This window comes from Pseudomonas sp. PDM25 (assembly GCF_019219045.1).
Taxonomy (GTDB): Bacteria; Pseudomonadota; Gammaproteobacteria; order Pseudomonadales; family Pseudomonadaceae; genus Aquipseudomonas.
The window spans coordinates 288,357-344,603 of record NZ_JAHUWL010000007.1 but is presented as its reverse complement, the minus strand read 5'-3'; the positions used below and the strand labels follow the sequence as shown (position 1 = coordinate 344,603).

Sequence of the window (56,247 nt, the reverse complement as noted above, 5' to 3'; positions counted from 1 at the left end):
GTATTTGCACAGCCCGCCGCTGCCGGCGGAGGACTTCCAGAAACTGCTCAAATGACGCGGACCTCGTAGCAGCTGCGTAGTGGCGAGGGGATTTATCCCCGTTCGGCTGCGCAGCAGTCGTAAAACTTATGCACTCGGTGTTACTGACACACTGCATCACCTGATTTCACGACTGCTTCGCAGCCGAACGCAGCCTCGCGCGGCTCGACAGCTGCTACACAGTGGCGTTGACCCGGGCAATTGCCAGTTTTTCGTTCAACCTGTAGGGTCGCGATTTTTTACACCGCCTCAAAGAGATCAATCATGCAGGATGCAACCCTCCCCCGCCCGGCTTTGCTGGGTATCGATCTTGGGACCACCAATAGCCTGATCGCCGTTTGGCAGGAAGGTCGGGCACAGTTGATTCCCAACGCCCTCGGCGAATTTCTCACCCCTTCCGTCGTCAGCCTCGATGAGGACGACAGCATTTTGGTTGGCAACGCGGCACGCGCCCGCCTGACGACCCATCCAGAACGCACGGTGGCGGCGTTCAAGCGTTTCATGGGCAGTGACAAGCAGTTCGAATTGGGCGGTCGGCAATTCAGCCCGGAAGAACTGTCGGCGCTGGTGATCGGTTCACTCAAGCAGGATGCCGAAGCCTGGCTGGGCCACCCGGTGCACGAGGCGGTGATCTCGGTGCCGGCCTACTTCAGTGACGAGCAACGCAAGCGCACGCTGTTTGCCGCCGAACTGGCCGGCCTGGTGGTGTCGCGCTTGATCAATGAACCTACCGCCGCCGCCATGGCTTATGGGCTGCACGAGCAAAAATTCGAGCGCACGCTGATTTTCGATCTGGGCGGCGGCACCTTTGATGTCACGGTACTGGAATACGCATTGCCACTGATCGAGGTCCATGCCTCCACCGGCGACAACTTCCTCGGAGGCGAAGACTTTACCGCGGCGTTGATCCAGGCCTGCCTGAAAGACTGGCAACTCACTGCACAGATGATTGATGCCCAGGGCCTGGCCAGCCTCGGCGACGCCCTTGAGCAACTCAAATGCAAGCTCCCAGAAGGCGCGCAGCAACTGATCTGGAACGGTGCCGGCGAGTTGCGCGAATGGTCACTGGATGAAGCGGCGGCGCTGAATATCTGGGAGCCGCTGTTGGCCCGCTTGCGCGCCCCCATCGAACAAGCCCTGCGCGATGCCCGACTGAAGCCCAAGGACCTCGACAGCCTGGTGCTGGTCGGCGGCGCCACGCGGATGCCCGCGGTGCAGCAAATGGTTGCCACACTCTTCGGGCGTCTGCCTTATCGCCACCTCGACCCGGACACGATTGTCGCGCTGGGGGCGGCCACCCAAGCCGCGTGCAAGGCCCGCGATGGTGCCATCGAGGAACTGATCCTGACCGACGTCTGCCCCTACACGCTGGGCATCTCGACGAGTCGCGGTGAAGACGTCAGCGGCGCCTTCTCTCCCATCATCGAGCGCAACACCGTCATCCCGACCTCCCGGGTGCAACGCTTTTACACGACGCATCCACAGCAGGCGTTTATCCGCATTGCGGTCTATCAGGGTGAGCGGCCGTGGGTACGCGACAATATTTTCATCGATACCTTCGACGTACCCGTGACACCCGGCGACCAGACACAAGCCCTGGATGTACGCTTCAGTTACGACATCAATGGCTTGCTCGAAGTCGATGTGACCTTGCTGGCCAGCGGTGAACGCCACAGCCACAGCATCGACCGCAGTCCCACCGGGCTTGATCAGCAATCACGGCAAAACAGCCATGAACGTCTCACCGCCCTGAAAATTCACCCGCGCGATGCGCTGCCCAATCGCACCCTGCTGGCGCGACTGGAGCGTGCCTGGATGCAAAGCCTGGGCGATGAGCGTGAACAAATTGCCGGTTGGCTGGATGCGTTTACCGCCGTGCTCGGTGGCCAGCAATCCGTGGAGATTGCCAGCCATCGGTCACAACTCAATAAGGCGCTGGACCAACTCCGCCTTTAACCATTGAGCCGCCGCAGGGTGGCCTGCAAACCACCGGGCAGTGCGTCTTCACCCGCGCTATCCAGTGGCACGCCATAGCGGTTGGGCAGTTTGTCACCGGGAAACGCGAACAACACCAGCGGCAGAAACGGCAACACCGGTGCCAGGCAGCAGCAAATCAGCAACGTGGGAATTCCGCGACCGAGGTCATGCAGGCGCCTTAATACAGCACTGAGTAGAAACGCGACGCCCAGCAACAGCACAGCGGGGGTGCCGCTGAATATCATCACGACAAGGGTGATCAGCATGCATCCCAGCACCTGTCCGATAAATGCGCTGCGCCCCAGCCGCGAACCCAGGCGCCAAAAAGCAGCGGATGGCGTTGGGCGGCTGTCGCTTTTGGCCAGCAGCAGGCGTTCGCTCCAGGACAGCAATGCACTCAATGCCAGACGCAGGCCCACGCTGTTCGCAACATCATCCTTGCCACGCTGCAACTGCCGTAGCACCTTGGTTCTCGGCACACCCGCCGCACCATAACGAACCAGGCCTCTCAGCATATCGAGGACTTCGTAGACCAGCAGCTTGTCGACGCCGAAATCCGTCAACACTTTGCGAGGCGGCCACACAGGGTCCCCTTTGATCAAACCGTCACGAAACGCTTCGAACCAATCATCTTCACAACTGATGGCGGCGATGGATTGCAGCAGTGCGCGATGTTGCTCGGCATCCAGGCCCGGATCGTGATACAGCACCCCCCAAAGCAGCATCAGCCCCAGCAAATCCTCGCCGCACGCCTCAGGATCACTTTCAATGCAGGTATAGAGTTGTACATTGCCAGGCAGCGCTGCACTGTCGAGCGCCTGTTGAACATTGAACAATTTCTGCACGAGCAAACCATGAACCGGATCGGTACCTTGCAGCCACCCCAGTAAACCGGCGCAGTTACCTTGTTCACGTTGCAAACGCCGCAGTAACGGTTGCAGGCGACTCAGGGGATGAGCCGAATTGACCTCCAGCCGCTCCAGACAGTGCGAATCGATCAACGTTAGCCAACGTTCTGGCTGGTCGAGCAACGCCAGCAGGAACATCGTTTGAGCGTGCCATTGCCACTGCGCCTCACCTTGCGTAATGACCGGCAGAACCGCGCCCCGCTGCCCCAACTGGACCAGCAGGCTCAAATCCCGCAAGTTTACGTCCGCCTCTGCGTCATGCAGATCAAATGCCTGATCGGTCCGCTCCAGCGCAGACTGATCGTAAACCCGCAGCCTGCGCAGCCACAGGCGGCAAATCTTGTGCGGCTCGCCCTTCGTCAGTTCCTCGGCCAATTGCGGTTGAACTGAACGACTGTTGAGAAAGGCCTTCATCGCCAACGGGATTGGTGCCTGATTCAACCAGCAAAGTTGCTGCTCTGCCTGATACTTGAACCCGCTCAGCACCAGGCCTTCAAGGGCATCGACCGGGTGCGGTTCATCCAGTATGTGTTGCAACAAGCCCGCATCCCCACGATGCAAGGCCCACGCATACCAATACAGGCGTTGTAAGCGAGAATCAGCATGCTCCCCTAGAAGCAATGCCAACAGAGGCAGCTCATCCCCCGTCATCCGCCAGTCGACAAATGCGGCCGTCAAACCTTGCAAGTTGAGTTGCCCAGCCCCAAGCCAGCGGGCCAGTGTTTCGGGACGCTGTGAAGGGCTGCCATATTCTTGAGTGACATCGTCGAGGTCACAGGACCAATCGCGGAAGTTTTCCAGACGATCAAACGCCTGAATCAACAGCGCGAGAAAGCCCGGTTGACGCTTGGCGCAAAGCTCCAGCAAGCGGCATTCGGCCTTCGGGTGACGATGTTCCTGCCAGAGCCGGATCCAGCAAGGCAGCGCTTGATCCTCCAGCCCCAGCAAACTGGTTTGGCACGCCAACAAATAAAGCCAGTCGACATCGTCTGGCGCTTGCGCATGTTGTTCGACACACAGCTGTTGCAGACCTGTACCACCGATACCCGCCTGAGTGAACCGCACCAGCAACCGCTTGATAAATGCTTCGTCCGCCGGCAACGGCAAACATGTGTGATGGCTGGCGAAGTCTTCGAATTCATGAAGCGGACGATGATCGAAGATGTAGTCGAGGCTGCGGGCATACCAGAGGGTTTCCGTCTGTGCAGGCTCAGACCAGCCACTCATCAGTGTGGTGTCGAACGGGTCCGGCAACCTGATGCGCTGCAGAAACGCTTCGACTTCTTTCGCCTGGTCGAACTCCAGATCCAGCAACTGGTGTTCCCAGGCCATCCGTTGCGCCAACAGGTTTGCACAACGATAAGACAGTGGCCCGGCGTTGGCCAACGGATGGAATAGCCCCCAACTAAGGTCATCAAGCGCGTCCAGCGGCAACTGATCCAACGCTTTAACAAACGCTTGCCAGGCTTGCAGATTGAAGCGACGCGCCGGATCTTCGAGCAACGCGTAAAAATCCACTACGGTCTGCGGGATTTCGGGCGCGCCAGCGCCCTCATCTTCGATTTCGGGCTCCTCGAACCGGGCGAAGCGGGTAGCGCTTTCATAAGCTTCACGCAGTGCCTGAAAGCCCTGCGGATCACTCTCCGGATGATGCTCCGGCAGACGCGCGCGGTAAGCATCTCTAATCAGCGTTTGGTCTTTGGTGGGCTCTATGCCCAAACGTATCCAGCAACTCATGACCAGTCGAACTCCCCTAGGGACGCCGGGCGTGGCGGCGGATTGAGGTCCAGATGCCAGGGCAAATCGGCCAGAAAAGCAGGCATGTTCTGGTTCAGGCCGTGAGCGATGCGCAGACTGCTCGAAAACTCCCCTTGTCGATCCAGTTCGTAAGCGAGCGTAGGGTCACTGCTGTTCAGGCAGCCCCAGAATGAGCGGCCGGTCAGAAATCCATTGAAATAAGAAAACCAGCTGCCGTAGTGGTATTGCGCCCTGACTGCCAGTCGACAATGCAGCCAGAGGCTCTCGGAGAGATCGATCCACTCGTTGCGCACTCCGCAACGCAGGAGAAACCCCATACGCCCCAAATCCCACGCCTGAATACCACCCGCCCCGCAGCCGTCATAGGTACGACTGGCAAACTCATGCAAGACGCGCTCACGCGGCTCTAGTGTCTCGAGCAAAGCCTGCCACTCACTGGGCAAACAGCGCTGCCAGGAGCGATACGCCCCTTCGAGATGTGTGGCGTGACCGTTATCGGTCATTCTTTCGAGCATGCCCAACAACTGCGACCGGTCATTGATGCCCCAGCTGCATTGCAGGTCGATAAATTGCGGATCGGAGTAGAAAGCAGGCTCGTCGTAATTCGCGCGAGGATTAAGGGCTACCATTGGCGCAGAAAGACCGCACAGCCAACGCTGTTGTATCTCGTCCATGAAAAAAAGCTCCGGGCCGACCAGGCAGGATGGGGATCGGCAAACTGGCGTGGATTGTAGAGAAACCGTCGCAAGGCGGCAAAGTACGCATGACCGTTTTTTCGCACAAACAAAAAGGCCCCGACAAGTCGGGGCCTTCATTCAGCGGATTACAGCCTGCTCAGACGAATGTGTGTCTTCGAATGACTCAGTGCTGCAGCGCTGGCTTTTGCGTCCCGTTGATCGGGATGCGTTTGGCTTTCGCCTCTTCCGGAATTACCCGCAACAGGTCGATGCTCAACAAACCGTTGCTCAGACCGGCGGCCTTGATTTCGATATGGTCCGCCAGACGGAAGGACAGTTTGAAGGCACGCTGTGCGATGCCTTGGTACAGATAGGTGACGTCTTCGGTCGCGTCACGCTTGCCGCCACTGATGGTCAGCACACCTTTTTCCACTTGCAGCTCCAGGTCTTCTTCCTGGAAGCCGGCGGCCGCTACGACGATACGGTATTGGTCGTCGCCGTGTTTTTCCACGTTGTAAGGTGGGTAGGTGCTGCCTGGCTCGTTGCGCAGGGCGGTTTCGAACAGGTCATTGAAACGGTCGAAACCTACCGAGGAGCGGAACAGTGGTGCCATGGAAAATGCAGTACTCATGATTCAAATCTCCTGAAACATATCAGCAAGTTTTTTTGTCTCCGCGACCCGAATTCGGCATCGCGTAATCCTTAGATAAGGACCGCTGATTGCTTTTCAAGAGATTATCTACAGATTTTTTTAGGCGGCTTCGGACACCTGAAGACCCAGTAAACGCGAGACATGATCCAGTTCGGTCTCACGGCGCAGCACGTTGAACAGCTCGACCGCTTCGGGATAATTGCGGGTCAGCATCGCCAGCCACTGCTTCAAGCGACCCGGCGATTGGCGTGCCGTCATCTGCGCCTTGGCTTGCAACCAAAAGTCCTGAATCAATGGCAGCAACTCGGCCCAGGTCATCTCGACGACGTCCTCACCCGCCCGCGCCATTGCGATTTGCCGTGCCAGGTCCGGACGCGAAACCAGGCCGCGACCGAGCATGATGTCCTCGACGCCGCTGATTTCACGGCAACGACGCCAGTCTTCGACGCTCCAGATGTCGCCATTGGCGAATACCGGAACCTTGACCACATCCTGCACTCGGGGGATCCATTCCCAATGGGCCGGCGGCTTGTAGCCGTCAGTTTTGGTCCGCGCGTGAACCACGATGTGCGCAGCGCCACCTTCGGCCAGAGCCGTGGCGCACACCAGCGCACCGTCCGGGCTGTCGAAACCGAGGCGCATCTTGGCAGTCACCGGAATGTGCGCCGGAACGGCACGACGCACGTGTTCGACAATCTGGTTCAGCAGCTCAGGCTCTTTGAGCAGCACCGCGCCGCCACGGGACTTGTTCACGGTCTTGGCCGGGCAGCCGAAGTTCAGGTCGATGACCTCGGATCCCAGTTCGCACGCCAGCGCGGCGTTTTCCGCCAGGCAAACCGGATCGGAACCGAGCAGCTGCACCCGCAGCGGCACGCCGGATGCGGTGCGGGCACCGGTCAGCAGTTCCGGGCCGAATTTGTGGTAATAGGCAGGCGTGAGCAGTTGATCGTTGATCCGAATGAACTCGGTCACGCACCAATCGATACCGCCCACACGGGTCAGCACGTCCCGCAGGATGTTGTCGACCAACCCCTCCATGGGCGCCAAAGCAATTTGCATGAAAAACACACTCAACGAAAAACGTGCGGCAGTTTACTGGATTGCGCGGAAAATCTGCAGAACATCGCAGATTCCCCTGTGGGAGTGAGCCTGCTCGCGATAGCGTTGTGTCAGCCAACAGTGATGCTGCCGATGCGCCGCCTTCGCGAGCAAGCCCGCTCCCACATTAGATTGTGGTTGTATCCAAGACTTGCAACGCGGGGCCGTAGCCCTCGATGAACTCCGCCGGCATGCGCCTGGGCTTGCCGGTCGACAGTTCGATGCAGACGAAGGTGGTCTGCGCCCGCAGCAACGTGGTGTTGTCACTGGGGCGCTTCAACTGAAAGTGCCGGGTCATTTTCAGGCGCTGGTCCCAATCGACGATCCAGGTCGCCAATTGCAACTCATCGCCTTCATAGGCGGCCGCCAGGTAATCGATCTCGTGCCGCACCACCGCCATTGCCCGATCCAGCCGACGATACTCGACCAGGTCCAGGCCAAGCCGCTGGGAATGGCGCCAGGCACAGCGTTCGAGCCAGGTCACGTACACCGCGTTATTCGCGTGCCCCAACCCATCGATGTCCTCTGCGCCGACTTCCAGATCAATGATAAATGGCGTTGCCCGATCCCAGCCCATGCCCCACTCCCGGTCAGAAAATTTTCACCGGGGCAGTGTAACGGATGCTCAGGCCGATTGGCGCGATTGCAGACTGCGACCGGCGAGCAACGAGAGAACGCCTTCGATCACCCGAGGGTCAGCCAGCACCCGTTGATGACCACCCTCCTCCAGGCGCAACAGACGGCTATCAAACCAGGCCTCGTTGATCAGCTGCGATTCCTTGACCGGAACGTAGCAGTCGTCTTCGGCGTGAACGATCAGGCCGGGCATATCGAGCTGATAGTGCGCGACATCCAGTGCCGCAGCGCGCATGCCGACGTCTCTTTCGACCTGACGTATGAACGCCGAGCGGGCTTTCGGCGGCAGCCGTACATAGCGGGCGAAACCGCGCAATACGCCGAGAATCCGCGCAGGGGCTGCGATAGTGACCAGGGTTTCGGTACGCAGGCCCAATTGAACGGCGAGCATGGCACTGGCGCCGCCCATCGAGTGGCCGATGACGGCTTGCAGCGGTGGCAACTCGGCAGCAGCCTCAAGCATGGCCCGGGCGAACAGCACCACATTGGCCTCGCGACCCGGCGAGCGACCGTGGGCCGGACCGTCCAGCGCAACCACGGTGTAACCGGCGTCGACCAGCGCGGTGATCAGGCTGGCAAACTGCGTCGGCCGGCCTTCCCAACCGTGCATCAGCAACACGGCAGGGCCTTGCCCCCAACGCAGCGCCGAGAGACCGAAGCGCAAGGTGATTCGCTCGGACTTCGCCAGCAGCGGCAATTCCCAATCACGCGGCGGCAGTTCTCGCGGTGTCATGAATGCCAATCGCATTTTGCTCGCGACCAGTTTCGGTGCGAACCAGCCCAAGGTGCCATTAACGCCACGAACCCACTTCAACGTGCTCATCGCTCTCACTCCTCAGGCCAATGCCTTTAGGTCACAGCACCGCAGACTTCGCGGCGCGCAGCAATCGATCGGACAATTCTCCTGGCCCCAACGCGCGAGCCAAAGCCAAACCACCGACCATCAAGGCCATGTCGGCCAAGGCTTTGTCGGTGTCTTCCGGGCTGGCCGCCAACTGCGCGACCATCATTTCCACATGCTCATTCAACGCCACGCGAAACGCGTCCGGCAGACGCCCCAACTCGCCGACAGAAGCCGGAATCGGGCAGGCTGACTCAGAGGAATCACGGTGTTTGCGCGACAGATAAAACGCAGCAACCAACGCGCGACGTTCTTCGCCGGTCAATTCGGCGTCCATATCGGCGATCAAGCCACGGCGATGACCGAGCAGTTGCTTGAACGCTTCCAGCATCATCGCGTCCTTGCTTTCGAAGTGCGCGTAGAAACCGCCGACGGTCAGGCCGGCCGCGCCCATCACTTCGCCCACGCTCGGTTCGGCCGGGCCGCGCTGAATCAGCGCTGCGCTGGCAGCCTTGAGGATGCGTTCGCGGGTTTGAGCTTTTTTATCGTTCATCGTTGCCTCCGAATATTACGACTAGAATATTATTCTCATAATAATTTTACGCAAGTCGTGGATGTGACCGCTGGTCTGAAGAACAGTTTGAAAGAAATAGGGGATTTGGCCAAACGCCAGACAAACAAAAGGGCCATTCAATAATTGAATGACCCTTATAAAATCCCGCAGAGCGGGTAATCGTGGCGTCCCCTAGGGGACTCGAACCCCTGTTACCGCCGTGAAAGGGCGGTGTCCTAGGCCACTAGACGAAGGGGACGCAAAACCTTCTATACAACTGATCAGTGCTGAGAGCTGATCGATTCAAGGCCGGTGTGGCCAGACCTTGAACTGTAAAATTGGTGGAGCTAAGCGGGATCGAACCGCTGACCTCCTGCATGCCATGCAGGCGCTCTCCCAGCTGAGCTATAGCCCCGGATTTTTCGCCTCGCGGCGGAGCGACATCTTGCAACATCGCTTCTGTAAAACTGGCGTCCCCTAGGGGACTCGAACCCCTGTTACCGCCGTGAAAGGGCGGTGTCCTAGGCCACTAGACGAAGGGGACGCAAACCCTTCTATACAACAGATCACCGCTGAGTGGTGATCGCTTCAAGGCCGGTGTGGCCAGACCTTGAAGTGTAAATTGGTGGAGCTAGACGGGATCGAACCGTCGACCTCTTGCATGCCATGCAAGCGCTCTCCCAGCTGAGCTATAGCCCCTCATCGCTGAGGACGGGGCGAATCTTAATGGCGCATCGGAAAGCTGTCAAACTTATTTTTAAAATATTTCAAAGTTTTTTGCCGACATAACAATCACTTACCGCCCTCCCCCTGCAAAACCGGGGTAGCGCCGAAGAGCCGGATCAAAAGATCGTCCGAACGCGGCTCGAACCTTCGGCAGCTCCTACGCAGGATCAAACAATTTTAGGCGATGCTGCCCAAGAGTTTTTCCCACTCCTTGTTTTCCTTCTTCGACACGCCGCCCAGCAAGTCGATCGCCTGGCGCAGACGGAAACGGGTCAGGTCCGGACCCAGGATTTCCATCGCATCGAGCACCGACACCGAACTGGCCTGGCCAGTGATCGAGGCGAACATCAGTGGCATGGCGTCACGCAGCTTCAGCTCCAGGGATTCGACCACCGCCTGAATCGTTGCGGTGATGCTGTCCTTCTCCCACTGACGCAGGCTTTCCAGCTTCCACAAGATCAACTGCATCAATTGACGCACCTGATCGCCCGACAGTTTTTTGGATTCAAACAGCTTGACGTCCGGGTTCACACCACCGGCGAAGAAGAAACCGGCCAGCGGTGCAACCTGGCTGAAGGTTTCAACCCGACCCTGCACGTGCGGCGCGATCTTCATCATGTATTCCGGGTTCAACGCCCATTTTTGCAGGCGCGAAGCGAACTCTTCCACCGGCAGATCACGCAGCCACTGGCCGTTGAGCCACGACAGTTTCTCGATGTCGAAAATCGGCCCGCCGAGGGAGACGCGGCTCAGGTCGAAGTTGTCGACCATTTCCTGCAGCGAGAACTTCTCGCGCTCGTCCGGCATCGACCAGCCCATGCGACCGAGGTAGTTGAGCATCGCTTCCGGCATGAAACCCATGCGCTCGTAGAACGTCACCGAGGTCGGGTTCTTGCGTTTGGACAGCTTGCTCTTGTCCGGGTTACGCAGCAGTGGCATGTAGCACAGCTCGGGTTGTTCCCAGCCGAAGTACTCATAAAGCAGGATCAGTTTCGGCGCCGAGGGCAGCCACTCTTCGCCACGCAGGACGTGGGTGATGCCCATCAGGTGGTCGTCGACCACGTTGGCCAGGAAGTACGTCGGCAGGCCGTCGGTCTTCATCAGCACTTGCATGTCCATACGATCCCACGGGATCTCGACGTCGCCACGCAGCATGTCCGGCACCACGCAAACGCCTTCGCTCGGCACTTTCATGCGGATCACATGCGGCTCGCCAGCGGCCAGGCGACGCGCGACTTCTTCCTTGGACAGCAACAGCGCACGGCCGTCGTAACGTGGGGTTTCGCCGCGGGCCATTTGCTCGGCGCGCATCTGGTCCAGCTCTTCGGCGGTGCAGAAACACGGGAAGGCGTGACCCATTTCGACCAGCTGCTGGCAGTACTTCTGATAGATATCGCCACGCTCGCTCTGACGGTAAGGACCGTGCGGGCCGCCAACATCCGGGCCTTCGCTCCAGTCGATACCCAACCAGCGCAGGGCGTCGAAAATCTGTTGTTCGGACTCGCGGGTCGAACGCAATTGGTCGGTGTCTTCGATCCGCAGGATGAACTCACCGCCGTGCTGCTTGGCAAAGCAGTAGTTGAACAAAGCGATGTAAGCGGTACCTACGTGGGGATCCCCGGTAGGCGATGGCGCGATGCGAGTGCGGACGGTGGTCATGGCAAGTCTCGAAATGAAGATAAAACAAAGGGCGAATGGTAACAGGCGTTGGCCGCCTGGCTCCAGTGAGCAGGGCATTTAAGCCAAGGTTGCGTCTACAACGCGCTCCAGCCTTGGTGAATGGCCGATTATCGGCCGATGGCATTTACCCATCATTCGCTGTATGCCAGATTTGACCACTGATAACTTTCCTTACAAATTCTCGACTACAGTCTGCCCATGCCTGCCCAACTCAAGCGTCGCCTGTTTATTTTTCTGTTGATCGTCCTGCTGGTTGCCGGGGGCTTTTTTGCCCAGTGGTTCTTCAAGGGGCGATTCTATGAAAGCACCGACAACGCTTATGTCCAGGGCGAGATCACCCGTGTGTCGAGTCAATTGGGCGCGCGCATCGATCAGGTGCTGGTGCAGGACAACCAGCACGTCGAGAAAGGTCAATTACTGATCAAGCTCGAAGGCGATGATTTCCACCTCGCCGTCGACCGCGCCAACGCCACCCTCGCCACCCGTGAAGCCGAACGCCTGCAAGCCCGAAGCAAGCTGACTCAGCAAGCCAGTCTGATCGCCGCCAGCGAGGCGCAAGTCGCGTCCAGCCAGGCCAGCCTCGGTCGTTCGCAGATCGATTTGTCTCGCGCGCAAACGCTGCGCAAACCCGGCTATGTCTCGGAAGAACGGGTGACCACCCTCTCCGCCGACAACCACATCGCCCGCTCGCAAGTGACCAAGGCTCAAGCGGACGCACAAAGTCAGCGCCAACAAATCAACTCACTGAGCGCCGAGATCAAACGACTCGACGCCATGATCGCCAACGCCAAAACCGATCTGGCCCAGGCCGAACTGAACCTGACCCGCAGCGAAATCCATGCACCCATCAGCGGCCTGATCGGCCAGCGCGCCGCCCGCGAAGGCCAGTATGTGCAGGCGGGTGCTTACTTGATGTCGATCGTGCCGGATCAGGACATCTGGATTCAGGCCAACTTCAAGGAAACCCAAATCGGCCACATGCAGCCTGGCCAAAAAGCCGAACTGACGTTCGATGCCTACAGCGACACGCCCATCGAAGCACGAGTCGATAGCCTGTTCGCCGCTTCGGGCGCGCAGTTCAGCCTGTTGCCGCCGGACAATGCCACCGGCAACTTCACCAAAGTCGTACAACGGATTCCGGTAAAACTGACCTTCGCCGCGAACAATCCGCTGCAAGGCAAGATTCGTCCGGGCATGTCGGTCACCGCCAAAGTGAACATCAAAGACGCCCCTGACGATGGCCGGTGATCAACTGATCCGCCCGGTCGGCGAACCGACCCGGCGGGACTGGATCGCGGTCATGAGCGTGATGCTCGGTGCATTCATGGCAGTGCTCGACATCCAGATCACCAACTCGTCGCTCAAGGATATTCAGGGCGCGCTGTCGGCGACTCTGGAAGAAGGCTCGTGGATTTCCACCTCGTACCTGGTGGCGGAAATCATCATGATCCCGCTGACGGCGTGGCTGGTGCAGTTGCTCTCGGCGCGGCGACTGGCGGTGTGGGTGTCCCTCGGATTTCTCGCTGCTTCCCTGCTCTGCTCCATGGCCTGGAGCCTGGAAAGCATGATCGTCTTCCGCGCCTTGCAGGGTTTCACCGGCGGTGCGCTGATCCCGCTGGCGTTCACCCTCACGCTGATCAAACTCCCCGAACACCACCGAGCCAAAGGCATGGCGATGTTTGCCATGACCGCAACGTTCGCGCCCTCTATCGGCCCGACCCTCGGTGGTTGGTTGACCGAGAATTGGGGCTGGGAATACATCTTCTACATCAACATTCCGCCGGGCCTGATCATGATCGCCGGTCTGATGTACGGCCTGGAGAAGAAAGAAGCCCACTGGGAACTGCTGAAAAGCACCGACTACCTGGGCATTCTCACGCTGGGCGTCGGCCTCGGTTGTTTGCAGGTGTTTCTAGAGGAAGGCCATCGCAAGGACTGGCTGGAGTCGAGCCTGATCGTGACCCTGGGCAGCATCGCGCTGGTCAGCCTGATCACCTTTGTGATCGTGCAGACGTCCAAGCCCAACCCGCTGATCAACCTCGGCATCCTGCGCAATCGCAACTTTGGTTTATCGAGTATTTCCAGTGTCGGGATGGGTGTCGGATTGTACGGCTCGATCTACCTGTTGCCGCTGTACCTGGCGCAGGTCCAGAACTACAACGCCCTGCAGATCGGCGAAGTGATCATGTGGATGGGCGTGCCGCAGCTGTTTTTGATACCGCTGGTGCCGAAGCTGATGAAGTACGTCTCGCCGAAATGGCTTTGCACGCTGGGTTTCGGGCTATTTGGCTTGGCGAGTTTTTCATCGGGGGTGTTGAACCCGGACTTCGCCGGGCCGCAGTTCAATCAAATCCAGATCATCCGCGCGCTGGGCCAGCCGCTGATCATGGTGACCATCTCGTTGATCGCCACGGCGTACATCCTGCCGCAGGACGCGGGTTCGGCGTCGAGCCTATTCAACATCCTGCGCAACCTCGGCGGCGCGATTGGCATCGCCCTCCTCGCCACGTTGCTGGATGCGCGAACCAAGACTTACTTTGATTATTTACGTGAAGCGCTTGTGCCGACCAACCCGCAGGTGGCCGAGCGCATGGCGTCGCTGACGGATCGGTTTGGCAGTGAGACGGCCGCGCTGGGCAAGCTCAGCGAAATTGCGCATCAGCAGGCGTCGATCATGGCTTACAACGATGCGTTTCACTTTGTCGGGATCGCGCTGGGGATCAGCATGCTGGCGGTGTTGCTGACCAAGGCGTTGCCGGCGGGACTCAAGGCTGGCGAAGCACACTAATTGATATTTGTAGCGCCCGTACTGGCCTCTTCGCGGGCAAGCCCGCTCCCACAGGGTCTGTGGGTGGACACAAATTGTGTGACCACCCTCATCATTGTGGGAGCGGGCTTGCTCGCGAAGAGGCCGGTTCAGGCGCAGCAAATCAAACAGTGATCAACCGATCCCGCAACTTGCCAATCTCGTCGCGCATCTGCGCCGCTGCTTCGAACTCCAGGTCGCGGGCGAGCTGGTACATTTTCTCTTCCAGCGCCTTGATACGCTTGGCGATCTCGCCCGGCGAACGCAATTCTGCTTCGTACTTGGCGCTTTCCTCGGCGGCCTTGGCCATGCCTTTGCGCTTCTTGCTACGCGAACCCGGCACGGTGGCGCCTTCCATGATGTCGGCAACGTCCTTGAACACGCCCTTGGGCGTGATGCCATTGGCCAGGTTGAAGGCAATCTGCTTGTCGCGACGACGCTCGGTTTCGCCGATCGCCCGCTCCATGGAACCGGTGATGCGATCGGCATAGAGAATCGCCCGACCATTGAGGTTGCGCGCCGCCCGGCCGATGGTCTGGATCAGCGAGCGCTCGGAACGCAGGAAGCCTTCCTTGTCCGCATCGAGGATCGCCACCAGCGAGACTTCCGGCATGTCCAGGCCTTCACGCAGCAGGTTGATCCCCACCAACACATCGAAAGTGCCCAGACGCAGATCGCGGATGATTTCTACCCGCTCCACGGTGTCGATGTCCGAGTGCAGGTAACGCACCCGCACGCCGTGGTCGGCCAGGTAATCGGTCAAGTCTTCAGACATGCGTTTGGTCAGGGTGGTGACCAGCACCCGCTCTTCCAGCGCCACGCGCTTGCCGATCTCCGAGAGCAGATCGTCGACCTGGGTCAACGCCGGACGGATTTCGATTTGCGGGTCCACCAGACCAGTTGGACGCACCAGCTGCTCGACCACACGACCGGCATGCTCTGCTTCGTAATTGCCCGGGGTTGCCGAGACAAAGATCGTCTGCGGGCTGATGTTTTCGAATTCGTCGAAACGCATCGGTCGGTTATCCAACGCGGACGGCAGACGGAAACCGTATTCCACCAGCGTCTCTTTACGCGAACGGTCGCCCTTATACATGGCGCCGACCTGCGGCACGCTGACATGGGATTCGTCGATCACCAGCAAGGCGTCGGCCGGCAGGTAGTCAAACAGAGTCGGTGGCGCCTGCCCGGATTCGCGACCGGACAAGTAGCGCGAGTAGTTTTCGATACCGTTGCAATAACCCAGCTCAAGGATCATCTCCAGGTCGAAACGGGTGCGTTGCTCCAGGCGCTGGGCTTCCACCAGTTTATTGTTGGAGCGCAAGTATTCCAGGCGTTCCTGCAACTCGACCTTGATCCCTTCAACGGCATCCAGCAGGGTTTCTCTCGGGGTGACATAGTGGCTTTTCGGATAGAACGTGAAACGCGGCAGCTTACGAATCACTTCGCCAGTCAGCGGATCGAAGGCCGACAGGCTCTCCACTTCGTCATCGAACAGCTCGATGCGGATCGCTTCGAAATCGGATTCCGCCGGATGGATATCGATCACGTCGCCACGCACCCGGAAGGTCGCACGGGCAAACTCCATGTCGTTGCGCGTGTACTGCAAGTCTGCCAGGCGACGCAGCAACGCACGCTGATCGAGCTTGTCGCCGCGATCCACGTGAAGAACCATCTTCAAATAAGTTTCCGGACTGCCCAGACCGTAGATGCACGACACCGTGGTGACGATGATCGCGTCTTTGCGCTCCAGCAGCGCCTTGGTCGCAGACAATCGCATCTGCTCGATGTGATCGTTGATCGAGGCGTCTTTCTCGATGAACGTATCCGATGACGGCACGTAGGCTTCGGGCTGGTAGTAGTCGTAGTACGAAACGAAGTATTCGACGGCGTTGTTCGGGAAGAACGCCTTGAACTCACCGTACAACTGCGCGGCCAAGGTTTTGTTCGGCGCCAGCACCAGGGTCGGACGCTGAATCTGGGCGATCACATTGGCGATGCTGAAAGTCTTGCCCGAGCCGGTCACACCGAGCAACGTCTGGTGCGCCAGCCCGGCTTCGATGCCCTCGACCATCAGGCGGATGGCTTCCGGCTGATCGCCGGCGGGCTCGAAGCGGGTGACTAGCTGGAATTCAGACATGAAATACCTCTCGGTTTTCGAAGCAGGAGTCGCGCCTGTCCGGGTGAACCGGGCAGCAACGGGAAAGACCGCAAACGACCGATGTCGCCCGAGGAAAAAACTGGATTGTGCTCAATGTGGAGCCGATTGCCATCGCTTTCAAGGCAAACGTCCTACATCGGGTAAAACCTCTGACGATGCCAATCGACTAACGGTCGAGAAATAATCGGAAAAACTTACCGCAAAAGCCGAATCGTCTGTCGCCATCAATCGCAGATGGCCTCTATACTAGCTCCCCGTTTGTGCACCGCTCTAGTGCATTCGGCTGGAGCGCGACACGTCCCTCCACTTTCCATTCAGAGCCGCCGCAAAATGAGCCTGTTCTCCGCTGTCGAAATGGCACCACGCGATCCAATCCTGGGCCTCAACGAAGCATTCAACGCCGATACCCGTACCAACAAGGTCAACCTGGGGGTCGGTGTTTACTGCAACGAGGAGGGGCGAATTCCACTCCTGCGCGCCGTTGTCGAAGCCGAGACGATTCGCGTCGCTCAACACGCTTCCCGTGGCTACTTGCCAATCGACGGTATTGCCGCCTACGACCAGGCCGTGCAAAAACTGCTGTTTGGCAATGACTCGCCACTGATCGCCGCTGGCCGCGTCATCACCACCCAGGCCGTTGGCGGTACTGGGGCGCTGAAAATCGGTGCCGACTTCCTCAAGCAACTGCTGCCGAATGCCGTGGTGGCGATCAGCGACCCGAGCTGGGAAAACCACCGCGCGCTGTTCGAAACGGCCGGTTTCCCGGTGCAGAACTATCGCTATTACGACGCCGCCACCCACGACGTGAACCGTGCTGGCTTGCTGGAAGACTTGAACGCCCTGCCGTCCGGCTCCATCGTTGTCCTGCACGCGTGCTGCCATAACCCGACCGGTGTGGACCTGAGCCCGGCGGACTGGAACAACGTGCTGGAAGTCGTGAAAGCCAAAGGTCACGTACCGTTCCTCGACATGGCCTACCAGGGCTTTGGCGATGGCATCGATGAAGACGCCGCTGCCGTGCGTCTGTTCGCTGAATCGGGCCTGACCTTCTTCGTCTCCAGCTCGTTCTCCAAATCGTTCTCGCTGTACGGCGAGCGCGTGGGCGCCCTGTCGATCGTCAGCGAATCGAAAGAAGAAAGCGCGCGCGTGCTGTCGCAAGTCAAGCGCGTGATCCGCACCAACTACTCCAACCCGCCGACCCACGGTGCAAGCATCGTCGCCGCTGTACTGAACAGCCCGGAACTGCGTGCCCAGTGGGAAGAAGAACTGGCTGAAATGCGTCTGCGGATTCGCGGCATGCGCATTCAGATGGTCGACATGCTGGCGAAAAATGCTCCGCAGCGCGACTTCAGCTTCGTCGGTCGTCAGCGTGGCATGTTCTCTTACTCCGGCCTGACGGTTGAGCAAGTGACGCGCCTGCGCAGCGAGTTCGGCATCTACGCTTTGGACACCGGTCGTATCTGCGTGGCCGCGTTGAACCAGAGCAACATCGACGTCGTGACCAAGGCCATCGTTGCGGTGATCTGAATCGTCGAGTGGTAAAAAACGGGAAGCCCTTGGGCTTCCCGTTTTATTTGCCTCAGATAATTCCCAGCGCAGCGAACGACCGCTCTAGACTGCACACATATTAAATGTGGGAGCTGGCTTGCCTGCGATAGCGGCCAGCCAGCCAACATCAATGCTGAATGTGATGGCCTCATCGCGGGCAAGCCCGCTCCCACAGGTTTTATGTACATCCGAATTCTTACGAGAACCCACATGAAAAACGATGACCTACGCGCCGACCGCGATGAGCTGGACCACTTCGTGCCTCGTACCCCGGCCAAACGCAGTAACAATCTGGTGATGCAAGTCGCTGCCGGCGTGTTTCTCGGCGGCCTGGCCTTGTGGCTGGTGCAACTGGCCGCAACCATGCTGTACGCCAAACTGGCGCTCGCTACAGTGACCTTCGGCGGTTAAGCCAATTCGGTCGCGCGCTGGCTGGCAGCGTCGTCATAGGCGACGTAGAGCGATTCGGCGACCTGGCTTTTGATGGCCTTGGTGCTTTCCAGGCCCAGGACAAACCCTTCGGCCTTGCCACCAGCACGGTTCAATTCATCAGCGGTACTGGCCTGAGTGATTGCGTCGAACAGTTTTTCGGCGTGAGGGCCGACGCCTTTGGGCAGGCTGATTTGAGCGATGCTCATGCGAACACCCCGTTGTGGCGAGGTGTGGTGATTGGGTGATTCATGGCGCGTACCTTTTCGGCGAATGGCCGGCAGCGCGTGTAACCACTTCCGGGCGGCCATGGTAGACCTCTGAGGCGATTCTGGTAACCGCCCACGGTCGATAAACCACCACCCGTCCCCATGAACCCGTCAAATTACTAACAGGTGCTTGACTTCTCTTTTTGAATCAGTAACATACACGCCATTCCGCGATAGCTCAGTTGGTAGAGCAAGTGACTGTTAATCACTGGGTCCCTGGTTCGAGTCCAGGTCGTGGAGCCAGACAAGCAATATCGAAAAGCCCCTGAATCGAAAGGTTCAGGGGCTTTTTTGTGGCTGACGGAAAAACAAAAAAAACCGATCTGTCTCTTCAACAGATCGGCCTTTTTCAGCGAGTGTCGGCGTCAGACATGCTCACTACTTTTCGCATGCACCGTCCGCGGCTCTGCGTGCTCATGGTCCGCCTCCACCACCGGAATCTCATTCCCGTCACAGTCACGCAGCTTGCCTTCGCTGAAATAATCCCCTTCGCGCAGCGCCGCCAGATCCTGATAACGCAGCACCCGCTCAGTACCGGCCGCGAACACCGACTGCTGATCGGAGTTACCGGCAGTGAGGTGGTTGAAGGTCAGGTTAAGCACGATGGCCATGATCGCCGACGAGCTGATGCCCGAGTGGAAGATCGTGGCGAACCAGCTTGGGAAGTGGTCATAGAAGTTCGGCGCAGCGATGGGGATCATGCCGAAGCCGATGGAGGTAGCGACGATGATCAGGTTGACGTTGTTGCGGTAGTCGACCTTGGACAGCGTACGAATACCGCTGGCGGCCACGGTGCCGAACAGCACGATACCGGCGCCACCGAGGACTGAAGTCGGTACAGCGGCGATGACCCGGCCCATAAACGGCAGCAAACCGAGGATCACCAGGAACAAACCGCCGGTAGCTACTACGAATCGACTCTTGATCCCGGTCACCGCCACCAGCCCGACGTTCTGGGCGAACGCGCTTTGGGTGAAGGAACCGAAGATCGGCGCGATCATGCTCGACAGCATGTCGGCGCGCAGGCCGTTGCCCAGGCGTTTGGAGTCGACCTTGGTGCCGATGATTTCACCCACCGCCAGAATGTCAGCCGAGGTTTCCACCAGGGTCACCATGACCACAATGCACATCGACAGGATCGCGGCGAAGTGGAAGGTCGGCATGCCGAAGTGGAACGGCGTCGGGAAGCCAAACATCGGACCTTGAGTGACGGACGAGAAGTCCGCCATGCCAAGGAACACCGCGATCACCGTGCCGATAACCATCGCCAGCAGGATCGACAAGCGCGAGATGGTCGCGCTGCCGATCTTGCTCAACAGCAGCACCAGCACCAGCGTCACCGCCGCCAGACCGATGTTCGCCATGCTGCCGAAGTCCGGGGCATGGCTGTTGCCGCCCATGGCCCAGCGTGCAGCGACTGGCATCAGCGTCAGGCCGATGGTGGTGATCACAATGCCCGTGACCAGCGGCGGGAAAAACCTGGTGATTCGCGAGAACACCGGCGTGATCAGCAGGCCGATCAACGACGCGGCAATCACCGCCCCGAGAATCGATTGAAACCCGCCCTCCCCGCCACTGCTGACAATCGCCACCATTGTCGCGACGCCAGAGAACGACACGCCCTGTACCAGCGGCAATTGGCAGCCGAAAAACGGTAAGCCCAGGGTTTGCAGCAATGTCGCCAGCCCCCCTGCAAACAATGAAGCAGCAATCAACAAACCGATGTCCGCTGGCGAGAGCCCGGCCGCCTGGCCGATGATCAAAGGCACCGCGACGATGCCGCCGTACATGGTCAGAACGTGTTGCAGGCCGTAAGCCATATTCGCGCCGATCCCGAGATTCTCGTCCTCAGGCCGTTGGTGTGAAACATGGGGCGTTTTCATGGTTGGGGGGTTCCCTGGTTTTTGTTATGCGCACACTGTATGCAAGACTCAGGACAAATGTCTATAGAGTTGTATACAACTAACCAGTCAGATTATGGACACATGGCCATTCCAAGCCCGCGAGACTCATCGTCGGCAAGCCCCTTGAAACCAAAACCTCCCGGCAACATGACGCAAGGCAAGACGTGCACTACCTTGATAGAGGTACGCTCTCACTGAGACCACGATAGGAAATCGACATGAGCAAGGCTGACCAACTCGTCGCGAAACTGAAGCAAACCCAGCAGTCCAGTGCCGACACGACACACTGTGCCGATCAGCAGATCGACAGCTGGCCTGCACAGGTTTACGACCTGTACCACCTCATCGAAGCCTGGCTGGCGCCGCTCAGCGAAGCCGGGCTGAACATTCGGCGAGTGCCGACGCACGTCTTCGAGCGTCATCCTGACGGGGCGACCTACGACTACGCCATCGATCAGTTACTGATTGAAGGCAACCACCACAGCATCACCTTCGACCCCGTCGCTCGTTTCACCGAGGATGGTGCCGGGCGGGTCGAGATCCGCACCCAAGGAAAGGCACTCTCGATGCTGCGAACCGTGAGCGAACACGGCGAGACACAGTGGTGGCTGCAGGCGATCGATCAATCCGGGCAACAACCGGATGCGATCGCCATGACCGAAGACACCCTGCTTTCGGTGGTGCAGGAGGGGCTGGAGCTGTGAGGTTCAGGGCTGTTGAATCAGCCCTTCGATAACTCGGCGCAACGCCGCCTCCCGCGGCACCCGAATGTCGAATTCGCTGCGCAACAAACCCATCAATTCATCCACATCCGCCACCTGCCGCCGTTCAGTCTCACGACCGATCCGATGAATCGCAAAACTGCCGTTGTTCAGCGTGCGGCGCCACCCTTCCCCGGTGCGCGCCACCATTAACTGTCTGGCGAACGACGATTCGGGGTGAGTCGAGACGTACCAGTTGCCAACGGCGTAATCGATGTCTTCCTGGCGCTGCAAATCGAAAATGTACATCGCCCGCCATTCGCCGCCGACGTTGGCGCGCAGGGTGTAGCCATCCTCGTGCTGCTCGATGCGATAGGGTTCGTGGGGCGTGAGCTGTTCAGCCGGGGTATCGAGCATCAGCGGTGCGGTGGGCACCATGCCGCCGAAGCCGACGTCGGTGATGTAGCGCACGCCGTCCAGGGTCACCAGGCTCAAGCGGTGCGTACGGGCGGTCCACGCGCCTTCGGGCTGGCCCATGACCACTCGGCCGGAGATGCCGCGAGCGTCGAAGCCCAGCGCCTGGAGCAAGGCCAGGAACAGGTTGTTGAGTTCGTAGCAGTAACCGCCGCGACCGTCGTGCAGGACCTTTTGCTCGATGGACGGCAAGTCGATGAGCACCGGTTGCCCCGACAACGTGCTGAGGTTTTCGAACGGGAAGGCGCCGGTGTGGCGCAGTTGAAGTTGGCGCAGGGTGTCCAGGGTCGGCGCCGGAGGCGCATCGAAGCCCAGGCGCTGCAGATACAACGCAAGATTGCTCAGCTGTGGCTCGCTCATTGCTCAGTCCTTATGCAGGGGCCGGATTTCTCCGCCGATGGGCGCCATGTATAAGGGAAAAAGCGGGTCGACCGACAATTGATTTAGCCAATCGCCACCCACTTCAATCTCAACGCCGCTTGCGCGAACTCAATCGAATCCATGCCGGCGCATGATCACTCGCGTGGGGCTCGTTGCGAACCCAGGCATCGACACCGGCCTCCTGCAGATAAGGACTCAGTGCCGGGTTAAGCAAAAGATGATCGATGCGCAACCCGGAGTTTTTTTGCCAGTGCTGGCGAAAATAATCCCAGAAGGTATAGAGCCGATCCTCTGGATACAGATGGCGCAAGGAGTCGGTCCAGCCCTGGGCCAGCAGGCGCTGATAACACTCGCGGCTTTCAGGTTGCAGCAACGCATCCTTCAGCCAGGATCGCGGGTTGTAGATGTCGAGATCGGTGGGCACCACGTTGTAGTCACCGGCCAGCACCACGGGATGTTCACTGGCCTGAAGCGTCTGCGCGTAGTGGATCAGTCGTTCGAACCACGCCAGCTTGTAATCGAACTTCGGCCCCGGCTGCGGGTTGCCGTTGGGCAGGTACAGGCAGCCCACCAGAATCCCGTGCACGGCAGCCTCCAGATACCGGCTATGGGTGTCGCTGTCATCGCCCGGCAGACCTCGACGACTCTCCAGCGGCTGCGCATCCCGCGCCAGAATCGCCACGCCGTTCCACGAAGATTGACCTTGCCAGAGCGCGCCGTATCCTGCGGCCTCAAGCTCGGCGGCGGGGAATGCACTGTCGACTGACTTGAGTTCCTGCAAACACGCAATGTCCGGCTGCTCGCGCTCAAGCCAGGCGAGCAAGTTCGGCAGTCTGGCGCGCATGCCGTTGACGTTGAATGTCGCGATTTTCAGGTTCTTCATGGGCCAACGCTCGCAACGCAGGGTCGATGTCCAGTTGTGACCAGAGGTGCGCCCCGGCAGTTGCCTCTACGAGCGAAACAGGCGACTAAAGGCACGCCCCTACACTGAAAACTCGTCATGCGATGCCTTCAGCAAAGACAGCAACGCCAGTTTTTCCATCGGCCGACTCAAGTAGAAACCCTGCACCTCATGGCACTGGTCCGAGACCAGGAAGTCCAGTTGCTCCAGGGTCTCGACGCCCTCTGCCGTCACGGTCAGGCCCATGGCTTTGCCTAGGTTGATGATCGCCTGCACCACGGCCCGGTCATTGCCGCCGCCGCTCATGGACGAGATGAAACGCTTGTCGATCTTGATCCCGTCGAACGGGTACGTGCGCAAGTAACCCAGGGACGAATAGCCGGCCAATCGACGGCCGCTGCCCTGTAATTGCACGCAACACCCGCGTACCTTTTAATGCCGAGAATGCCTGCTCATGGACACACTGGCCACTCGTCAACCAACCGGCACCACGCGCTCTGTCCATCACCCCCACATCAGGTAACGACTCATCTTTGGAGACGCACCATGATGAGCATCAAAATGACTTCGCTGTTACTGGCTGGAGTGCTGTGCACCCTGTCCGTCGGTATTTTTGCAGCCTCAGGCGATGGCGCTGATGCGACCGGCACCCGATCGGGCTCAATCGGCGGCTCGACCATGGCGCCCAACAATAACCCTGACCAACCCTCGAGCGACCATAGCGCTAACGGCAGCAATAGCGGATCGGACTCGTCGGGTGGCGGAAATGGTGGCAATGCCGGGAACAGTGGCTCTGGCGCGGGGGGTGGCACGGGCGCGGCGGGCGGTGGAACGGGTGGTGCCGGCGGCGGGACGGGCAGCTGGACGCGTAAAAGCAGCCGATGATCGTCGGCTGCTTTTGGGTCTGAAACGCGGAATTAGGTTGGCTTGACCGGCGGAGGATTCCACTTGCCGTTCAACACCTCGGGCTTGGGCCCATACAAACGCATGGTCAGGTTGAACCCGCCCTTCGGTGCCGGCAGCCAATTGGCTTCAAGATCCTTGCCAGGGTTTTCGTGCTGGAAGTAGATATCCAGCGAACCGTCAGCATTGGTCTTGAATGGCATCCAGCTACTGAGTGCAAAGCGGTTGAGCGCATTGCCGACCTGGAAACCCTCGGGGTCGTACAAGGTGATCGACCAGAAAGCGTTTACCGGCGGCGTTTCACCCTTGTCGAAATGCAGCACGTACTTGTTCGCGCCATCGAGTGGCTTGCCTTCGACATCGCCGATGTTCAGCGGATAAATCGCATCCTCGGGCAAGTTGGCGCCGAGCCCGATCTGCGCAACGATCGCGCGTTTGAGGTAGTAGTTGCCGTAGACGCCCATGGTGTCGGTGTTCATCGACCAGCCATTGACCACGCGAGCGAGGGTGGGAACCTTCCACGTCATCAGCGCCTGCGCGTCCTCGGGTACGGTCTGAAGCGCTGCTTTGATTTCAGGGTCCAGCGCATCCATGTTGAAGGATTTTCCGGGCTCGATACCGATGCGCGTCATCTGCGCCAGGATCGGTTGATCGCTGATGTGCGCAGGGTGCACCTTGAGCAATTCGGCGGCGTAGGCGAAGTAGTCAGCCGCCGACATTGCGTCGACCTGGATCTTTGGCGGGGTCTTCATGTCCACGGCCGGGTCAATGTTCACGCTGACCGGCTCGGCGCTTTTACCCAGCCGGGACAACGGTGTCACGGTGTAGCCAGCCTGAATTTTGTGCACCGCCGCGTAGTCCGCAGCGCCGTCGGTCTTGGTGCGGCCAATGACCCAGACAAAGGGCGTGGGCGCCGGCAGATGGTTCAGTCCGGCAGGCACCGTCCCGGTCCAGCCCGGCGGTGTCACCAGAAACTGCCCCGCCTGGGTGCCCGTGGTGCGCCAGCCCGGTGAGGCGAATACATCGGTCCACATGTCGAGCATCGGCAGCAAGTAAAAACGCCCGGCCGTATCGGGCGCTGCGATCACCAGCGGTTCTTCGGTCAAATCCAGCCAGGCAATGGAATACAAGGTGTCGAAGTTCGAGCGCACCACCCCTTTGAAATTTGCAGGTGGATACTGCGGCACGCTGACAAACATATTCATCGGACCTTTACCGAACTCCTTGCCCGGTTCGATGTTGGTGAATTGCTTACGGGTAATGTCCATGGTCAACAGTGGGTAAAAATAAACGTAGGCATCCACGCCGATGGCGTGTGCTTCTTCGGCTGTGACTTTCGATTGGGCATGGCTCGCGAGCGGAAAGATGGCGCAGGCTGCAACGGTTAGAGCAACGGCTGTCAATGCTTGAGTAATCAACATTTTGACGATCATCCGTGCGGTGGGGAGACCTGCCGGGATTGGCAGCGTTACCGCAACTCTAGACGATCAAGTGAAGGGGATCTGACAGGCAGACAGCCGGCTGGCCGGGGTGTTGCGCGGGTGAAACACCCTCGATAGACACCTCAACGATCCGAACGCAGCAGTGCATCGACACCACCTTCCATCGACAGCACCGCCGAGCGGTTTCGCCCCGAATGCTTGGCTTGATACAGCGCCGCATCCGCACGTTCGATGAACACTTCCATGCTGTCCCGCCCCGTCGGTACAAACGAATAACAACCCAGACTGACCGTCACGAAGCCCGTGGGTGAACCGCTGTGGATGATGTTCTTGTCCATGACGCTGCGACGGATCTGCTCGGCAATCACCAGCGCGCCGTGAATATCGGTGTCGGGCAACAACACCGCAAACTCCTCTCCGCCGTAGCGCACGGCCAGATCGGCTTTTCGATGGCAGCACCCCTTCACCGCCCGCGCCACTTCAGCCAGGCAATGGTCCCCTGCCACGTGGCCGTAAGCGTCGTTGTAGCGCTTGAAGTAATCGATATCGAGCATGATCAGGCTCAGTGAACTCGACTGCCGGGCGCCTCGGCTGAACTCGATGTCCAGCGCGCCCTCGAACAGCCGGCGATTGCCCAGGCCGGTCAGGCTGTCGTGGGTCGCGATCAGCTTCAACGCTTCCTTTGCCTTGCGCAAATCCGCCTCGACCTGTTCGCCGACACGCACCTGATAAAGGAACATCCAACCGAACAGCCCCACGCCCAACACCACCAGGGCAACGATGACTGAGGAGCGAAATGCCGTGTCGTACCAATCCTTGAGAATCGCTTCCCTGGACGAGGCGGCAGACACGACCAACGGATAAGCGTCGAGCTGACGGTAGCCATACAACCGCACAACACCATCGACCAGCGAGCTGAACATCGCGTTACCGGAAGGCGCGTCGGGCAGCAATTTCTCGAAGATCTCGCTCTTGGCCAGTGATGTGCCAATCTGCGACTCCACGAACGGCCGTCGCGCCAGCAGCGTTCCGTCGGTCAATCCCAAAAACATCGAACCGTTGTCATCAATGCTGAAGCTTTTGAAGAACTGATCGAAGTACGCCATCTTGATACCGGCCAACAAGACGCCCTCGAAATTGCCATTCTTGTCGTTCACACGCTTGGATATCGGGATGATCCATTCGCCATTTTCCCGACTGCGAATCGCCGGCCCGATGTGCGCCTGGGAGGAGACGTTCTGCTGGTGGAACTTGAAATAATCGCGATCCCCCACACCCGGTCCGCGTGGCAGTTCGTCGAAAGAGGTAACGACCCACTGCCCTTTTTGGTCGAACAGAAATATCCCGTGCAATTGATTCAGCGCCTGCACCCGCCGGGCGAATGTTTTCTGCAAGCGTGCCTTTTGGGGCGCGCCGAAACCGTCAGCCTGAATCCAGTCGGCCAGACTGGTCAGCACCAGATCGGCTTGCATGAAGGTGTCTTCGGCCTGCTGCGCCATGGCCCGCGTCAGGTTTGATGACGCCACTTGCGCCAAGGCCAGATCATGCCGGCGCGACTGCTCCAGTTGCAGGTACAGCAAACCGCACAGGCTCAGGCACACGACCGCAATAAACAGTACCGCTGCTTTGCGCAGAGGTAACCGTTTCAACGTGACGCCGGTGGCGTTGTGCGGATCGTGCGCAGGGATAGGCAAAAGCTCGTCCTGTAAGGGTAAGGCATGGGTAACACCCCAAAACCCTTATTTTTTTTGAGCTTAGTCTACGGGGGGGTATGGGGCAAATGTCCTTTGGCTAGCCGCCGCATCGCACGGTGCATATGCGCCCGGACACTTTCTGCATCCCCCCGGCGCATTAGCACACTGTGTGCACCGACCTGTCCGAATTGCCACCGGCCGAGTTGGCATTGATCAGCCGCAAGGGAGCGCTGACCGGGTTGCAACAGACGTTGGTGGAGTTTTTGCGGGGGGAATCAGGAACTGTAGGGAATCAATAAGGGGGTTCAGCAAGCCCCCATTCTCGAGGGCGGCCTCGAGGGCGCCCATTTCAATAAAGTACGAACAACCTTTAGATCAACTTGTCGATCTCTTCCAGCGTCACTCGGGGAATGAGTTCATCTGGAATCCTTGAAGAATTGGACAGGCTGTAGACCTGAAAATCTTCATCCACAACGTACTTCGACAAGATCTCGAAGGACGGCAGGATTCTCGTATAAAAATGCTGATCGAGCATGCATGGCGACGCGACCGTGTCGGCCCCTTCGTAAAAACGGCTTACAGACTGATTCAAGTCGACGCCAACCAGAAACACCTTGGTAAACCCCACGTGATACGCAATTTGCAAAGCCAGATAAGCCACGGTACGGGCATCAAAAAAACCGCGTTTAAGGTTCTTGCTGAAGCCAAGGGTTCTATTGCGGCCATTTCCGAGTTTGCGACTTCTGACGAGTTCTTTATCGGCCCTGAACACCAGGTCAGTCCAGGAGAGCTTGGGTGCTCGACCGAGTAAATACAGCTCGCCCTCAGGCGCTACTGTCGTATGCCAAATGTGCTCTTGCCACAGTGCAACCCGTTGACTGATGCGCATGGCCTCTGAAAACAGTTCGGGTTGCTGTCGGGAAAAGCCTTGATCCGTACAGGCATAAAAGAACGGCTTGATACCTGTCCCGGAGAACATGGAAATGGCGCCGTTCATCGTGATCATCGGAACGTCTGCAAACTTTTCCAGCGGAAAATCTTTAGCTGACGCCCCCGAGGCGATGATAAACACGGCACCTTTTTGGATGTTGCGGCACTCATCGAGGTCATGCACATCAAGCATACCTGTGTTGAGTGCCGGTTTTTTTTGCGCAACATCCATCTTCAATTTCCTATTCCTTTACATCGATGATCGGTGACTATTTTGCATTGTGATAGTTTTCAACGGGTGAGCCAACCTTTTGGCTTCACCAACCCCGGAATCTGCGACGGAGCGCAAAGGTTGATGCAGAGCGCTTGCATCGCTGGTGCATCGATGACCTGACCGTTACATACGGATAGCAAGTCCCGCTTCCTTCACGGCCATTGCCGGTTTTGCCCCGTTGCAACAGCGGAAGTTCCTGCTCGTCGCACATCCAGAACAGGCAATTCCGAAGGCAGATTCAATCCCCGCAGTACCGCGGAATCGTAGCCGTATACATCCGGTTTAAACATCACTCGACCATCGCTACTCAGGTCCACCGTCCAGTAAGCCAACAGCACCGGCACCTTGACGGGAAGCCTGATGTTTTCGGTCTTGCCATTAGCCAACTGGGCCTGTATTCCGGCGCTGTTCCAACGAACCGGGTCGTTGAACAGCAGTTCAACTAACTGCAGTGGGTTCTCCACGCGTATGCAGCCTGAACTGGTGGCTCGACGCGATTGCGCAAACAGTTCGCGATGCGGCGTGTCGTGGAGGTAAATCGAATATTCATTGGGAAACCGAATGGCCACCTGCCCGAGTGAGCCGTCCGGGCCTGCATCCTGTCGCAGCGTGATACCGCGCGCATTATTCCAGTCGACGGTCGCTGGATCGAGCACATTCCCCTCTCGATCAAGCGCTCTTATCCGGTTGGCCGCAAGGTAGCCGGGATCTCTTTGAATCTTCGGCAGCATGTCTTTGACGAGGATGGTCGGCGGCACGGTCCAGGTGGGGTTGAACGTCACATAAGTAATCTCGGATTGAAACACCGGCGTACTGCGGAACGGCTTACCGACCTGAACCCGGGAACGCCATATCGCCTTACCGTCGCGATAAAACGCCACCTTGTAACCCGCAATATCAACGATGACAAAAGTGCCCTGAAGTTTGTACAGCAACCAACGCGCACGCTCCATGTTCACCCGAACCTGGTCTATCCGCGCCTCTACGGGCACATTCAACGCAGCTAGTGTCGCGGCCCCCGCCACGCCATCCGCCCCCAGGTATTGCTCGGCCTGATACTTTTTCACCGCTGCAGTGACGCTGTCGTCGTAATCAGTGCGTGGCTTTTTTGATGGGGCCAGATAACCACCTGCCACCAAACGTGCTCGCAACTGCGCGACAGAGGCGTCATCCATGCCTGGCTTGAGCGACTGGCCTTCGGCAATCTTCGGCCAGCCGCCCGCGTCCCGAACCTTGCGCAGTTGCGCCAGGCCCACGCGCAGGCTGCGGTAAACCGCTTCTTGTGGCGGAGCTTCGGCGAAAGCGCGCGCCACGTCATGAGCATCGAGCGCGGCGAACAAGTTATTCATGTCACCACGAGGATCGGCGCCGACGGGGTCGAAGTTCCAATGGATGTCCAGACGCGAAGGGTCAACCTTGCCGCGCCGCAATTGCAGCAGCGCGGTGACAAAGGTCCGGGTGGCCGCGATATCGAATGCCGCCCGTTGCGCCACCGTCGGCTCTGCTGCCTGCATCGACGCTCTGGCCTTCGCCAACTCATCAATATGAAAGTCCGCGGGGTCCAACCCATCGGCCTGGGTCTCGCTCAGGCTTTTCAATAACTGGATGACATCGCTGTCGTTCGCCCAAGCCGAGCGGTAACCCCGATGCATGTAAAAATCCATGACCACACGACTCGGATCCACCCGTCGATAGCCACGGGAAGTGAGCAAGGGTGGAAACGATGAACTCAATGGCTCAAATGCCGCCTGAATCGTTTGAGCGACGTAATCGTCAGGTGCCGCGCCAGCTCTGCTGATGACGGCAGATACCGCCTCAATCGGCGAAGTTTCTGCAATCGCTGCGCCGCTGATCAGAAAGCCCATAAAAAAGATGCGGCTTATGACGAATAACCTTGTTAACTGCCCCATGGATAATCCTTAATCGCCCCGTATTCAACGGCTAGCACTTCTGCACACTGCTAGACTCGAAACATTAATGTGAGATTTACATATGGCGCTAGACCGCTTTGGCTTCCTATTCACGGCCCTGCTGCTGACGTCAGTTTCAGTACCGGCAGCCTACGCCGATTCGCTTGAAGCCGCGCTGCTCAAAGCAGCACCTGACGCCAACGCCAAAGTCATCGGGCTGGCCGTACGCGCTACCCAATGCAGCTTGGCCCAAGGCAAAGCCCCTGTCCAAAGACTCGCTGTCATCGACTACTCACTGCCTTCGACCGAACAACGGTTGTGGGTGTTCGATCTGAAGAAACGCAAATTACTGTTCCACGAACTGGTCGCCCACGGTCGCAACAGCGGCGAGAACATGGCGGTCAAGTTCTCCAACCAGAATGAAAGCTTTGCCACCAGCCTTGGTTTATATCGGACCCAATCGAGCTATGTCGGCCAGAATGGTTATTCCTTGCGCATGGAAGGTCTGGAGCCGGGGTTCAATGACAACGCATTAGAGCGGGCGATCGTTATTCACGGGGCGCCCTATGTCAGTCCGGTTCTTGCCCGAGCGAATGGCCGGATCGGTAGAAGCCTGGGTTGTCCGGCGGTGCGGCCGGCGATTGCGCATAAGTTGATTGATTCGATGAAAGATGGGCAGTTGTTGTTTTCTTACTATCCGGATCAGCGCTGGTTGAAGTCGTCTTCGTATATCAATTGCGGTGGCGGCACTGTGGCCTCAGCGTCAACACCCGGTACACGCTAATAAATACAGCATGAACCTGACAAAACTGTAATCCCCGCCTCAGCCTGCTGAAAGGCACCGCCCGTTAGCCTCGTCGTCAAGCTCTCTCCACGCTGACGGACCGGGAAAACGGAATGCATTCCAACACATCAAGACGCACCTTCGTGAAGGGGCTGGCCGCGGGCGGGCTCCTCGGCGGGCTCGGGTTATGGCGCACGCCTGTCTGGGCGGTCACCAGCCCTGGCGAGCCCCAGGTTTTGGCGGGCACCGACTTCGACCTGTTCATCGGCGAAACCCCGGTCAACATCACCGGCAACCCGCGCACCGCAATGACCATCAACGGCGGTATTCCCGGCCCCCTGTTGCGCTGGCGCGAAGGTGACACGGTGACGCTGCGGGTGAAAAACAAACTCAACGCCAACACCTCCATTCACTGGCACGGCATCTTGCTGCCGGCCAACATGGACGGCGTGCCAGGGCTGAGCTTTCACGGCATCGAGCCGGACGGCATGTACGTTTACCAGTTCAAGGTCCGGCAGAACGGCACTTACTGGTACCACAGCCATTCGGGTTTTCAGGAGCAGTCCGGCGTTTACGGGCCGCTGGTGATTGACGCCAAGGAACCGGAGCCGTTTCAGTACGACCGCGATTACGTGGTGATGCTGACCGACTGGACCGATGAAGATCCGGTCAGCCTGATGAAGACGCTGAAAAAGCAATCCGATTACTACAACTACAACAAGCCCACCGTGGGTGATTTCATCCACGACGTCAGCGAGAAAGGTTGGGGTTCCACAGTCGCCGACAGAAAGATGTGGGCCGAAATGAAGATGAACCCCACCGACCTGGCAGACGTCAGCGGCGCAACTTACACCTACTTGATGAACGGCCAGGCGCCGAACTCGAACTGGACGGGCGTGTTCCGGCCGGGCGAGAAGCTGCGCCTGCGCTTCATCAATGGCTCCGCCATGACCTACTTCGACGTGCGCATTCCCGGGTTGAAAATGACGGTGGTCGCTGCGGATGGCCTGCACGTCAAACCGGTGAGCGTCGATGAGTTTCGCATTGCGGTGGCCGAGACCTTCGATGTGATTGTCGAGCCAACCGAAGCGGCTTACACCTTGTTCGCCCAGTCGATGGATCGGACGGGATTTGCACGCGGCACGCTGGCAGCGAAGGCGGGTTTATCCGCACCGGTACCGCCGCTGGACCCGCGGCCGCTGGTGACCATGGATGACATGGGCATGGGCGGCATGGATCACGGCAGCATGGCGGGCATGGATCACAGCACCATGGCCATGCCCGGCATGCAGTCCCATCCCGAGACGGAAAAAGACAACCCGCTGGTGGACATGCAAGCCATGACCACCGCCCCCAAACTCGACGATCCCGGCCTCGGCCTGCGCAACAACGGCCGCCGCGTCCTGACCTATTCCGACCTGCGCAGCACCTTCGAAGACCCGGACGGTCGCGACCCCAGCCGTACCATCGAACTGCACCTCACCGGCCACATGGAGAAATTCGCCTGGTCGTTCAACGGCGTGAAGTTCTCCGACGCCGAACCTGTGCGCCTCAAATACGGCGAGCGGGTTCGGGTGGTGCTGGTCAACGACACGATGATGACTCACCCGATCCATCTGCACGGCATGTGGAGCGACCTCGAAGACGAGAACGGTGAATTCATGGTGCGCAAACACACCATCGACATGCCGCCCGGTTCCCGACGCAGCTATCGGGTCACCGCCGACGCACTCGGCCGTTGGGCCTATCACTGCCATCTCCTGTACCACATGGAAATGGGCATGTTCCGTGAAGTTCGGGTGGAAGAATGAGGCGCCTATCCATGACCAGACTCACCTCCCTCTCTTTGGTACTCGTGACCGCGAGCCTGACACTCTCCTCGGCGATGGCCGCCACCGACGACATGCAGAACATGGATCACAGCCAGATGCCGGGCATGGACCATAGCCAGATGCCGGCCATGGACCACAGCCAAATGCAAAGCATGGACGACGGCCAGATGCAGCCCGCCGCGCCGACCGAAAGCCGCACGCCGATCCCGGCGCTGACCGATGCCGACCGCGCCGCCGTGTACGCAAGCCCGACCGGGCACAACGTGCATGACACCGCGCTCAACTACTACTTCCTCGCCGATAAACTCGAATGGCAGGACGCTGACAACGGCAGCACCCTGGCCTGGGATCTCTCCGGCTGGATCGGCGGCGACATCGATCGCCTGTGGTTGCGCTCCGAAGGCGAACGTACCAATGGCAAAACCGAAGACGCCGAAATCCAGGCCCTGTGGGGCCACGCAATCTCCCCGTGGTGGGACGTGGTGACCGGCGTTCGCCAGGACTTCAAACCCGGCGACCCGCAAACCTGGGCCGCGCTCGGCGTGCAAGGGATGGCGCTGTACAACTTCGAAGCCGAGGCCACCGCCTTCATCGGTGAAGGCGGCCAAACGGCCGCACGATTGGAAGGCGACTACGACATCCTGCTGACCAACCGACTGATCCTGCAGCCGACCGCCGAGCTCAACGTCTACGGCAAAAACGACCCGCAACGGGGGATCGGTTCCGGGCTATCCAACACCGAAGCCGGACTGCGACTGCGCTATGAAATCCGCCGGGAAATCGCGCCCTATATCGGCGTGACCTGGAACCGGACCTACGGCAAAACCGCCGACTACGCCAACGATGAAGGTGAGGATCGCAGCGAAGCACGCCTGGTCCTCGGTGTTCGCCTGTGGTTCTAAACGCATTAACTCAACAACCAAAAAAACAACCGCTTAAAGCGGTAAGAGGCCTTGCATGCGCATGATTAAAACTACCGCTGTTGTCATTGGACTGCTCATGAGCGCGCTCGCTCAAGCGCACCCGAAACTGCTGTCTTCCACCCCGGCCGAAGGTGCGGATGGCGCGGCACCCGGCACCGTCGAACTGCACTTCTCGGAAAACCTCATGACCCAGTTCTCCGGCGCAAAATTGGTCATGACCGAAATGCCCGGCATGGCGCACTCCCCCATGCCGATGAAAGCCAAAGTCTCTGGTGGCAGCGATCCGAAAACCATGGTCATCACACCGCTTTCGCCACTGCCTGCCGGCACCTACAAAGTAGAATGGCGCGCGGTGTCATCGGACACCCACCCGATTACCGGCAACGTTACGTTCAAAGTGAAGTGATTGATGAGCGACTCGGTCAGCATTGCACTGCGCTTTGGGTTGTATGTGGATTTGATGTTGTTGTTTGGGCTGGCGCTGTTTGGGCTCTATAGCCTTAAAGGACAGGAACGGATATCGGGCGCGGCGTTGCCGTTTCGGTCGATGTTGGTGGGAACGGCGGTGCTGGCTGTGCTGTTTTCCATCGCCAGCATGGTGATGATGGCGAGCGCCATGAGCGGCGAGACGGACTTTGCCGAGCTGCGCCCGCATATCGAGATGATGGTGTTTGAGACGGATGTCGGGCTGGCCTGGGTCGTGCGCATTGTCGCGTTGGTTGTCGGCGGTTTGGCGATGATGCTCAATCCACGTGCGCCCGGGTTCAGCCTGCTGATCGTGTCTTTTGCCGGCGCTATCGCCTTGGCCAGCCTGGCCTGGAGCGGTCACGGAGCGATGGATGAAGGTAGCCGGCGGTATTGGCATTTCATCACCGACATCTTGCATCTGCTGGCGGCGGGGGCGTGGCTGGGTGGGTTGATCGCATTTGCCTTGTTATCAAGGATCAACGCACTGCAAAGCGAAGAACGCATCCGGCTGCTCGTCCGTGCTGTTAAGCGGTTTGAATGGGTGGGCGCGGTGATTGTGATCGTGATCACCGTGACGGGAATCGTGAACTACCTGTTCATTGTCGGCCCTGAACTTGACGAGGTGTTTCTCAGCACCTACGGGATTTTGCTGTTTATCAAAGTCGGGTTGTTTGCCGGAATGCTGGTGCTGGCCGCGTTGAATCGGTTTCACCTTGGGCCACTGTTAGAGCGTTCGCTGCAGGACAGGCAATACCAGGTAGCGGCGAATGCATTGCGGCGCAGCGTGGTGGTTGAATTGGCAGCGGCGGTGTTGATTGTGGGGTTGGTGGCCTGGCTGGGGACGTTGAGTCCAGAGATGGAAATGAGCGCGGAGTAACGTAAAAAGGGCACTACTTGATATGGATCAATGACGGCCCATTGCTCGGGACTAAGCTCAAAGTCACCCCTCGGATCGAGTACGCACTATGCTCCGGTTCCGCACTCACCTACCGCTGTTGATCCGCCAAGTGCTCGCACTGTGGCCGCCCGCACGCCTGCGCTTCGTTCGCTTCAACAATTAAAACCGTCCTCCGGGCGTCCGCAATTCCGGACGCTCCCTTTGGCTTCGCCACTTTAGCGCGGCCCAACAGTTCCTGTACGTCCCTGACTCACTGGAGATTGCCATGCATATGCACTTCAAAGCACTCGTCGCCGCACTGCTCATCAGTAGCCCATTGGCTGCTCTGGCCGTCGAGGAAAATCACCCCGACACACCGCCTACCGCACCGACCACCGCCGCCACCGCCACCGCCACCGCGCAAGACAAGGCCATGAGCGAACAGATGGAAAAAATGCAGGCCGCCCACGAAAAAATGATCGCCGCCAAAACCCCGGCCGAACGCCAGGCCGCCATGCAAGAAGGCATGGCCACGATGAAGGACAGCATGGGCATGATGCACAACCACTGCCAAGGCATGGGCATGGGCAAAGGCATGTCCGGCGGCAAGGACCGCTCAGACCAGATGATGGGCATGATGATGAAAATGATGGATCAGCAGTCGAGCATGATGAAGATGCCGATGAACAACTAACGCCCTTTAAGAAGCGCTTGACCTTGCCATCGTGACAAGGTCAACCATCGATCTACTTCATCACACCAGCTGCCGCTCACAGTCAAAGAGGTTTACGTAATGAACAGCACTGAACTGCAAGTCGAAGGCATGAGCTGCGGGAGTTGCGTCAAACACATCAACGCCGCGTTGCAACCGCTCGCAGGAGTGGGCGAAGTGACTGTCGATCTGGCGTCCGGTCGGGTCAAGGTGACTGGAGATACCCAGAGCGATGTTCTGTTATCGGCATTGAAGGAGGCAGGGTATCCAGCAAGCGTACTGACAGAAGACAAACACGAAAGCGTAAAGAAGAAATCTGGCTGCGGCGGTTCAAGTTGCTGCTGTCACTGAGTCCACCCCGGTCAGGATGATGTTGAGCGGTGTAGCAGAAAGTAAGTACTCTCAGCACCCTCTCCATCATGGAAGCCGGAAAACAATGAACAACCTGAAAAGCACAATGATGCTCGGTGGCCTGCTCGCTCTATCGTTTGCCGCTCAGGCAGAGCAATCGCACTTGGACAGCGTCATCCAACAGGGCCAATTGCGCGTGTGCACAACAGGCGACTACAAACCCTACACCGTCAAAGCCGAAGACGGCGAATACTCGGGCATAGACATCGCCATGGCCCGCTCGTTGGCCGACAGCCTCGGCGTCAAGGTCGAGTGGGTGCAGACCACCTGGAAAACCCTGATGCCTGACATGCTCGCGGGCAAATGCGACATCGGCGTCGGCGGCATCTCGGTCACCCTGGAGCGCCAGAAAAAGGCCTTCTTCAGCACCACGCTGGACGTCGACGGCAAAATCCCGCTGGTGCGCTGCGAAGATCAGGCGCTGTACCAGACCGTCGAGCAAATCAACCAGCCTTCGGTTCGTCTGGTCGAACCGGCCGGCGGCACCAACGAAGCCTTTGTTCACGCCTTTCTACCCAAGGCGCAATTACGACTTCATGACAACGTGACCATCTTCCAGGAGCTACTGGACAAGAAGGCTGACGTGATGATCACTGATGCTTCGGAAGCGCTGTATCAGCAGAAACTCAAACCTGGTTTATGCGCGGTGAACCCGAAGCAATTCATGCAATACGGCGAGAAGGCTTACTTGCTGCCGCGTGATGACATGACCTGGAAGTTGTACGTCGATCAGTGGCTGCACCTGGCCAAGGTGACAGGCAACTACCAGAAAGTTTTGGGTCAGTGGATAGCCACGCCCGAGCCCAAATAGCCGCTATACAGCAGTCGCCAACCCAAAGCACACGGCACATCAGGCAAAACGCAAAACGGCGGAAACACTTCCGCCGTTAATCGTCGTGCAACAACCCCGAACTGTACTCGCCGAAGCTGTTGCCGAGCGCACTGCCATGGAAATTCATCTTATTGGGGTTGTTGGTAGGCCCCGGACCAAAACCGGCAGACGGCAGGGTGGCTTCCGAAAATTCGCTATGGGTGCTTGCACCCGAACAGGCGCTCAACAGCAATGCACCGGCGATCAGAGCGACTTTGAAGAGGTTCGAGATCATTTTTCAGTTTCCTGTGGGTGGGAAGCGCGGTGACCTTAGGTCGTTATCCTATGCCGCGAGGCCGCCAGGGATTATGAAACTTTGCTGGGTGACAGCGTTGGTTCAGGTAGTGGTTGCTTGAGGCAAAAAAGGGAGTTCTCCAGACAAACTGTCAAAAGAGCAACGTCCTACACGACTCTGGGAATTGTCCGTACACTTGCGCATTGCTGTGCTTTTGTCTCGAGGCCTATAGTCCACCCAACGCCAAAATGGCGTGTCGGGTTTGGCGACTCGATGGCAATTGAACTGAAACCTTCGAGCATTTTCGGAGCGTTTCGGAACGCACTTAGCTGCCTGTTTTATGGTGGCTGTGCGCGGGAGACCTTAGGGTCTGCCGGTTTCTCCATTGCCCGGTTCGCCAACCCGCGTACGGCTACCACCCATTCGTTTGGCGACGATTGAGTAGTAGCTCTTCTCAAATTAATGGAGCTTCACATGAAAGAATTTATGGCTTTAACCAGCAACGCCGACGACTTCCCCTCGCTGTACGTAAACACCACCCAACCGCTGCATTCACTGCTTAGCACCGCACGCTACCGAATTGGCGCGGTAACACAGATCCTGGAAAACCTCGCGATGCGCGGCGACATCACCACGGATTCAGTGATACTCAGCGACTTCGCAATGCTTTGCTGCATACCTTTGCGCGATGGCTGCGATGTGCTGGATGTCGTTGCGCGACGTATGGATGCTGAACCGTCCTGATGTCACAAAGGGGCGTCCTTTCCGGACGCCCCTCCGCCCGCGCAGGGGCCCAGACCACCCGCCCCCCCTACAAAAGCGTGAGAACGCCAGCAATATGAGATGCCGGCACCCCGACACTGTTAAATTTGGTAGGCCACGATAATTTTGTAGAGCAACACAAATGCGCCCATCGCACCCAAGAGCCCCCAAGCGCCGCGTTTTAACAGTATCAGCCTACGCTTCAGCGGAGCTGGAAAGTTTATTAGGTCTTCGGCGCTTGCCCTTCCGTCACGGAGATAAATATGAGGAGCGGTTACTACCCCAATTATTCCGCTCAATAAGAATAAACGCCCCCAAGGTCCTCCGTTTTTAAACGGCTCACGAACCATCACCGAAGGACAGTTATTCAAATGACTTAACATCGTATCCATCTTGGTGTAAGCCAGATGCAGCGCAACGCTGAGTAAAATGAACAACCCAAAAATGTCAGCACTACACAGATAACCAACGAGGCGCGCAGTGTTGGTCATTTCCCACTCTCGTAGATAACGTCACCCATGATCTCGCCTCCCATCCCACCGACGGCGCCAGCAGCAAAAGAACCCACTCCGGCAGTGCACACGCACGGATCCTTCATATAAGACACCGTAGACCGACGTCGTTAGACGTTGTAGGCCTTTGTTATTTTTATAGCCGCAACAGATACAAACATCGCCGCCAAAAGCAAGATGACGCCCCACTGAAGTACAGCCAGCTTTTTCTTGAGCGGCGCGGGAAAACTATTTAAGTCCTCAATACTGACCCCGCCGTGCTTAAGATAAATACCTGGGAAAGTAACAATTCCCGATATGCCACCTACCAGTAACAGTTTCCCCCAAGGACCAGCGTGCCGGAGTGGTGCGCGATTCATTACAGCAGAGCAATTTTTTAGGCGCTCCAACATCTCATCCATTCGTGCATATGCCAAATGCAGACATATGCCGATCCAAATGAATAAACCAAGAAGAACAGCACCAAACGAAAGGACGGAAAGATCATATGCGGAGTTAACTAAATTCATCTGCTTTTCTCATAAATGAATTCACCCAATGCCTCACCACCAGTGCCACCAATGGCACCACCTACCAAAGAGCCAGCCCCCACGACTATGAGACCGCATACCAAAGTGCCAACGCCTCCAGTAGGGACACCTAAACCCACACAAATAGCTCCCGCAGTAGAACCTGCTAAAAAAGTACCGGCAGCGGCCCCACCACCAAAACCACCCGCAAAGCTCCCGCCTTCGGTGAACTTGACACGCTTACAAGCCGCAGCATCTCCGGCAGTGCACACGTCCTGAACCTTCATATAAGACGCCCCTCCACCTACCGCCGTACCCAACCAGCCACCGTACTTAATGTATTTTGCCGCCTTGGCCACGCCGTCTAAATGGGTGGCATAACCTGGAATCTGAGAAGGAGCACCTGCCAACGTCCAACTATGCACCAGGCTTGTACTGGAAATACCCAACGCGGTTTTCAGCTTCGGATGATCTGGGAATCCAATGGCTTTTTTAGTCAGATAGGTCAGTCGGGTATCAAGTTGGTTAAATAACGTTTTGCGCTCAGCAAAGAAAACCGGCGAGCTCAAATTGCCGTCACGCACGAACGTCCGCTGATGCAAGGTTTCGATGTCACGAAGAGAGGTTTTCACATCCTCCAGGTTCTTGGCAAAGATCGCTTCGCCGACGCCAACTGAAGTAGACCCCTGAGAGAGAAAGGATTCGAACTCTTCACGATGCTGCACCATAAAACTGGCTTCTTGATCGGTCATCTGCCCAAGCGCCGAATTCACTTTCTCAGCCGCTTCCATCAACAAGGCGTCTTCACGGGTGCATTGCAAGTTTTTCGGGTCGCTCAGAACGATCAGCTGTCCGGGTTTGGCATAGGCCGAAAGCTGTGGATTGATCGTACGAAATTTTTCCAGGATTGCTGCGCTAGGTTGCTCAAACAGTGCCGCTTCAAGTGCCGAGCGAGACATAGGCTGTTGGACGATATGGAATCCCGGCTCAGCGCTTTTCGAATCGTTGGAGACCGATTGTTCCTCAGTCTTCGACTCTTTCGGGGTATTGGAGTCTACGAGTGCATTCGAAGCGGCAGCCTTCTCATTGAGCTTTGGATCGGCCAATAGGCTAGCCATCTTTTCATCGTCCACAGTTCCGTTCGGGCGTATCGCCCCGAGCGCCGCGAAGTTGATGATTGCTGCTCCGGGGCTCGCACTAAAGACAAACCCTCCGCCGACATCACCTGACCCGCTGATGATCGTTCCACCGTGACTGGTTGGGCTTCCCAAATGAGCCATGGGTCGGCCATTCACTAGAATCGAACGGAACCCCGTGGTAATGACTGCACCACAGCCGCAGGTATCACCGACACGGGCAGCCCCCATACTGTCGATGTTGGTATCACCGCTGGCCGATGCAATGGGAGTAATGCCGTGCCCGGGCATTGGGCAGGTGTGTTTATCGCCTAATCGCGCAGAAGGGGTCATACATCGTCCTTGAGGAGTTCCGGCCCGAGGCGTGGGCAAGATAACGTTAACCGGAAGATCTGGCGTAAGCGTTAGGAAATATCCTAAGAGTTGTGCTCCGCGTTCCGATTCCATGTCATTGCAGGGGGGAAGATAACAGCTCAAACACAAGATGTTGAGTGATGGCGCTCCGCCCATGGTGGATCACAATCTCTTATTAGGGATATCGGATAGGAAATGGGGACACCCATTAGCCGGTCTCGAGCCAAGGTCAAAAGCCGACTTGCCCTGAACCATCGCTGCAAGACTGGCCTAAGCCCCGCAACCCCAATCCTGATAAACTCCCCACCTCCCAGCCTCACCCATCTCAGAACCGCCAATGCCCCTAATCGCCGCCACACCCGCCCCGCTCTCCCGCCGCTTTTCCGTCGCCCCCATGATGGATTGGACTGATAGGCACTGCCGTTTTTTCCTACGCCTACTCTCCAAGCACGCTCTCCTCTACACAGAAATGGTCACCACCGGCGCGTTGCTCAACGGCGATCACGACCGATTTCTGCGTCACAACGAAGCCGAACACCCGCTCGCCCTGCAACTCGGCGGCAGTGTGCCGCTGGACTTGGCCGCCTGCGCGCGAATGGCGCAGGAGCACGGTTACGACGAGGTGAATCTTAATGTCGGCTGCCCGAGTGATCGGGTGCAGAACAATATGATCGGAGCGTGCCTGATGGGGCATCCGCAGTTGGTGGCCGATTGTGTGAAGGCGATGCGCGATGCGGTGTCGATTCCGGTGACGGTGAAGCATCGCATCGGGATTAATGGGCGGGACAGTTACGAGGAGTTGTGTGATTTCGTCGGCACGGTTCGGGATGCCGGGTGCACGAGTTTTACGGTGCATGCGCGGATTGCGATTCTGGAGGGGTTGTCGCCGAAGGAGAACCGCGACATCCCGCCCCTGCGTTATGACGTGGCGGCGCGGTTGAAGACGGATTTTCCAGAGTTGGAGATTATTCTCAACGGCGGGATCAAGACGCTGGAAGCCTGTCACGAGCATTTGCAGACGTTCGACGGTGTGATGTTGGGTCGTGAGGCCTATCACAACCCTTATGTGATGGCCGAGGTGGATCAGCAACTGTTCGGCAGCACGGCGCCGGTGATCAGCCGGGCCGAGGCGCTGGCGCAGTTGCGGCCTTATATAGCCGCGCACATTGATGCGGGCGGCTCGATGCACCATATCACTCGGCATGTGCTGGGGCTGGGCACCGGGTTTCCCGGGGCGCGCAAGTTTCGGCAGTTGTTGTCGGTCGATATTCACAAGGCTAAAGAGCCTTTGGCGTTGCTGGATCAGGCGGCGGAGTTGCTTGAGGGGCGTTAACGGTCGCTTGGGTTGAACCTGTGGTCTGATTTGGCATCGTATTTACCGATACCGCGCCCCGCCATTCAAACAGCCGTTTTCAGGTTGTTGCCGCTGGGGCCTTCGATACGTACATGCACCCTTGAGTGGCTGTCAGCGCTCGGGTAATGTCATTAGACCCATAGGACAGAGCACGCCCATGACTTCCAAGCTGGAACAACTCAAACAAATGACCACCGTGGTTGCCGACACCGGCGACTTCGAAGCTATCGCTCGCGTTAAACCCGTGGACGCTACCACCAACCCTTCCCTGCTGCTCAAAGCGGCGGCCATTCCCGGTTATGCCGAGTTGCTGAACGCTTGCGTCAGCGACTGCAAGGGCGATGTGGGCCTGGCCAGCGACCGTTTTGGCGTTGCGGTAGGGCAAGAAATTCTGAAAGTGATTCCTGGCCGTATTTCCACCGAAGTGGATGCGCGCCTGTCGTTCGACACTGACGCCGTATTGAAGCGTGCGCACCGTCTGATCGACCTGTACGACAAGGCCGGCATTGGCCGTGACCGCGTGCTGATCAAGATCGCTTCCACCTGGGAAGGCATCCGCGCTGCCGAAATTCTGGAAAAAGAAGGCATTCAGACCAACCTGACGCTGCTGTTTTCGTTCGCTCAGGCTGCGGCGTGTGCTGATGCAGGGGTTTTCCTGATTTCGCCGTTTGTAGGTCGCATCTACGACTGGTACAAGAAGGCCAACGGCAACGACTACACCGGCGCGGATGATCCGGGCGTGCAGTCGGTGACGCGCATCTACAACTACTACAAGGCCAATGACTACAAGACTGTGGTCATGGGTGCGAGCTTCCGGAACCTGAATCAGATCGAGCAACTGGCCGGTTGCGACCGTCTGACCATCAGCCCGGATCTGATTGATAAGCTGGCGGCGGACACTGGCAAGCTGGAGCGCAAATTGGCGCCGGGTCACGCTGGTGAAGCGCGTTTGAGCTTGAATGAAGCGCAGTTCCGTTGGTTGTCCAACGAGGACGCGATGGCGACCGAGAAACTGGCTGAGGGTATTCGTCAGTTCGCTCGCGACCAGGAAAAGCTTGAGGCGTTGCTGCAAGCCAAGCTGTGATTTGATTTAGCTTGATGCAAAAAGGGCGAACCTTGGTGGGTTCGCCCTTTTTTTGCGTTGAATTTGGGTAGTGGCTTCGCGCTGAAAGATGTGGTGATTGTTATGGCGCCTTCGCGAGCAGGCTCGCTCCCACAGGAGATTTTTTGGGGAGCCGGGATGGTGTGTTCGACGCAAGACTAATGTGGGAGCGAACCTGCTCGCGATGGGGTCTTCGGACCCACATCACTTCAAGCAATCAATGACGTTCCAGCGCATTCACCAGATCATGGAACGCTTCACGATTAGAGTCGTTCAGACCCATGAGGATCTTGTGCGCTTCGAGCACTTTGATCCGCACCACTTCTTCGGACTGATCCTGGTCTGGCAGGTCGGTCAGGCACTCAGGGCACGGGATCGGGCGGTCAACGATGTTGAACACTTGCTCGAAGCCCATGGACTGCAGCAGACGGGTGATGTCTTCGTGGGTGGTGACGACGGTCGGCAGCAAGCCGACCTTTTGCCGCGACAGGATCGACAGCTTGGCCAGCAGGCCCAACGTGGTGCTGTCGATGCTGCGGGTTTCGGTCAGGTCGATCACGATTGCGTTGAAGTTCAACGCCGTGAAGATCCGCTCAATAGTCGCATCCAACGCCGAACACAGGGTCAGGCGAACTTCACCGACGAACTTCAGGACGAAGGTGCCATCCTGCTCGGCGAACTGGATTCTACCGGTACTCATTAAAGATTCCTGCTCAACACCAACAGGGCGATATCATCCGGCATCTCCCCTAGCGTGGCCAATCCAAAAACCTGCCGCAGACCATCCAGGCTGCCGCCCGCTGCCTTGACCCGCTGGGGCAAAGCCGCTTCTTTTTCTTTGAGTGTAGGTTCTGGCAAAAGGTCCAGAATGCCATCGGACATCAGCGTCAGGCTAAACGTCGGCGGCAGCTCCAGTACGTGATCTTCGTAGGTGGCTTCATTGAAGAGGCCCACCGGCAGACCACGCCCTTCCAGATAACGAACACTGTCTGGCGTGTACAACACAGGCAACGGCAAATGACCACCGATGCTATAGGTCAACAAACCTGTCTCCTCGTCGATGACTCCACCGACCATTGTGACGTGTTTACCCAGCTTACAACTGATCAGGCCTCGGTTGATATGACCAAGGACCTCTGAAGGCTTGAATTCCGGCAATGTGCCGCTGCGCTTGGATTCGAACAGCAAGCGCGTGGTCATGAACTTCAGCAGCACGGTAACGAAGGCTGAAGAGGCGCCATGACCGGAAACGTCCGCCAGGTAGAAGGCTACCCGACGCTCGTCGACCCGAAAGTAGTCGACGAAATCACCCGACAGGTACAGCGACGGGATGATCTGGTGAGCAAACTGGAACTCGTCGATGGTCCAGGGGCTGACCGGCAGCATGTTCATCTGCACCTGGCGACCGGCGTTCTGGTCTTCCTGGAGCAGGTTCAGGCTGGCGGCGAGCTCGCGGTTGGCCTTTTCCAGCTTCTCGCGGTAGCGCTGGTTTTCCAGCAACAGGCGCGCACGATCCAGGGCCCGGCGCACAGAGTGCTCGAGCACAGCCAGATCTTCGAGAGGCTTGATCAGGTAATCCGCAGCGCCCAGGCGCAGGGCCTCGACCGCGTCGTTCATCACGCCGGCGCCCGAAACCACAATCACCGGGGTTTGTGGTGACAGCTCGGTGACCTGGCGAATGAGTTCGAGTCCGCCCATCTGTGGCATGCGCAGATCGCAGATGACCAAGTCGGGCTTGTCTTGCTCGAATACCTGAAGACCCTGCTGGCCATTGCTGGCCTGCAAGACGCTGAAACCACTGTCTTCCAAATAGGCGGCGAGGCTCGCGCGCACTACTTCGTCATCATCGATTATCAGCAGCGTGGCACTGGTTTTTGGCATGTGGGCAAACGGCGCCAGAATTAGGTTGGCGTAGCAGGCAGGGGCTTTGTCCCGGCTCACACTACTGGATTCGCTTTCTAGCCTCTCTACTGCACTGTTTTCGAGCATTTGCCCTACACACAGGTACACCAGAGGTGCCCTTCTAAGGCGCAGACGGTACTCCCATCCGCGGGGCGTTTCAAGCTCACGCCGATGGTCGCTTGACGTCTTTCCATTTCAAATCACCGGGAGTTATAAGAACCGGCAAAACCGTAACGTAATGGAAGGTTAAAAACCCACGAGCCAAACCGGTCAGGAAAGCCAAACGAAAGAAGGCGGCCCACTGGGCCGCCTTCTTCGTTTTACCGGTCGAGATCAAAAATCGTCTTCGACCTGACCGTCTTTGACCTTGAATTCGCGGTTCTGCAAGTACGCATTGCGGATGAAGGTGTACTTGTCGCCGGTGATCAGCTTCTCGCTCGACAGCAGGCTGGCGCGGGTGTCGATGATGTTCAGGCCGTAGATCGAGTTACGCACGGGAATGTCGTTGATGTACGGGTACGGGCCGGTGTAGCCATCGACATACTTGGACGGCGCGTCACGCAGCGTGCTTGGACCCAACAACGGCAACATCACGTAAGGACCGCTGCCTACGCCCCAGTAGCCGAGGGTCTGGCCGAAATCTTCGTCATTGCGTTGCAGGCCCATCTTGGTGCCCACATCGAAGAAGCCCAGCAGGCCGAAGGTGGTGTTGAAGATCAAGCGTGCGGTGTCGACGCCAGCGGCGGCCGGTTTGGCCTGCAAGATATCGTTGGCAAGGTTGGTGACGTCACCGACGTTGCGGAACATATTGTGGATGCCGTCTTCAAGGAACTGCGGCGTCACGAACTGATAACCCTGGGCCAAAGGCTTCAGCGCATAGGTGTCGAGCACATCGTTGAACTTGTAGATCGGGCGGTTGATGCTTTCCCAAGGGTCGTCTTCCGAGGCTGCCTGTGCAACGAACGGAACCAGCAATACGCTGGTAAACACACAAAACTGAGCTAGATGATTGCTCCAGCGCATAGAAAAACTCCTTGGATTGTACTGGCGCGGGCGCTTGGCCCAAGCGTTAAGCGGGCTAGTATAAGACGGAAAAGCCGCTTTAGGCAGCACCGCGCACAAGGTAGCCTGCGGATCATTCGCGATGATTGTGAGCGATTCACATCCGTGTCACTCAACTGTCACTGTCGCGCCCTAGCCTTGAGGCTATTTCAGGGACGTTGATATGCCGCACGCCGAAACCTTGCCCCACATTGCGCCCAGCCTGACCGCCGTCCTGTTCGGCCTCAGTGGTTGCCTGGTGGATTTCGGTGCCCGCACACGCGCACAGGGCATCCCCTCTGCCATACACGCTGAGGCTACGCCCGGCGCGCTGGATAGCCTGCACAGCTTGCAACATCAGCAGATTCCCTGTGCCTGGCTCGATGAACTCCCCCCTGCCCTCAGCCATTCACTGGCTGCTGCCTTGCCTTCATGGATCAAACCCTCGCAACACCCTGAAACAAATAATCCATGGCCGGCACCGCATGCCTGTTGGCAAGCCCTGATGACGTTGAATGTCGAACGGCTGGAGGGTTGCGTGCTGGTCAGCGGCGAACCACGATTGCTGCAAGCGGGGCTCAATGCGGGATTGTGGACGATTGGGCTGGCGTCCTGCGGCTCACTTTGCGGCCTGGCGCCCAACGAGTGGCAGGCGCTGACTCAGCAGGAGCGGGAATTCAAACGCGGCAAGGCAACGATGCAACTGTTCGGCCTGGGAGTGCATTCGGTGATCGATCACCTCGGTGAACTCGACACCTGCCTGGCCGACATCAGTCTGCGCCGGCTCAAGGGCGAAAAGCCCTGATCGAGATCATGCAGGTTGCGCGCGAGTGGATTAATCTAAAGGTCAAGCCATAGACCTTTGGCGTGCTGCCGCGGTCTATGCCAGTGCCTATCGATAAAAGGAAGAACGCCATGCCTGCCCGCGAACTGCAACAACAACTCAATACTCTGCGCGAGCAATTGGAACAGAATCCACCGCTGACCGAAGCCGAGCGCGAAGACCTGCACGCGCTGATGCAACAGATCGAACTGGAACTGGAACTCGAAACCAAAACCCAGGACTCCAGCCTCGCCGACAATGTGAACCTGGCTGTTGAACGCTTCGAAATCGAACACCCGACCCTTGCTGGCACCTTGCGCAACATCGTGCAGGCCCTGGCCAACATGGGGATCTGAACCCGCCGAATACAAAAAAAGCCCCGCTAGTGATAGCGGGGCTTTTTCATATCCGGGACTTGCAATGCAATACCCTGTGGGAGCGAGCCTGCTCGCGATGGCTGAGTGTCAGTCAACATCAATGTTGAATGTGCTGGACTCATCGCGAGCAAGCCCGCTCCCACAGGGGTTATTTATTGGCGGACCAGGCGGTGGTTTGGCAGTTGAATGGTTTCAGTGCTGCGATACGGGTTGATGTCCAACCCTCCGCGGCGCACATACCGTGCATACACTGTCAATTTCTCCGGTTTCAACAACCGTTGCAGGTCGAGAAAGATCCGCTCCACGCACTGTTCATGAAAGTCCGAGTGCTGCCGAAAGCTCACGATGTATTCCAGCAAACTCGCGTGATCCAGCGCCGCGCCACGGTATTGCACCGCCACGCTACCCCAGTCCGGCTGACTCGTAACCGGGCAATTGGATTTGAGCAAATGGCTGTGCACGCTCTCCTCCACGATGAGCGATTCATCGCAACGCAGCAGTTCCGGGCGCGGATGCTCATAGTTGCTGACGCTGATGTCCAGATCATCAATGCACACGCCCGGCAACGCCACGACGCCTTCGGCTTCGACGTCCTTCAGGCTGCGAATCCGCACGCCGACCGGTTTACCGGCAGCGGCCGACAAGTCTCTGGCCAATGTCGCTTCAAGGCTCGCGGTGTCGGCAAACGGTGTCTGGTTCAGGGAGTTGAGGTACAGCTTGAACGACTTCGATTCGATGATATTCGGCGAATCCGCCGGGATACTGAATTCGCCAATCGCCACCACTGGCTTGCCGGATGGCAACAGCCACGACAGTTCGAAGCAGTTCCAGAAATCCACGCCCTTGTACGGCAGGGTTTCAGCCGTCAGACCCAGCTCGGCCCATTTCGCGGTGCGCGGGATCGGGAACAGCAAGGACGGCGTGTAGGTGGCGATGTATTCGCTGGATTTGCCCAGCGGCGAGTGTTCGGCTGCGGGATGCATGGCGGAAACCTGACTGAAGAATCAGCGGATTCTACCAGCCTTTGCTCCCGCCTTTGAGTGCTTACTGACTGACAGTCACCTTGCCGACCATGCCGGCCTGGTAATGACCGGGGATGTTACAGGCAAATTCCAGGTTGGTGGCCTTGGTGAAGGTCCAGGTCAACTCAGCAGTTTTGCCCGGCTCGACGAGCACACTGTTGGGGTCGTCGTGTTTCATTCCATGCTCCATACCGGCCATACCGGCCATGGTGCCGTGGTCCATTTCCTTCATGCCTGTAGGCATGAGCATGCCGCTCTGCTGCATCTTCATCATTTCCTGCTGATGCTTGGCGTGCATTGCCGCGTCACCGAGGTTGAATTCATGCAACAACTGACCTTTATTCACCAATACAAAACGAACCGTCTCACCGGCCTTGATATCAATCGCCTTGGGTGTGAACGACATGTCGCCCATGACGAATTCAACGTTGCGAGTCGCCTTGGCCGCCGGGGCCGGTTGGCCGAAGTCGTAGGTATGCGCCGGGGCAGCCCATGCCGGCGAGCTCAGCGCCAGCAAACACGCGACACGCACCAGTGATTTGCGCAAAAACATAGTCGTACTCCAACAAGATAAGGTTCAGCCTGTGGAAAACTCTAAACTGCTGCGACTGCCCGCAACCTGACAGCCAGATTACAACTTTGTCAGGTTGGCCAGTATTAACGCCGCCCACGGTATAAAGCGTCCGTTCCATTTACCTCGAGTCGCCCATGAAACTGCTGATCGTCGAAGACCAACCGAAAACTGGCCACTACTTGCGCCAAGGCCTGACCGAGGCCGGTTTCAATACTGAACTGGTGGCGGACGGCAGCGCCGGCCAGCAACTGGCGCTGTCCGGCGATTACGCGCTGTTGATTCTCGATGTGATGCTGCCCGGTCGCGATGGCTGGCAGATTCTGCAAGCGGTGCGCGGTGCGGGCCTCGACACGCCGGTACTCTTTCTGACAGCGCGCGACGCGGTGGAGGACAGGGTCCACGGCCTCGAACTGGGCGCCGACGACTACCTGGTCAAACCGTTCGCCTTCTCCGAGCTGCTGGCCCGGGTTCGCAGCCTGTTGCGCCGTGGTAACGCCACCCCCCAGGAAACCAGCCTGCAACTGGCGGACTTGCGCCTTGACCTGATCCGCCGTCGGGTCGAACGCAGCGGTCAGCGCATCGACCTGACGGCCAAGGAGTTCGCCCTGCTGGAAATGCTCCTGCGCAGGCAAGGCGAAGTCCTGCCCAAGTCGTTGATCGCGTCCCAGGTCTGGGACATGAACTTCGACAGTGACACCAACGTCATCGAAGTGGCGATCCGTCGTTTGCGCCTGAAGATCGACGATGAATTCCCCAACAAGTTGATTCACACCGTGCGTGGCATGGGTTACGTCCTTGAAGAGCGCCCCGCCTGATGCGTCGGCTTTCGTTAAGCAGTCGCCTGGCGCTGCTGTTTGCGGCGTGCACCGCCGTGGTGTCGCTGTTTGCCGGGGTGTTGTTCAGTCGGGCCAGTGAAGCGCATTTCGTTGAGCTCGATCAACAGTTGCTGGACGGCAAGTTGATTGGGTTGCGTCGGGCACTTCATGACATTCAGTCGAGTGAAAGCGAAGTCAAACTGGCTGATGAATTGAGCCGACAGGCTGATCTGTCGCTGCGGATCACCGGCAGCGACGGCAAGCGCTGGTATGACAGTTCGACGCGCCTGCCCCAGGAATTACCTACCCAGGCGGGTTTATCCACGGTGAGCAGCGAAGGTACCGACTACCGCGTCCTCAACGCTCCGTTGTACCTCGACAAACCCGATTCGCCGCAGTTGACCTTGCTGCTGGACATCACCCATCACCAGCACTTTCTGCAACGCATGCAGCACCTGATCTGGTTGACAGTCGGTTTGTCGGCACTGGCCACTGCCCTGCTCGGTGCCTGGGCAGCGCGCAGTGGGTTGCGGCCGTTACGACGCATGAGTGCGGTTGCCTGCGGCGTTTCAGCGCAATCGCTCAATGCGCGCTTGCCCGAAAAGAACATGCCGCCAGAACTCGCGGAAATGGCCCACAACTTCAACGCCATGCTCGGACGCCTCGACGACTCTTTTCAGCGGCTATCGGCCTTCTCGGCCGACATCGCCCATGAATTGCGCACGCCGTTGTCGAACCTGTTGACCCACACCCAGGTCACCCTCACCCGCCCACGTCCCATCGAGGATTACCGCGAAGCACTGCACAGCAATCTCGAAGAACTGCAATGGATGGCGCAACTGGTCAACGACATGTTGTACCTCGCCAAGGCCGACCACGGGTTGTTGATGCCCAAGCGCGAACCGCTGGAGCTGGCGGAAGAAGCGGATTTATTGCTGGAGTTTTTTGCACCGTTGGCGGAGGACGCACAGGTCAGGTTGAGTCGTGAAGGCAGTGCGCGCATGGAGGGCGATCGCAGCATGTTGCGGCGGGCGCTCTCCAATTTGCTGGATAACGCGTTGCGGTTTACGCCGGTCGAAGGCGAGGTTCGGGTGCGGATTGTTGATCAGCCCAAGGGATTGAGCCTGACGGTCGAGAACAGCGGCGACGGAATTGACGGGGCGTTGCTGCCGCGATTGTTTGATCGCTTCTACCGGGCTGATCCGGCGCGCCAGGAAGGCAGTAGTGAACATGCGGGATTGGGGCTGGCGATCACTCAGTCAATCATCCGCGCCCATGGTGGGCAGATTCATTGCGAATCGGATAACGGGTGGACACGGTTTGTGATTGAGTTGCCCAAGGGGGATTGAGGCCAGCAGGTCTGGCCCCTTCGCGGGCAAGCCCGCTCCCACAGTGACCGAGTTGAATCACAATGGTGTGAACGACTCGAAACCCTGTGGGAGCGGGCTTGCTCGCGATAGCGATCTACAGGCTTACGAATACCGCAACGCAGTAGCCGGTTCGACTTTCGCCGCACGCCATGCCGGGTAAACGGTGGCGAGGAAGCTCAAGATGAACCCGGCGGAGCAGATCAACAGCACATCCGCCCCCTGCAGTTCGGAAGGCAGGTTACTGACGAAGTACACGTCTGAAGTGAAGATGTGCTGCCCGCTGACCCGCTCCATCCAACCCACCAGTTCACTGACGTTCAGCGCCGCAATCACGCCAAGCACGCCACCAATCAACGTACCGACAACCCCGATCACGGTGCCCTGCACCATGAAGATCGCCATGATCTGCCGCGGCGTGGCGCCGATGGTCCGCAGGATCGCGATGTCCGCACCTTTGTCGTTCACCACCATGATCAGGGTTGCGATGATGTTGAACGCCGCCACGGCGACGATCATCAGCAACAGCAAACCGATCATGGTTTTTTCCATCTTCATCGCACTGAACAGACTGCCCTGTGTGTGAGTCCAGTCATCAGCCTTGTAAGCGGTGCCCAGGCCGCCAGCAATATCGCTGGAAACCTTCGGCGCCGCGTACAAATCCTTCACCGCCAGGCGCACGCTCTGTACCTGATTCGGCGCCCAGTGCTGCATCTGCGCGGCATCGGCCACGTGGATCAGCGCCATGGAACCGTCCAGTTCGGCGCCGACCTTGAACACGCCGACCACGTTCAACCGCTGCATGCGCGGGGTGATGCCGCCCGGTGCGGTGCTGACTTCCGGCACGATCAGGGTGATCTTGTCGCCGACGTTCAATCGGAAACGGCGCGCCGTGATCTCACCGATCACCACACCGAACTCACCCGGCTTCAAGGCATCGAGACGCCCCTGAACAATGTGCTGGGCGACGATCGACACCTTGCCTTCGAGCGCCGGATCAACACCGCTGACCTGGATCGGCTGCATCGTCCCCTTGTAGGACAGCATGCCTTCCATCTCGGTGAACGGCACAGCGGCCGTCACTTCAGGATTCTTCATGGCCGCCGCCGCGACGGGCTGCCAATCGTCGATCGGATTGACGCCAACGATAGTCGCGTGAGGCACCATGCCGAGGATGCGCGAGCTCATTTCGCGCTGGAAGCCGTTCATCACCGACAACACCACGATCATCGCCAGCACGCCCAGGGCGAGGCCGATCATCGAGGTCATCGAGATGAAGGAAACAAAGCGATTGCGGCGCTTGGCGCGGGTATAGCGCGCGCCGATAAAGATCGATAACGGTCTGAACATTCGCTGGGCACCGTATAAAAATAAAAGACCCAACGTACTGTTCAGTACGTCGGGTTTCGGTCAATCAGATGGGCGTCAGGTAACCTTCCTGCAAATGCAGGACGCGATCCATCTGGCGAGCCAGGTTCATGTCGTGAGTCACCACCAGGAACGCCGTGCGCATCGAGGTGCTGAGTTCCAGCATCAAATCCTGAATGCCCTGGGCGGTGTGGGAATCGAGGTTGCCGGTCGGCTCGTCGAGCATCACCAGGCCTGGGTTGTTCACCAGGGCGCGGGCGATGGCCACACGCTGACGCTCGCCACCGGACAATTCGGCCGGTTTGTGTTCCAGGCGATGGCCCAGCCCTACCCGTTCCAGCAATGCAGTCGCACGCTGACGCGCTTGCGGGATAGCCGTCTTGCCGATCAGCAGCGGCATGCAGACGTTTTCCAGCGCGGTGAACTCAGGCAGCAAGTGGTGGAACTGGTAAACGAAACCCAGCGACCGATTGCGCAGCAAACCGCGAGCCTTTTCGTTCAGCGCCGACAGCTCTTCACCGGCCAGCCAGACGCTGCCCTTGGTCGGTGTATCGAGGCCGCCCAGCAAGTTGAGCAAGGTACTTTTGCCCGAGCCCGAGGTCCCGACAATCGCCACGCGTTCGCCCGGATGCAACTCCAGTTGCAGACCAGCCAGAACCTCTACCGACTCCGGACCTTCCTCGTAGGATTTGCCCAGGTTGCGGCAGCTCAAGATTGCTTTATCACTCATGCCCAACTCACTCATAACGTAGCGCCTCCGCAGGCTGGGTGCGCGCGGCACGCCAGGCTGGATACAGGGTGGCGAGGAAACTCAGGACCAACGCGGCGGCGCAGACCATCAACACATCCTGGCTCTGCACTTGCGACGGCAGGTAATCGATGAAGTACACGTCAGCGTTGAGGAATTTGTGCCCGATCAGCCCTTCCAGGGCCGAGATCGCGGCGCTGACGTTCAGCGCGGCGAAGATCCCGACCATGGCGCCGATCAGCGTCCCGACCACACCAATGACGGTGCCCTGCACCATGAAGATCGCCATGATCGAACCTGGCGTGGCGCCCAGGGTGCGCAGAATCGCGATGTCGCCCTTCTTGTCGTTCACCACCATCACCAGCGTGGAAATGATATTGAACGCGGCAACAGCGACGATCAGCAGCAACAGCAAACCGATCATGGCTTTTTCCATGCGGATCGCCTGATACAGATTGCCGTGGGTGCGGGTCCAGTCGCGGGCATAGAAATGGTCTTCGCCGAGTTGCTGGGCGATGGTCCATGCGACGCGTGGCGCCTGGAACAGGTCGTCGAATTTCAGGCGGATGCCCTGGACCTGATCCGGTTTCCAGCGATGCAGCTTGGCCAGATCCTGCAGATTGGTGATGCCCAGGTAGCCGTCCAGCTCACCGGCGCCGACATGGAAGATGCCGACCAAGGTAAAGCGTTTCATGCGCGGGAACATCCCGGCCGGGGTCACGGTGACTTCCGGCGCCACGAACGTCAGCTTGTCGCCGATCGCCGCACCCAACTTGGCCGCGGCCTTGTCACCAATGACGATGCCGAAACTGCCCGGCGCCAGGTCATCGAGTTTGCCCTGCTGCATGAAGTTATCAATGATCGAGACCTGCCGTTCCAGCGCAGGGTCGATGGCATTGAGCAGGACTTTGGACACCTTGCCGTTGTTGGTCAGCAACCCCTGCATCTGGGTAAACGGCGCAACGGCCGTCACCTGCGGGTTCTGTTTGACCTTGGCAGCCAGGCTTTGCCAGTCGCTGATCGGTTCACCGGACTCGATGGTCGCGTGGGGCACCATGCCCAGCACGCGGGTGCGCATCTCATGATCGAAGCCGTTCATGACCGACAGCACCACGATCATCACGACCACGCCGAGGGCGAGTCCGATCATCGAGGTCAGGGAAATGAACGACACAAAATGATTGCGACGCTTTGCACGGGTATAACGCGTGCCAATAAATACGAAGAGAGGTCTGAACATGTCGGGGCTTGTTCGGAGGGAAAAGGAACGTCCTTGTGGCGGGGGTCGATAACCAGCTTTACACTCAGACCACCGCCGCTACCATGGGTTCGCCATGTCGACATTAGATGAAGAAGATCGCCGCGAATACTACCGTATCGAGGACACGATCGCACTGGAAATTCGGCCCCTGTCCACTCCCGAAGCCGCAGGCCAGGAAGTGTTGCAGGATGCTTCCCCCCTGTTCAACTTGCTCAGCGAGCTGCACCTGAGCGAATTCGAGTCACAGCACCTGTTGCGCCAGATCAGTGAGCGCGACCGCAACCTCGCTGCATTCCTGAAATCCCAGAATAAACGCATCGATTTGCTGAGCCAGGTGATCGCAATCACCGTACTCGGGCAGATCGGCGAGCCGCAGCCGGTGATCATTTCCGAAGGCGGGATCGACTTTCAGCATCCGACGCCACTTGCCACGGGCGCGCACCTGTCGGTGAAGCTGGTGCTGATGCCGCAAGCCCTCGGACTCTTGTTGCGGGCTCGCGTCACCCATTGCGATCGTAAAGGCGACGGCTACGACGTCGGTACCGAGTTCGAGTACCCGACCGATGCCCAGCGCCAATTGCTGGCCCGCTACATTTTGCAGAAGCAGGCCCAGGAACGACGTCTGGCCCGCGAACAAAACGAATCAGGCATTTAATTTAAGGAAGAACCGTGACCCTCATCTACGGCCATCGCGGCGCCAAGGGCGAAGCACCGGAAAATACGCTGACCAGTTTTCAGCAATGCCTCAAGCACGGCGTGCGCCGCTGCGAACTGGACCTGCACCTGTCCATGGACGGCGAGCTGATGGTCATCCACGACCCGACACTCAAGCGCACCACCGACCGTCGCGGCAAAGTCGTCGAGCACACGGCGGCCGAGCTGGTGACCTACGATGCACGCAAGGGGGGCCCAGGCTGGATCAAACCGTGCCCGATTCCAACCCTGGAAGAACTGTTCGAGAAATGCGACTTCGAGCACTGGCAACTGGAAGTCAAAAGCGCTTCACGCACTCGCGCGGCGACAACCGTGCTGGCGATTCGCGAAATGGCTCAGCGTTTCGGCCTGCTCGACAAGGTGACGATCACCTCGAGTTCGCGGGAAGTATTGAAAGCCGCGCTGGACTTCGTGCCGGACGTGTCCCGCGGATTGGTGGCCGAGTACGCCTGGCTCGATCCGTTGAAGGTCGCGCAAAGCTATGGCTGTGAGATTCTGGCGCTGAACTGGACCCTGTGTACGCCGGAACGCCTGCAGAAGGCGCAGCGCCAGGGGCTGCATGTGTCGGTATGGACAGTCAACGAGCCCGCACTAATGCGCAGGCTCGCCGACTTCGGCGTTGACAGCCTGATTACAGACTTTCCCGGTTTGGCCAGCGCCACGCTCGAGAATTGCTGAAATCGGTCTCCCCGGCCGGCTCAGGCCACCGGCCGGAGCCACTCAAAAAAGCCGGTTGAGGCCATCGTACGCCGCTACCCGATAGGCTTCGGCCATGGTCGGGTAGTTGAACGTCGTGTTGACGAAGTACTTCAGCGTGTTCTGTTCGCCCGGCTGGTTCATGATCGCCTGACCGATGTGAACGATCTCCGACGCCTGATAACCGAAGCAGTGAACGCCCAGCACTTCCAGGGTATCGCGGTGGAACAGGATCTTCAGCATGCCTTGCGGTTCGCCGGCAATCTGCGCACGCGCCATGCCCTTGAAGAACGCCTTGCCCACTTCATACGGCACCTTGGCCTGCGTCAGCTCCTGCTCGTTCTTGCCGATCGAGCTGATCTCCGGAATGGTGTAGATGCCGGTCGGCACGTCGTTGACGAAGCGCCAGCTTTGGTTGTCAACGA

Annotated in this window: 55 protein-coding genes, 5 tRNA genes and 1 pseudogene (2 of these 61 running past the window's edge); 26 read left to right on the top strand and 35 right to left on the bottom strand. The window is 58.4% G+C overall.

Annotated elements, in window-relative coordinates; all coding sequences use genetic code 11:
* Together KW848_RS15860 and KW848_RS15855 are read left to right on the top strand one after the other, a co-directional pair.
* On the top strand, positions 1-55 hold the 3' portion of the coding sequence (locus KW848_RS15860) for an EAL domain-containing protein (RefSeq protein WP_218537409.1). It extends 3,224 nt beyond the left edge of the window; 55 of the gene's 3,279 nt are visible here — the last part of the coding sequence; the start codon falls outside the window, past its left edge; its stop codon occupies positions 53-55.
* A gap of 248 nt (positions 56-303) precedes the next feature.
* Positions 304-1,995: a molecular chaperone HscC gene (locus tag KW848_RS15855; protein ID WP_218537408.1), complete on the top strand. Its 1,692-nt coding sequence runs from the start codon at positions 304-306 to the stop codon at positions 1,993-1,995.
* Here KW848_RS15855 and KW848_RS15850 read toward each other — a convergent pair.
* From KW848_RS15850 to gltX, 12 genes are all read right to left on the bottom strand, one after another.
* Positions 1,992-4,661, bottom strand: a complete 2,670-nt coding sequence (locus tag KW848_RS15850) for a DUF805 domain-containing protein (RefSeq protein WP_218537407.1) — start codon at positions 4,659-4,661, stop codon at positions 1,992-1,994. The genes KW848_RS15855 and KW848_RS15850 overlap by 4 nt on opposite strands.
* Entirely contained in the window at positions 4,658-5,356 is a 699-nt protein-coding gene (locus tag KW848_RS15845) for a DUF1266 domain-containing protein (RefSeq protein WP_218537406.1), read from the bottom strand. The genes KW848_RS15850 and KW848_RS15845 overlap by 4 nt, the downstream gene beginning before the upstream one ends.
* A gap of 187 nt (positions 5,357-5,543) precedes the next feature.
* Positions 5,544-5,990, bottom strand: coding sequence for an Hsp20 family protein (locus KW848_RS15840; RefSeq protein ID WP_008151276.1), 447 nt, complete (start codon positions 5,988-5,990; stop codon positions 5,544-5,546).
* A gap of 120 nt (positions 5,991-6,110) precedes the next feature.
* A complete protein-coding gene (locus KW848_RS15835; protein WP_218537405.1) occupies positions 6,111-7,070 on the bottom strand; it encodes a tRNA-dihydrouridine synthase in 960 nt (319 codons plus the stop codon).
* A 166-nt stretch (positions 7,071-7,236) separates the two neighbouring features.
* Positions 7,237-7,686, bottom strand: a complete 450-nt coding sequence (locus KW848_RS15830) for a thioesterase family protein (RefSeq protein WP_218537404.1) — start codon at positions 7,684-7,686, stop codon at positions 7,237-7,239.
* Between the two features lie 48 nt (positions 7,687-7,734).
* Positions 7,735-8,568, bottom strand: coding sequence for an alpha/beta fold hydrolase (locus tag KW848_RS15825; protein ID WP_140893593.1), 834 nt, complete (start codon positions 8,566-8,568; stop codon positions 7,735-7,737).
* 31 nt (positions 8,569-8,599) lie between these two features.
* Positions 8,600-9,139: a TetR/AcrR family transcriptional regulator gene (locus tag KW848_RS15820; protein ID WP_008028313.1), complete on the bottom strand. Its 540-nt coding sequence runs from the start codon at positions 9,137-9,139 to the stop codon at positions 8,600-8,602.
* A gap of 183 nt (positions 9,140-9,322) precedes the next feature.
* Positions 9,323-9,398 (bottom strand) — tRNA-Glu (locus tag KW848_RS15815).
* Positions 9,399-9,478: 80 nt separating this feature from the next.
* Positions 9,479-9,554, bottom strand: a tRNA-Ala gene (locus KW848_RS15810).
* Between the two features lie 53 nt (positions 9,555-9,607).
* A tRNA-Glu gene (locus tag KW848_RS15805) sits at positions 9,608-9,683 on the bottom strand.
* A 79-nt stretch (positions 9,684-9,762) separates the two neighbouring features.
* Positions 9,763-9,838 (bottom strand) — tRNA-Ala (locus KW848_RS15800).
* 204 nt (positions 9,839-10,042) lie between these two features.
* Entirely contained in the window at positions 10,043-11,524 is a 1,482-nt protein-coding gene (gene gltX, locus KW848_RS15795) for a glutamate--tRNA ligase (protein ID WP_218537403.1), read from the bottom strand.
* A 219-nt stretch (positions 11,525-11,743) separates the two neighbouring features.
* Here gltX and KW848_RS15790 point away from each other — a divergent pair, with 219 nt between their 5' ends.
* Positions 11,744-12,793, top strand: coding sequence for an HlyD family secretion protein (locus tag KW848_RS15790; protein WP_218537402.1), 1,050 nt, complete (start codon positions 11,744-11,746; stop codon positions 12,791-12,793).
* Positions 12,783-14,333 carry an MDR family MFS transporter gene (locus KW848_RS15785; RefSeq protein WP_218537401.1) on the top strand — a complete coding sequence of 517 codons (1,551 nt, stop codon included), beginning with the start codon at positions 12,783-12,785 and terminating at the stop codon, positions 14,331-14,333. Before KW848_RS15790 ends, KW848_RS15785 begins: the two co-directional genes overlap by 11 nt.
* 142 nt (positions 14,334-14,475) lie before the next feature.
* Here KW848_RS15785 and uvrB read toward each other — a convergent pair whose 3' ends face one another.
* Complete coding sequence (gene uvrB, locus KW848_RS15780; RefSeq protein ID WP_111450547.1) at positions 14,476-16,491, bottom strand: excinuclease ABC subunit UvrB; 2,016 nt, start codon at positions 16,489-16,491, stop codon at positions 14,476-14,478.
* A 351-nt stretch (positions 16,492-16,842) separates the two neighbouring features.
* Between uvrB and KW848_RS15775 the strand changes: the two genes are divergently transcribed.
* Both KW848_RS15775 and KW848_RS15770 read left to right on the top strand, forming a co-directional pair.
* The gene (locus tag KW848_RS15775; RefSeq protein ID WP_218537400.1) at positions 16,843-18,039 is read left to right on the top strand and encodes an amino acid aminotransferase; all 1,197 of its coding nucleotides are present in this window, start codon (positions 16,843-16,845) and stop codon (positions 18,037-18,039) included.
* Between the two features lie 231 nt (positions 18,040-18,270).
* Positions 18,271-18,471 carry a hypothetical protein gene (locus tag KW848_RS15770; RefSeq protein WP_192407320.1) on the top strand — a complete coding sequence of 67 codons (201 nt, stop codon included), beginning with the start codon at positions 18,271-18,273 and terminating at the stop codon, positions 18,469-18,471.
* Here KW848_RS15770 and KW848_RS15765 read toward each other — a convergent pair.
* Positions 18,468-18,698 (bottom strand): hypothetical protein, encoded by a 231-nt coding sequence (locus tag KW848_RS15765; protein ID WP_008007186.1) that lies wholly within the window; start codon positions 18,696-18,698, stop codon positions 18,468-18,470. The two genes, KW848_RS15770 and KW848_RS15765, sit on opposite strands and share 4 nt — an antisense overlap.
* 227 nt (positions 18,699-18,925) lie before the next feature.
* On the opposite strand from KW848_RS15765, the gene KW848_RS15760 reads away from it, so the two are divergent.
* Positions 18,926-19,001: transfer RNA gene (locus tag KW848_RS15760), tRNA-Asn, on the top strand.
* Between the two features lie 122 nt (positions 19,002-19,123).
* Here the strand turns inward: KW848_RS15760 and KW848_RS15755 are convergent.
* Entirely contained in the window at positions 19,124-20,641 is a 1,518-nt protein-coding gene (locus tag KW848_RS15755; protein ID WP_218537399.1) for a nucleobase:cation symporter-2 family protein, read from the bottom strand.
* Between the two features lie 239 nt (positions 20,642-20,880).
* Between KW848_RS15755 and KW848_RS15750 the strand changes: the two genes are divergently transcribed.
* The gene (locus tag KW848_RS15750; protein ID WP_218537398.1) at positions 20,881-21,366 is read left to right on the top strand and encodes a hypothetical protein; all 486 of its coding nucleotides are present in this window, start codon (positions 20,881-20,883) and stop codon (positions 21,364-21,366) included.
* A gap of 3 nt (positions 21,367-21,369) precedes the next feature.
* On the opposite strand, the gene KW848_RS15745 is transcribed toward KW848_RS15750, so the two are convergent.
* The 3 genes and pseudogenes from KW848_RS15745 to KW848_RS15735 form a co-directional block, all read right to left on the bottom strand.
* Entirely contained in the window at positions 21,370-22,197 is an 828-nt protein-coding gene (locus tag KW848_RS15745) for an arylamine N-acetyltransferase (RefSeq protein WP_218537397.1), read from the bottom strand.
* Between the two features lie 109 nt (positions 22,198-22,306).
* Positions 22,307-23,101: an exodeoxyribonuclease III gene (locus KW848_RS15740; RefSeq protein WP_218537396.1), complete on the bottom strand. Its 795-nt coding sequence runs from the start codon at positions 23,099-23,101 to the stop codon at positions 22,307-22,309.
* A 99-nt stretch (positions 23,102-23,200) separates the two neighbouring features.
* A pseudogene (locus KW848_RS15735) lies at positions 23,201-23,500 on the bottom strand (EAL domain-containing protein); the annotation flags it as partial.
* A 165-nt stretch (positions 23,501-23,665) separates the two neighbouring features.
* Here KW848_RS15735 and KW848_RS15730 point away from each other — a divergent pair.
* Entirely contained in the window at positions 23,666-24,004 is a 339-nt protein-coding gene (locus KW848_RS15730; protein ID WP_218537395.1) for a hypothetical protein, read from the top strand.
* A gap of 32 nt (positions 24,005-24,036) precedes the next feature.
* Here KW848_RS15730 and KW848_RS15725 read toward each other — a convergent pair whose 3' ends face one another.
* The 4 genes from KW848_RS15725 to KW848_RS15710 form a co-directional block, all read right to left on the bottom strand.
* The gene (locus KW848_RS15725; protein WP_218537394.1) at positions 24,037-25,443 is read right to left on the bottom strand and encodes a DUF1254 domain-containing protein; all 1,407 of its coding nucleotides are present in this window, start codon (positions 25,441-25,443) and stop codon (positions 24,037-24,039) included.
* Positions 25,444-25,586: 143 nt separating this feature from the next.
* The gene (locus KW848_RS15720) at positions 25,587-27,158 is read right to left on the bottom strand and encodes a GGDEF domain-containing protein (RefSeq protein ID WP_218537393.1); all 1,572 of its coding nucleotides are present in this window, start codon (positions 27,156-27,158) and stop codon (positions 25,587-25,589) included.
* 370 nt (positions 27,159-27,528) lie between these two features.
* Complete coding sequence (locus KW848_RS15715; protein WP_256365179.1) at positions 27,529-28,320, bottom strand: lipopolysaccharide biosynthesis protein; 792 nt, start codon at positions 28,318-28,320, stop codon at positions 27,529-27,531.
* A gap of 194 nt (positions 28,321-28,514) precedes the next feature.
* Positions 28,515-30,272, bottom strand: coding sequence for a murein L,D-transpeptidase (locus KW848_RS15710; RefSeq protein WP_192407304.1), 1,758 nt, complete (start codon positions 30,270-30,272; stop codon positions 28,515-28,517).
* 82 nt (positions 30,273-30,354) lie between these two features.
* On the opposite strand from KW848_RS15710, the gene KW848_RS15705 reads away from it, so the two are divergent.
* The 8 genes from KW848_RS15705 to KW848_RS15670 all read left to right on the top strand — a co-directional run bounded on the left by KW848_RS15705 (position 30,355) and on the right by KW848_RS15670 (position 37,090).
* Positions 30,355-31,056, top strand: coding sequence for a murein L,D-transpeptidase catalytic domain family protein (locus tag KW848_RS15705; RefSeq protein ID WP_192407302.1), 702 nt, complete (start codon positions 30,355-30,357; stop codon positions 31,054-31,056).
* A 113-nt stretch (positions 31,057-31,169) separates the two neighbouring features.
* Positions 31,170-32,867, top strand: a complete 1,698-nt coding sequence (locus KW848_RS15700; RefSeq protein ID WP_218537392.1) for a copper resistance system multicopper oxidase — start codon at positions 31,170-31,172, stop codon at positions 32,865-32,867.
* An 11-nt stretch (positions 32,868-32,878) separates the two neighbouring features.
* On the top strand, positions 32,879-33,790 hold the full coding sequence (locus KW848_RS15695) for a copper resistance protein B (RefSeq protein ID WP_218537391.1): 912 nt from the start codon (positions 32,879-32,881) through the stop codon (positions 33,788-33,790).
* 55 nt (positions 33,791-33,845) lie between these two features.
* Complete coding sequence (gene copC, locus KW848_RS15690; protein WP_192407297.1) at positions 33,846-34,217, top strand: copper homeostasis periplasmic binding protein CopC; 372 nt, start codon at positions 33,846-33,848, stop codon at positions 34,215-34,217.
* Between the two features lie 3 nt (positions 34,218-34,220).
* Positions 34,221-35,156, top strand: a complete 936-nt coding sequence (gene copD / locus KW848_RS15685; RefSeq protein WP_218537390.1) for a copper homeostasis membrane protein CopD — start codon at positions 34,221-34,223, stop codon at positions 35,154-35,156.
* A 286-nt stretch (positions 35,157-35,442) separates the two neighbouring features.
* Positions 35,443-35,850 (top strand): hypothetical protein, encoded by a 408-nt coding sequence (locus KW848_RS15680; protein WP_218537389.1) that lies wholly within the window; start codon positions 35,443-35,445, stop codon positions 35,848-35,850.
* Positions 35,851-35,949: 99 nt separating this feature from the next.
* The gene (locus tag KW848_RS15675) at positions 35,950-36,219 is read left to right on the top strand and encodes a heavy-metal-associated domain-containing protein (RefSeq protein WP_111450562.1); all 270 of its coding nucleotides are present in this window, start codon (positions 35,950-35,952) and stop codon (positions 36,217-36,219) included.
* Positions 36,220-36,304: 85 nt separating this feature from the next.
* Positions 36,305-37,090 (top strand): transporter substrate-binding domain-containing protein, encoded by a 786-nt coding sequence (locus KW848_RS15670; protein WP_218537388.1) that lies wholly within the window; start codon positions 36,305-36,307, stop codon positions 37,088-37,090.
* 76 nt (positions 37,091-37,166) lie between these two features.
* Here KW848_RS15670 and KW848_RS15665 read toward each other — a convergent pair whose 3' ends face one another.
* The gene (locus KW848_RS15665; protein WP_218537387.1) at positions 37,167-37,385 is read right to left on the bottom strand and encodes a hypothetical protein; all 219 of its coding nucleotides are present in this window, start codon (positions 37,383-37,385) and stop codon (positions 37,167-37,169) included.
* A 474-nt stretch (positions 37,386-37,859) separates the two neighbouring features.
* Here KW848_RS15665 and KW848_RS15660 point away from each other — a divergent pair, with 474 nt between their 5' ends.
* A complete protein-coding gene (locus KW848_RS15660) occupies positions 37,860-38,129 on the top strand; it encodes a short-chain dehydrogenase (RefSeq protein WP_218537386.1) in 270 nt (89 codons plus the stop codon).
* 119 nt (positions 38,130-38,248) lie between these two features.
* On the opposite strand, the gene KW848_RS15655 is transcribed toward KW848_RS15660, so the two are convergent.
* The 3 genes from KW848_RS15655 to KW848_RS15645 form a co-directional block, all read right to left on the bottom strand.
* Positions 38,249-38,638 carry a hypothetical protein gene (locus KW848_RS15655; RefSeq protein WP_218537385.1) on the bottom strand — a complete coding sequence of 130 codons (390 nt, stop codon included), beginning with the start codon at positions 38,636-38,638 and terminating at the stop codon, positions 38,249-38,251.
* A 131-nt stretch (positions 38,639-38,769) separates the two neighbouring features.
* A complete protein-coding gene (locus KW848_RS15650; RefSeq protein ID WP_218537384.1) occupies positions 38,770-39,168 on the bottom strand; it encodes a hypothetical protein in 399 nt (132 codons plus the stop codon).
* Positions 39,165-40,637 carry a PAAR domain-containing protein gene (locus KW848_RS15645; RefSeq protein WP_218537383.1) on the bottom strand — a complete coding sequence of 491 codons (1,473 nt, stop codon included), beginning with the start codon at positions 40,635-40,637 and terminating at the stop codon, positions 39,165-39,167. The genes KW848_RS15650 and KW848_RS15645 overlap by 4 nt, the downstream gene beginning before the upstream one ends.
* 358 nt (positions 40,638-40,995) lie before the next feature.
* On the opposite strand from KW848_RS15645, the gene dusA reads away from it, so the two are divergent.
* Both dusA and tal read left to right on the top strand, forming a co-directional pair.
* Positions 40,996-41,991, top strand: a complete 996-nt coding sequence (gene dusA / locus KW848_RS15640) for a tRNA dihydrouridine(20/20a) synthase DusA (protein WP_218537382.1) — start codon at positions 40,996-40,998, stop codon at positions 41,989-41,991.
* Positions 41,992-42,169: 178 nt separating this feature from the next.
* Complete coding sequence (gene tal / locus KW848_RS15635; RefSeq protein WP_008151357.1) at positions 42,170-43,096, top strand: transaldolase; 927 nt, start codon at positions 42,170-42,172, stop codon at positions 43,094-43,096.
* 235 nt (positions 43,097-43,331) lie between these two features.
* On the opposite strand, the gene rssC is transcribed toward tal, so the two are convergent.
* The 3 genes from rssC to KW848_RS15620 all read right to left on the bottom strand — a co-directional run bounded on the left by rssC (position 43,332) and on the right by KW848_RS15620 (position 46,039).
* On the bottom strand, positions 43,332-43,814 hold the full coding sequence (gene rssC, locus KW848_RS15630; protein WP_007935262.1) for an anti-sigma factor antagonist RssC: 483 nt from the start codon (positions 43,812-43,814) through the stop codon (positions 43,332-43,334).
* The gene (gene rssB / locus KW848_RS15625; RefSeq protein WP_010456296.1) at positions 43,814-44,995 is read right to left on the bottom strand and encodes a two-component system response regulator RssB; all 1,182 of its coding nucleotides are present in this window, start codon (positions 44,993-44,995) and stop codon (positions 43,814-43,816) included. The genes rssC and rssB overlap by 1 nt, the downstream gene beginning before the upstream one ends.
* Before the next feature lie 354 nt (positions 44,996-45,349).
* On the bottom strand, positions 45,350-46,039 hold the full coding sequence (locus KW848_RS15620; RefSeq protein WP_218537381.1) for a VacJ family lipoprotein: 690 nt from the start codon (positions 46,037-46,039) through the stop codon (positions 45,350-45,352).
* A 202-nt stretch (positions 46,040-46,241) separates the two neighbouring features.
* Between KW848_RS15620 and KW848_RS15615 the strand changes: the two genes are divergently transcribed.
* Together KW848_RS15615 and KW848_RS15610 are read left to right on the top strand one after the other, a co-directional pair.
* Entirely contained in the window at positions 46,242-46,862 is a 621-nt protein-coding gene (locus KW848_RS15615) for an HAD family phosphatase (protein ID WP_218537380.1), read from the top strand.
* Between the two features lie 110 nt (positions 46,863-46,972).
* The gene (locus KW848_RS15610; RefSeq protein ID WP_008151367.1) at positions 46,973-47,236 is read left to right on the top strand and encodes a DUF4404 family protein; all 264 of its coding nucleotides are present in this window, start codon (positions 46,973-46,975) and stop codon (positions 47,234-47,236) included.
* 173 nt (positions 47,237-47,409) lie between these two features.
* Here the strand turns inward: KW848_RS15610 and queF are convergent, their stop codons facing one another.
* Both queF and KW848_RS15600 read right to left on the bottom strand, forming a co-directional pair.
* Entirely contained in the window at positions 47,410-48,240 is an 831-nt protein-coding gene (gene queF, locus KW848_RS15605; RefSeq protein ID WP_218537379.1) for an NADPH-dependent 7-cyano-7-deazaguanine reductase QueF, read from the bottom strand.
* A gap of 61 nt (positions 48,241-48,301) precedes the next feature.
* Entirely contained in the window at positions 48,302-48,832 is a 531-nt protein-coding gene (locus KW848_RS15600) for a plastocyanin/azurin family copper-binding protein (protein ID WP_218537378.1), read from the bottom strand.
* Positions 48,833-48,987: 155 nt separating this feature from the next.
* Here KW848_RS15600 and KW848_RS15595 point away from each other — a divergent pair, with 155 nt between their 5' ends.
* Positions 48,988-49,668 carry a heavy metal response regulator transcription factor gene (locus KW848_RS15595; protein WP_218537377.1) on the top strand — a complete coding sequence of 227 codons (681 nt, stop codon included), beginning with the start codon at positions 48,988-48,990 and terminating at the stop codon, positions 49,666-49,668.
* Positions 49,668-51,017 carry a heavy metal sensor histidine kinase gene (locus KW848_RS15590; protein WP_218537376.1) on the top strand — a complete coding sequence of 450 codons (1,350 nt, stop codon included), beginning with the start codon at positions 49,668-49,670 and terminating at the stop codon, positions 51,015-51,017. Before KW848_RS15595 ends, KW848_RS15590 begins: the two co-directional genes overlap by 1 nt.
* A gap of 123 nt (positions 51,018-51,140) precedes the next feature.
* Here KW848_RS15590 and KW848_RS15585 read toward each other — a convergent pair whose 3' ends face one another.
* The 3 genes from KW848_RS15585 to KW848_RS15575 form a co-directional block, all read right to left on the bottom strand.
* Complete coding sequence (locus KW848_RS15585) at positions 51,141-52,385, bottom strand: lipoprotein-releasing ABC transporter permease subunit (protein ID WP_111450576.1); 1,245 nt, start codon at positions 52,383-52,385, stop codon at positions 51,141-51,143.
* A gap of 64 nt (positions 52,386-52,449) precedes the next feature.
* Entirely contained in the window at positions 52,450-53,133 is a 684-nt protein-coding gene (gene lolD / locus KW848_RS15580) for a lipoprotein-releasing ABC transporter ATP-binding protein LolD (protein ID WP_165934003.1), read from the bottom strand.
* A gap of 7 nt (positions 53,134-53,140) precedes the next feature.
* Positions 53,141-54,391, bottom strand: coding sequence for a lipoprotein-releasing ABC transporter permease subunit (locus KW848_RS15575; protein ID WP_218537375.1), 1,251 nt, complete (start codon positions 54,389-54,391; stop codon positions 53,141-53,143).
* 94 nt (positions 54,392-54,485) lie between these two features.
* On the opposite strand from KW848_RS15575, the gene KW848_RS15570 reads away from it, so the two are divergent.
* Complete coding sequence (locus KW848_RS15570) at positions 54,486-55,067, top strand: PilZ domain-containing protein (protein WP_218537374.1); 582 nt, start codon at positions 54,486-54,488, stop codon at positions 55,065-55,067.
* Positions 55,068-55,081: 14 nt separating this feature from the next.
* On the top strand, positions 55,082-55,804 hold the full coding sequence (locus tag KW848_RS15565) for a glycerophosphodiester phosphodiesterase family protein (protein WP_111450580.1): 723 nt from the start codon (positions 55,082-55,084) through the stop codon (positions 55,802-55,804).
* A gap of 42 nt (positions 55,805-55,846) precedes the next feature.
* On the opposite strand, the gene sthA is transcribed toward KW848_RS15565, so the two are convergent.
* Positions 55,847-56,247, bottom strand: the 3' portion of a protein-coding gene (gene sthA, locus KW848_RS15560) for a Si-specific NAD(P)(+) transhydrogenase (protein WP_074875140.1). The gene runs 994 nt beyond the window's last position; 401 of the gene's 1,395 nt are visible here — the last part of the coding sequence; the start codon falls outside the window, past its right edge — the gene reads right to left on this strand; it ends in the stop codon at positions 55,847-55,849.

Excerpts from the sequence above, each read along its gene's own strand:
- rssB (WP_010456296.1), bottom strand. The coding sequence starts at position 44,995 with ATGCCAAAAACCAGTGCCACGCTGCTGATAATCGATGATGACGAAGTA.
- KW848_RS15775 (WP_218537400.1), top strand. The coding sequence starts at position 16,843 with ATGAGCCTGTTCTCCGCTGTCGAAATGGCACCACGCGATCCAATCCTG.
- KW848_RS15820 (WP_008028313.1), bottom strand. The coding sequence starts at position 9,139 with ATGAACGATAAAAAAGCTCAAACCCGCGAACGCATCCTCAAGGCTGCC.
- KW848_RS15575 (WP_218537375.1), bottom strand. The coding sequence starts at position 54,391 with ATGTTCAGACCTCTCTTCGTATTTATTGGCACGCGTTATACCCGTGCA.
- KW848_RS15835 (WP_218537405.1), bottom strand. The coding sequence starts at position 7,070 with ATGCAAATTGCTTTGGCGCCCATGGAGGGGTTGGTCGACAACATCCTG.
- KW848_RS15680 (WP_218537389.1), top strand. The coding sequence starts at position 35,443 with ATGCATATGCACTTCAAAGCACTCGTCGCCGCACTGCTCATCAGTAGC.
- KW848_RS15790 (WP_218537402.1), top strand. The coding sequence starts at position 11,744 with ATGCCTGCCCAACTCAAGCGTCGCCTGTTTATTTTTCTGTTGATCGTC.
- KW848_RS15585 (WP_111450576.1), bottom strand. The coding sequence starts at position 52,385 with ATGTTCAGACCGTTATCGATCTTTATCGGCGCGCGCTATACCCGCGCC.
- KW848_RS15830 (WP_218537404.1), bottom strand. The coding sequence starts at position 7,686 with ATGGGCTGGGATCGGGCAACGCCATTTATCATTGATCTGGAAGTCGGC.
- tal (WP_008151357.1), top strand. The coding sequence starts at position 42,170 with ATGACTTCCAAGCTGGAACAACTCAAACAAATGACCACCGTGGTTGCC.
- KW848_RS15840 (WP_008151276.1), bottom strand. The coding sequence starts at position 5,990 with ATGAGTACTGCATTTTCCATGGCACCACTGTTCCGCTCCTCGGTAGGT.
- KW848_RS15740 (WP_218537396.1), bottom strand. The coding sequence starts at position 23,101 with ATGAAGAACCTGAAAATCGCGACATTCAACGTCAACGGCATGCGCGCC.
- KW848_RS15700 (WP_218537392.1), top strand. The coding sequence starts at position 31,170 with ATGCATTCCAACACATCAAGACGCACCTTCGTGAAGGGGCTGGCCGCG.
- gltX (WP_218537403.1), bottom strand. The coding sequence starts at position 11,524 with ATGACCACCGTCCGCACTCGCATCGCGCCATCGCCTACCGGGGATCCC.
- KW848_RS15665 (WP_218537387.1), bottom strand. The coding sequence starts at position 37,385 with ATGATCTCGAACCTCTTCAAAGTCGCTCTGATCGCCGGTGCATTGCTG.
- KW848_RS15595 (WP_218537377.1), top strand. The coding sequence starts at position 48,988 with ATGAAACTGCTGATCGTCGAAGACCAACCGAAAACTGGCCACTACTTG.
- KW848_RS15670 (WP_218537388.1), top strand. The coding sequence starts at position 36,305 with ATGAACAACCTGAAAAGCACAATGATGCTCGGTGGCCTGCTCGCTCTA.
- uvrB (WP_111450547.1), bottom strand. The coding sequence starts at position 16,491 with ATGTCTGAATTCCAGCTAGTCACCCGCTTCGAGCCCGCCGGCGATCAG.
- KW848_RS15675 (WP_111450562.1), top strand. The coding sequence starts at position 35,950 with ATGAACAGCACTGAACTGCAAGTCGAAGGCATGAGCTGCGGGAGTTGC.
- queF (WP_218537379.1), bottom strand. The coding sequence starts at position 48,240 with ATGCATCCCGCAGCCGAACACTCGCCGCTGGGCAAATCCAGCGAATAC.
- KW848_RS15655 (WP_218537385.1), bottom strand. The coding sequence starts at position 38,638 with ATGACCAACACTGCGCGCCTCGTTGGTTATCTGTGTAGTGCTGACATT.
- KW848_RS15620 (WP_218537381.1), bottom strand. The coding sequence starts at position 46,039 with ATGCGCTGGAGCAATCATCTAGCTCAGTTTTGTGTGTTTACCAGCGTA.
- dusA (WP_218537382.1), top strand. The coding sequence starts at position 40,996 with ATGCCCCTAATCGCCGCCACACCCGCCCCGCTCTCCCGCCGCTTTTCC.
- rssC (WP_007935262.1), bottom strand. The coding sequence starts at position 43,814 with ATGAGTACCGGTAGAATCCAGTTCGCCGAGCAGGATGGCACCTTCGTC.
- KW848_RS15600 (WP_218537378.1), bottom strand. The coding sequence starts at position 48,832 with ATGTTTTTGCGCAAATCACTGGTGCGTGTCGCGTGTTTGCTGGCGCTG.
- KW848_RS15745 (WP_218537397.1), bottom strand. The coding sequence starts at position 22,197 with ATGAGCGAGCCACAGCTGAGCAATCTTGCGTTGTATCTGCAGCGCCTG.
- KW848_RS15645 (WP_218537383.1), bottom strand. The coding sequence starts at position 40,637 with ATGACCCCTTCTGCGCGATTAGGCGATAAACACACCTGCCCAATGCCC.
- KW848_RS15765 (WP_008007186.1), bottom strand. The coding sequence starts at position 18,698 with ATGAGCATCGCTCAAATCAGCCTGCCCAAAGGCGTCGGCCCTCACGCC.
- KW848_RS15650 (WP_218537384.1), bottom strand. The coding sequence starts at position 39,168 with ATGAATTTAGTTAACTCCGCATATGATCTTTCCGTCCTTTCGTTTGGT.
- KW848_RS15570 (WP_218537374.1), top strand. The coding sequence starts at position 54,486 with ATGTCGACATTAGATGAAGAAGATCGCCGCGAATACTACCGTATCGAG.
- lolD (WP_165934003.1), bottom strand. The coding sequence starts at position 53,133 with ATGAGTGATAAAGCAATCTTGAGCTGCCGCAACCTGGGCAAATCCTAC.
- KW848_RS15710 (WP_192407304.1), bottom strand. The coding sequence starts at position 30,272 with ATGGGGCAGTTAACAAGGTTATTCGTCATAAGCCGCATCTTTTTTATG.
- KW848_RS15715 (WP_256365179.1), bottom strand. The coding sequence starts at position 28,320 with ATGGATGTTGCGCAAAAAAAACCGGCACTCAACACAGGTATGCTTGAT.
- copC (WP_192407297.1), top strand. The coding sequence starts at position 33,846 with ATGCGCATGATTAAAACTACCGCTGTTGTCATTGGACTGCTCATGAGC.
- KW848_RS15850 (WP_218537407.1), bottom strand. The coding sequence starts at position 4,661 with ATGAGTTGCTGGATACGTTTGGGCATAGAGCCCACCAAAGACCAAACG.
- KW848_RS15785 (WP_218537401.1), top strand. The coding sequence starts at position 12,783 with ATGGCCGGTGATCAACTGATCCGCCCGGTCGGCGAACCGACCCGGCGG.
- KW848_RS15755 (WP_218537399.1), bottom strand. The coding sequence starts at position 20,641 with ATGAAAACGCCCCATGTTTCACACCAACGGCCTGAGGACGAGAATCTC.
- KW848_RS15730 (WP_218537395.1), top strand. The coding sequence starts at position 23,666 with ATGATGAGCATCAAAATGACTTCGCTGTTACTGGCTGGAGTGCTGTGC.
- KW848_RS15845 (WP_218537406.1), bottom strand. The coding sequence starts at position 5,356 with ATGGACGAGATACAACAGCGTTGGCTGTGCGGTCTTTCTGCGCCAATG.
- KW848_RS15590 (WP_218537376.1), top strand. The coding sequence starts at position 49,668 with ATGCGTCGGCTTTCGTTAAGCAGTCGCCTGGCGCTGCTGTTTGCGGCG.
- KW848_RS15695 (WP_218537391.1), top strand. The coding sequence starts at position 32,879 with ATGACCAGACTCACCTCCCTCTCTTTGGTACTCGTGACCGCGAGCCTG.
- KW848_RS15750 (WP_218537398.1), top strand. The coding sequence starts at position 20,881 with ATGAGCAAGGCTGACCAACTCGTCGCGAAACTGAAGCAAACCCAGCAG.
- KW848_RS15770 (WP_192407320.1), top strand. The coding sequence starts at position 18,271 with ATGAAAAACGATGACCTACGCGCCGACCGCGATGAGCTGGACCACTTC.
- KW848_RS15615 (WP_218537380.1), top strand. The coding sequence starts at position 46,242 with ATGCCGCACGCCGAAACCTTGCCCCACATTGCGCCCAGCCTGACCGCC.
- KW848_RS15610 (WP_008151367.1), top strand. The coding sequence starts at position 46,973 with ATGCCTGCCCGCGAACTGCAACAACAACTCAATACTCTGCGCGAGCAA.
- KW848_RS15855 (WP_218537408.1), top strand. The coding sequence starts at position 304 with ATGCAGGATGCAACCCTCCCCCGCCCGGCTTTGCTGGGTATCGATCTT.
- KW848_RS15705 (WP_192407302.1), top strand. The coding sequence starts at position 30,355 with ATGGCGCTAGACCGCTTTGGCTTCCTATTCACGGCCCTGCTGCTGACG.
- copD (WP_218537390.1), top strand. The coding sequence starts at position 34,221 with ATGAGCGACTCGGTCAGCATTGCACTGCGCTTTGGGTTGTATGTGGAT.
- KW848_RS15725 (WP_218537394.1), bottom strand. The coding sequence starts at position 25,443 with ATGTTGATTACTCAAGCATTGACAGCCGTTGCTCTAACCGTTGCAGCC.
- KW848_RS15825 (WP_140893593.1), bottom strand. The coding sequence starts at position 8,568 with ATGAGCACGTTGAAGTGGGTTCGTGGCGTTAATGGCACCTTGGGCTGG.
- KW848_RS15660 (WP_218537386.1), top strand. The coding sequence starts at position 37,860 with ATGAAAGAATTTATGGCTTTAACCAGCAACGCCGACGACTTCCCCTCG.